The sequence below is a fragment of the Amphritea sp. GJ51-11 genome, assembly GCF_055808735.1.
On the sequence record NZ_CM147881.1, the window covers coordinates 3,959,252 to 4,016,922 of the forward strand.

General features: G+C 50.1%; 55 protein-coding genes and 1 pseudogene (1 of these 56 cut by a window edge). 18 read left to right on the plus strand and 38 right to left on the minus strand.

The genetic code is table 11. From position 1 onward, the window contains the following. The 3 genes from AC0L4K_RS17850 to AC0L4K_RS17860 all read right to left on the minus strand — a co-directional run. On the minus strand, positions 1-358 hold the 5' end (the start) of the coding sequence (locus AC0L4K_RS17850; RefSeq protein ID WP_473267430.1) for a glycosyltransferase family 39 protein. 1,163 nt of this gene lie to the left of the window's left edge; 358 of the gene's 1,521 nt are visible here — the first part of the coding sequence; the start codon lies at positions 356-358; its stop codon lies off the left edge, out of view. 162 nt (positions 359-520) lie between these two features. Beyond that, positions 521-1,153 (minus strand): 2OG-Fe(II) oxygenase, encoded by a 633-nt coding sequence (locus AC0L4K_RS17855; RefSeq protein WP_473267431.1) that lies wholly within the window; start codon positions 1,151-1,153, stop codon positions 521-523. Between the two features lie 148 nt (positions 1,154-1,301). Beyond that, on the minus strand, positions 1,302-1,769 hold the full coding sequence (locus tag AC0L4K_RS17860) for a hypothetical protein (RefSeq protein WP_417226567.1): 468 nt from the start codon (positions 1,767-1,769) through the stop codon (positions 1,302-1,304). Between the two features lie 300 nt (positions 1,770-2,069). Between AC0L4K_RS17860 and AC0L4K_RS17865 the strand changes: the two genes are divergently transcribed. After that, positions 2,070-2,273 (plus strand): hypothetical protein, encoded by a 204-nt coding sequence (locus tag AC0L4K_RS17865; protein ID WP_473267432.1) that lies wholly within the window; start codon positions 2,070-2,072, stop codon positions 2,271-2,273. Between the two features lie 161 nt (positions 2,274-2,434). Next, positions 2,435-2,740: a c-type cytochrome gene (locus AC0L4K_RS17870; RefSeq protein ID WP_417226563.1), complete on the plus strand. Its 306-nt coding sequence runs from the start codon at positions 2,435-2,437 to the stop codon at positions 2,738-2,740. Positions 2,741-2,853: 113 nt separating this feature from the next. Here the strand turns inward: AC0L4K_RS17870 and AC0L4K_RS17875 are convergent, their stop codons facing one another. Both AC0L4K_RS17875 and pomA read right to left on the minus strand, forming a co-directional pair. Further along, positions 2,854-3,786, minus strand: a complete 933-nt coding sequence (locus AC0L4K_RS17875) for a flagellar motor protein MotB (RefSeq protein WP_473267433.1) — start codon at positions 3,784-3,786, stop codon at positions 2,854-2,856. A gap of 34 nt (positions 3,787-3,820) precedes the next feature. Then, the gene (gene pomA / locus AC0L4K_RS17880; protein WP_417226560.1) at positions 3,821-4,585 is read right to left on the minus strand and encodes a flagellar motor protein PomA; all 765 of its coding nucleotides are present in this window, start codon (positions 4,583-4,585) and stop codon (positions 3,821-3,823) included. Positions 4,586-4,810: 225 nt separating this feature from the next. Here pomA and AC0L4K_RS17885 point away from each other — a divergent pair, with 225 nt between their 5' ends. From AC0L4K_RS17885 to dxs, 3 genes are read left to right on the plus strand one after another with little or no spacing between them, the layout of a single operon-like run. Beyond that, entirely contained in the window at positions 4,811-5,050 is a 240-nt protein-coding gene (locus AC0L4K_RS17885; RefSeq protein ID WP_215952165.1) for an exodeoxyribonuclease VII small subunit, read from the plus strand. Between the two features lie 4 nt (positions 5,051-5,054). After that, the gene (locus AC0L4K_RS17890) at positions 5,055-5,936 is read left to right on the plus strand and encodes a polyprenyl synthetase family protein (protein WP_473267434.1); all 882 of its coding nucleotides are present in this window, start codon (positions 5,055-5,057) and stop codon (positions 5,934-5,936) included. 5 nt (positions 5,937-5,941) lie between these two features. After that, on the plus strand, positions 5,942-7,735 hold the full coding sequence (gene dxs / locus AC0L4K_RS17895) for a 1-deoxy-D-xylulose-5-phosphate synthase (protein ID WP_417226610.1): 1,794 nt from the start codon (positions 5,942-5,944) through the stop codon (positions 7,733-7,735). 79 nt (positions 7,736-7,814) lie between these two features. Here dxs and ribA read toward each other — a convergent pair whose 3' ends face one another. The 14 genes from ribA to AC0L4K_RS17965 form a co-directional block, all read right to left on the minus strand. Beyond that, positions 7,815-8,447: a GTP cyclohydrolase II gene (gene ribA / locus AC0L4K_RS17900; RefSeq protein ID WP_473267435.1), complete on the minus strand. Its 633-nt coding sequence runs from the start codon at positions 8,445-8,447 to the stop codon at positions 7,815-7,817. A 110-nt stretch (positions 8,448-8,557) separates the two neighbouring features. Next, positions 8,558-9,904 carry an ATP-binding protein gene (locus AC0L4K_RS17905; RefSeq protein WP_417226554.1) on the minus strand — a complete coding sequence of 449 codons (1,347 nt, stop codon included), beginning with the start codon at positions 9,902-9,904 and terminating at the stop codon, positions 8,558-8,560. Next, positions 9,901-10,563: a response regulator transcription factor gene (locus tag AC0L4K_RS17910; RefSeq protein WP_417226552.1), complete on the minus strand. Its 663-nt coding sequence runs from the start codon at positions 10,561-10,563 to the stop codon at positions 9,901-9,903. Before AC0L4K_RS17910 ends, AC0L4K_RS17905 begins: the two co-directional genes overlap by 4 nt. 4 nt (positions 10,564-10,567) lie before the next feature. Next, the gene (locus AC0L4K_RS17915) at positions 10,568-10,900 is read right to left on the minus strand and encodes a PepSY domain-containing protein (RefSeq protein WP_473267436.1); all 333 of its coding nucleotides are present in this window, start codon (positions 10,898-10,900) and stop codon (positions 10,568-10,570) included. A 311-nt stretch (positions 10,901-11,211) separates the two neighbouring features. Further along, the gene (locus AC0L4K_RS17920; RefSeq protein ID WP_417226548.1) at positions 11,212-11,685 is read right to left on the minus strand and encodes a phosphatidylglycerophosphatase A family protein; all 474 of its coding nucleotides are present in this window, start codon (positions 11,683-11,685) and stop codon (positions 11,212-11,214) included. A gap of 4 nt (positions 11,686-11,689) precedes the next feature. Then, entirely contained in the window at positions 11,690-12,667 is a 978-nt protein-coding gene (gene thiL, locus AC0L4K_RS17925; RefSeq protein ID WP_417226547.1) for a thiamine-phosphate kinase, read from the minus strand. Positions 12,668-12,674: 7 nt separating this feature from the next. After that, complete coding sequence (gene nusB / locus AC0L4K_RS17930; protein ID WP_473267437.1) at positions 12,675-13,154, minus strand: transcription antitermination factor NusB; 480 nt, start codon at positions 13,152-13,154, stop codon at positions 12,675-12,677. A gap of 1 nt (position 13,155) precedes the next feature. Further along, a complete protein-coding gene (gene ribH, locus AC0L4K_RS17935) occupies positions 13,156-13,629 on the minus strand; it encodes a 6,7-dimethyl-8-ribityllumazine synthase (protein WP_417226543.1) in 474 nt (157 codons plus the stop codon). A 5-nt stretch (positions 13,630-13,634) separates the two neighbouring features. After that, complete coding sequence (gene ribBA, locus AC0L4K_RS17940) at positions 13,635-14,753, minus strand: bifunctional 3,4-dihydroxy-2-butanone-4-phosphate synthase/GTP cyclohydrolase II (protein ID WP_417226541.1); 1,119 nt, start codon at positions 14,751-14,753, stop codon at positions 13,635-13,637. Positions 14,754-14,777: 24 nt separating this feature from the next. Further along, positions 14,778-15,446 carry a riboflavin synthase gene (locus tag AC0L4K_RS17945; protein WP_473267438.1) on the minus strand — a complete coding sequence of 223 codons (669 nt, stop codon included), beginning with the start codon at positions 15,444-15,446 and terminating at the stop codon, positions 14,778-14,780. Positions 15,447-15,448: 2 nt separating this feature from the next. Then, complete coding sequence (gene ribD, locus AC0L4K_RS17950; RefSeq protein WP_473267439.1) at positions 15,449-16,570, minus strand: bifunctional diaminohydroxyphosphoribosylaminopyrimidine deaminase/5-amino-6-(5-phosphoribosylamino)uracil reductase RibD; 1,122 nt, start codon at positions 16,568-16,570, stop codon at positions 15,449-15,451. 5 nt (positions 16,571-16,575) lie between these two features. Continuing rightward, on the minus strand, positions 16,576-17,055 hold the full coding sequence (gene nrdR, locus AC0L4K_RS17955; RefSeq protein WP_417226535.1) for a transcriptional regulator NrdR: 480 nt from the start codon (positions 17,053-17,055) through the stop codon (positions 16,576-16,578). 165 nt (positions 17,056-17,220) lie between these two features. Then, entirely contained in the window at positions 17,221-18,477 is a 1,257-nt protein-coding gene (gene glyA, locus AC0L4K_RS17960; protein ID WP_417226533.1) for a serine hydroxymethyltransferase, read from the minus strand. Between the two features lie 209 nt (positions 18,478-18,686). Further along, positions 18,687-19,106 carry an Hsp20/alpha crystallin family protein gene (locus tag AC0L4K_RS17965; protein ID WP_473267440.1) on the minus strand — a complete coding sequence of 140 codons (420 nt, stop codon included), beginning with the start codon at positions 19,104-19,106 and terminating at the stop codon, positions 18,687-18,689. Between the two features lie 269 nt (positions 19,107-19,375). On the opposite strand from AC0L4K_RS17965, the gene ettA reads away from it, so the two are divergent. Together ettA and AC0L4K_RS17975 are read left to right on the plus strand one after the other, a co-directional pair. After that, on the plus strand, positions 19,376-21,037 hold the full coding sequence (gene ettA, locus AC0L4K_RS17970) for an energy-dependent translational throttle protein EttA (RefSeq protein ID WP_473267441.1): 1,662 nt from the start codon (positions 19,376-19,378) through the stop codon (positions 21,035-21,037). Positions 21,038-21,165: 128 nt separating this feature from the next. Then, on the plus strand, positions 21,166-21,525 hold the full coding sequence (locus AC0L4K_RS17975) for a PilZ domain-containing protein (protein ID WP_417226528.1): 360 nt from the start codon (positions 21,166-21,168) through the stop codon (positions 21,523-21,525). 1 nt (position 21,526) lies between these two features. Here AC0L4K_RS17975 and radA read toward each other — a convergent pair whose 3' ends face one another. After that, positions 21,527-22,900 carry a DNA repair protein RadA gene (gene radA / locus AC0L4K_RS17980; RefSeq protein ID WP_417226527.1) on the minus strand — a complete coding sequence of 458 codons (1,374 nt, stop codon included), beginning with the start codon at positions 22,898-22,900 and terminating at the stop codon, positions 21,527-21,529. Between the two features lie 159 nt (positions 22,901-23,059). Between radA and AC0L4K_RS17985 the strand changes: the two genes are divergently transcribed. Further along, the gene (locus AC0L4K_RS17985; protein WP_473267442.1) at positions 23,060-24,334 is read left to right on the plus strand and encodes an O-acetylhomoserine aminocarboxypropyltransferase/cysteine synthase family protein; all 1,275 of its coding nucleotides are present in this window, start codon (positions 23,060-23,062) and stop codon (positions 24,332-24,334) included. A gap of 67 nt (positions 24,335-24,401) precedes the next feature. On the opposite strand, the gene can is transcribed toward AC0L4K_RS17985, so the two are convergent. The 13 genes and pseudogenes from can to pilM form a co-directional block, all read right to left on the minus strand. Next, positions 24,402-25,127: a carbonate dehydratase gene (gene can / locus AC0L4K_RS17990; RefSeq protein ID WP_417226523.1), complete on the minus strand. Its 726-nt coding sequence runs from the start codon at positions 25,125-25,127 to the stop codon at positions 24,402-24,404. Between the two features lie 58 nt (positions 25,128-25,185). After that, the gene (gene hemE / locus AC0L4K_RS17995) at positions 25,186-26,250 is read right to left on the minus strand and encodes a uroporphyrinogen decarboxylase (protein ID WP_417226521.1); all 1,065 of its coding nucleotides are present in this window, start codon (positions 26,248-26,250) and stop codon (positions 25,186-25,188) included. A 142-nt stretch (positions 26,251-26,392) separates the two neighbouring features. After that, positions 26,393-27,814: an FAD-dependent oxidoreductase gene (locus tag AC0L4K_RS18000; protein WP_417226520.1), complete on the minus strand. Its 1,422-nt coding sequence runs from the start codon at positions 27,812-27,814 to the stop codon at positions 26,393-26,395. Between the two features lie 72 nt (positions 27,815-27,886). Next, positions 27,887-32,340 (minus strand): annotated as a pseudogene (gene gltB / locus AC0L4K_RS18005) (glutamate synthase large subunit). A gap of 174 nt (positions 32,341-32,514) precedes the next feature. Next, a complete protein-coding gene (locus AC0L4K_RS18010) occupies positions 32,515-32,994 on the minus strand; it encodes an SPOR domain-containing protein (protein WP_473267443.1) in 480 nt (159 codons plus the stop codon). Between the two features lie 97 nt (positions 32,995-33,091). Then, the gene (locus AC0L4K_RS18015; protein WP_473267444.1) at positions 33,092-34,192 is read right to left on the minus strand and encodes an AAA family ATPase; all 1,101 of its coding nucleotides are present in this window, start codon (positions 34,190-34,192) and stop codon (positions 33,092-33,094) included. A 12-nt stretch (positions 34,193-34,204) separates the two neighbouring features. Further along, positions 34,205-35,281 (minus strand): 3-dehydroquinate synthase, encoded by a 1,077-nt coding sequence (gene aroB, locus AC0L4K_RS18020; RefSeq protein ID WP_473267445.1) that lies wholly within the window; start codon positions 35,279-35,281, stop codon positions 34,205-34,207. Positions 35,282-35,295: 14 nt separating this feature from the next. Further along, entirely contained in the window at positions 35,296-35,814 is a 519-nt protein-coding gene (aroK, locus tag AC0L4K_RS18025) for a shikimate kinase AroK (RefSeq protein ID WP_417226512.1), read from the minus strand. Between the two features lie 10 nt (positions 35,815-35,824). Continuing rightward, positions 35,825-37,933: a type IV pilus secretin PilQ gene (locus AC0L4K_RS18030; protein ID WP_473267446.1), complete on the minus strand. Its 2,109-nt coding sequence runs from the start codon at positions 37,931-37,933 to the stop codon at positions 35,825-35,827. A 5-nt stretch (positions 37,934-37,938) separates the two neighbouring features. Next, positions 37,939-38,487, minus strand: a complete 549-nt coding sequence (locus AC0L4K_RS18035) for a pilus assembly protein PilP (protein WP_417226508.1) — start codon at positions 38,485-38,487, stop codon at positions 37,939-37,941. Next, on the minus strand, positions 38,471-39,073 hold the full coding sequence (locus AC0L4K_RS18040) for a type IV pilus inner membrane component PilO (RefSeq protein WP_417226506.1): 603 nt from the start codon (positions 39,071-39,073) through the stop codon (positions 38,471-38,473). The genes AC0L4K_RS18035 and AC0L4K_RS18040 overlap by 17 nt, the downstream gene beginning before the upstream one ends. A 2-nt stretch (positions 39,074-39,075) precedes the next feature. After that, a complete protein-coding gene (locus AC0L4K_RS18045; RefSeq protein WP_417226504.1) occupies positions 39,076-39,624 on the minus strand; it encodes a PilN domain-containing protein in 549 nt (182 codons plus the stop codon). A gap of 5 nt (positions 39,625-39,629) precedes the next feature. Beyond that, positions 39,630-40,688, minus strand: coding sequence for a type IV pilus assembly protein PilM (gene pilM / locus AC0L4K_RS18050; RefSeq protein WP_417226502.1), 1,059 nt, complete (start codon positions 40,686-40,688; stop codon positions 39,630-39,632). A gap of 155 nt (positions 40,689-40,843) precedes the next feature. Between pilM and AC0L4K_RS18055 the strand changes: the two genes are divergently transcribed. Then, the gene (locus AC0L4K_RS18055) at positions 40,844-43,375 is read left to right on the plus strand and encodes a penicillin-binding protein 1A (protein ID WP_473267447.1); all 2,532 of its coding nucleotides are present in this window, start codon (positions 40,844-40,846) and stop codon (positions 43,373-43,375) included. A 67-nt stretch (positions 43,376-43,442) separates the two neighbouring features. Here the strand turns inward: AC0L4K_RS18055 and AC0L4K_RS18060 are convergent, their stop codons facing one another. After that, complete coding sequence (locus AC0L4K_RS18060) at positions 43,443-44,714, minus strand: malic enzyme-like NAD(P)-binding protein (RefSeq protein WP_417226498.1); 1,272 nt, start codon at positions 44,712-44,714, stop codon at positions 43,443-43,445. Positions 44,715-44,994: 280 nt separating this feature from the next. Then, a complete protein-coding gene (gene rpmE, locus AC0L4K_RS18065) occupies positions 44,995-45,210 on the minus strand; it encodes a 50S ribosomal protein L31 (protein WP_417226497.1) in 216 nt (71 codons plus the stop codon). 222 nt (positions 45,211-45,432) lie between these two features. On the opposite strand from rpmE, the gene AC0L4K_RS18070 reads away from it, so the two are divergent. The 8 genes from AC0L4K_RS18070 to AC0L4K_RS18105 all read left to right on the plus strand — a co-directional run bounded on the left by AC0L4K_RS18070 (position 45,433) and on the right by AC0L4K_RS18105 (position 54,144). Continuing rightward, positions 45,433-47,634, plus strand: coding sequence for a primosomal protein N' (locus tag AC0L4K_RS18070; RefSeq protein ID WP_473267448.1), 2,202 nt, complete (start codon positions 45,433-45,435; stop codon positions 47,632-47,634). A 177-nt stretch (positions 47,635-47,811) separates the two neighbouring features. Further along, the gene (gene argS, locus AC0L4K_RS18075; protein ID WP_417226493.1) at positions 47,812-49,497 is read left to right on the plus strand and encodes an arginine--tRNA ligase; all 1,686 of its coding nucleotides are present in this window, start codon (positions 47,812-47,814) and stop codon (positions 49,495-49,497) included. A gap of 12 nt (positions 49,498-49,509) precedes the next feature. Beyond that, entirely contained in the window at positions 49,510-50,217 is a 708-nt protein-coding gene (locus tag AC0L4K_RS18080) for an SPOR domain-containing protein (RefSeq protein ID WP_473267449.1), read from the plus strand. A gap of 101 nt (positions 50,218-50,318) precedes the next feature. Beyond that, positions 50,319-50,852, plus strand: a complete 534-nt coding sequence (gene hslV / locus AC0L4K_RS18085) for an ATP-dependent protease subunit HslV (protein WP_417226490.1) — start codon at positions 50,319-50,321, stop codon at positions 50,850-50,852. Between the two features lie 16 nt (positions 50,853-50,868). Then, entirely contained in the window at positions 50,869-52,200 is a 1,332-nt protein-coding gene (gene hslU, locus AC0L4K_RS18090; RefSeq protein WP_417226488.1) for an ATP-dependent protease ATPase subunit HslU, read from the plus strand. A 48-nt stretch (positions 52,201-52,248) separates the two neighbouring features. Beyond that, entirely contained in the window at positions 52,249-52,626 is a 378-nt protein-coding gene (locus AC0L4K_RS18095; protein WP_473267450.1) for a gamma-butyrobetaine hydroxylase family protein, read from the plus strand. Positions 52,627-52,752: 126 nt separating this feature from the next. Beyond that, complete coding sequence (ubiE, locus tag AC0L4K_RS18100) at positions 52,753-53,514, plus strand: bifunctional demethylmenaquinone methyltransferase/2-methoxy-6-polyprenyl-1,4-benzoquinol methylase UbiE (RefSeq protein WP_417226485.1); 762 nt, start codon at positions 52,753-52,755, stop codon at positions 53,512-53,514. A 6-nt stretch (positions 53,515-53,520) separates the two neighbouring features. Continuing rightward, positions 53,521-54,144, plus strand: a complete 624-nt coding sequence (locus AC0L4K_RS18105) for a ubiquinone biosynthesis accessory factor UbiJ (protein ID WP_417226483.1) — start codon at positions 53,521-53,523, stop codon at positions 54,142-54,144. A 22-nt stretch (positions 54,145-54,166) separates the two neighbouring features. Here the strand turns inward: AC0L4K_RS18105 and AC0L4K_RS18110 are convergent, their stop codons facing one another. The 3 genes from AC0L4K_RS18110 to AC0L4K_RS18120 form a co-directional block, all read right to left on the minus strand. Beyond that, positions 54,167-54,580 (minus strand): CopD family protein, encoded by a 414-nt coding sequence (locus AC0L4K_RS18110; protein ID WP_417226481.1) that lies wholly within the window; start codon positions 54,578-54,580, stop codon positions 54,167-54,169. A 78-nt stretch (positions 54,581-54,658) separates the two neighbouring features. Beyond that, positions 54,659-55,321 carry a fumarylacetoacetate hydrolase family protein gene (locus tag AC0L4K_RS18115; RefSeq protein ID WP_473267451.1) on the minus strand — a complete coding sequence of 221 codons (663 nt, stop codon included), beginning with the start codon at positions 55,319-55,321 and terminating at the stop codon, positions 54,659-54,661. Positions 55,322-55,412: 91 nt separating this feature from the next. Further along, complete coding sequence (locus AC0L4K_RS18120; RefSeq protein WP_417226477.1) at positions 55,413-56,609, minus strand: MFS transporter; 1,197 nt, start codon at positions 56,607-56,609, stop codon at positions 55,413-55,415. Positions 56,610-56,746: 137 nt separating this feature from the next. Here AC0L4K_RS18120 and AC0L4K_RS18125 point away from each other — a divergent pair, with 137 nt between their 5' ends. After that, positions 56,747-57,631, plus strand: a complete 885-nt coding sequence (locus tag AC0L4K_RS18125) for a LysR family transcriptional regulator (RefSeq protein ID WP_417226475.1) — start codon at positions 56,747-56,749, stop codon at positions 57,629-57,631. The last annotated feature ends 40 nt before the right edge of the window (positions 57,632-57,671 follow it).

Here is a 57,671-nt window from a genome sequence, read left to right on the forward strand (position 1 = left end):
TGGGTATCAAAAAGAGTGAAAACGTCGCCCACAGGGCGATCCGTGGTTCGCGAATAAGGCAACGTGCCGTAAGCCAAGTAAACAGATAGATGACAAACAGTAATAACGACTTCAACAGGGTCAGTGCAAAGATCCCTTCACCGAAGAGTTGAAAAAACGACCATTGAAGCCAGCTATAAAGCGGCGGCTGAGTGTTATACCCCCAAGCTAACTGCTGCCCTAGAATCAGCTGTTCAGCCTCATCCAGTTCCAGCGTGCCTCCCATCGCCAAACGTATGAGCAAGTGCACCAGCACATAGCCAAGTAGTAACCCGATAAAAAGTCGAAAAGATGATGCGGATTTAACAGAGAGGGACACCGGCAGTCCTTAATCTAAAACCTATCGAAGCCATATGTTATCACTGCGACAGACAAAATCGAGCACTGTTCAGCTTCAAACTAACAATCAATGGTGTGTTATCACCAGCACTCTCCGATGCCTGCCAATACAATGCCTAGGGCTGTGCCGCTATTGCAACGATCAACTATCGGGATCGACCCGATGACTGTTGCCGCTGTTAATACGATACCAGCCGGCAATGCTATAGCGATCGGCTTGGGCTGGCAGAACCTCATGGGGAAATTCTTCACTAAGAAACACCACCAAAGTGCCGAATTCTGGCAGCACTTGCAACAACGGTTCGTTACCTTCGTCGGGATAGACCAGCAGCTCACCGCCATCCTCAATCCGCCAATCCGGATTAAGATAAGCGATCACCGTGAGCACGCGATTTTGCTGCCCGCGGAAAGCATCCCGGTGAACCTTATAAAAATCACCAGCCTGATAATGAGCATAATGACTTTCAAACGAGAACAAGCCTAAAAACAACCGTCGATTAATCGCTTGCTGTAGCTCCCCAGTCCACGCTAACCACTCACGCCCTGGTTCAGTGCTGTTATCAATCCAGCAGATTTCATCACGACGGATCGTTTCGGCTTTAATGTGAGCGTCCTGACGGCCAATACCCGCTCGACTAAAGCGGTCTTTAGGTAACGCCCTAACTTCTGCCGCTAGCGCCTGACACAGCGGCTCAGGTAGCGCATGACTAAGCACTGAATACCCTTGCTGATAGATCTCTTCAGCAATCTGTTCGAACAGCTCGTTGGCTGACATGACCGGTTCCCTATTTAACACATCATTAGATGTGTGCATTTGACCGAAAAAAAGAACGCAGGCAATCACTATCGACCATCAAACAGCAGTCAAATCACAGACCATAAAAAAGGCCGCAATAGCGACCCCGGTATCAAAATGCGAACTCTCAGCTTCGCCGATCAGCCGGGCTACCGTGACGCTCATTACGTGAAAACGACGGCGTAACATCGGTACTACGCACATAGCCAACCACACAGCGCTCAGGATCGACAACGTCACTCAACACATCTTTCCATTTAACGGAGTTAAGCAGTACATGGGAAGAATCACTAAATTCCAGCCAACCATTCTCAACCATCGCTTTCACTTTACGGCGCACTGTTTCATAGGGAATACCGGTAGCGATACTGATAGAGTGGTTATTACACGAAAAGCCTGCGACTTGCTGACTATCTTCCGCCTCTTCACGCTGACGTAGTGCCCAGAGTGAGATCACATTAAAAATAATGGCCGATTTAATATCACCATCAAAGACTCGATAACAACGAATCAAAAAGTCAGTTGAAAAAGACACAAATCCCAGCTTTTGAGCTAATTCATCAGCATCATAACTGGCACGCAAACTAGTCGGCATAGCCTCTCCTGTATATGTATTTTTTGTTTGAACAGAACCACCCGGGTTCAAAGTCGCCTTACCCATTTTTGCCTCCTCACTGTATTTTTGCGTGAAACATTCATTTCACATTCAATTTACCTAATCAGAGGCAAAAGCAAACAGACATCTCATTTTGAGTAATAAATAGAACATATACTATTCTGTCCCCAAACGACAACAAAAAACCTGATATTACCCAGAATTAACGGCCTGAGAAATATTTTTGTCATAATCCTCCGCCATACTCCTTTAAGTTAAGTACAAAAAAGGATTTAAACAATGTCAATGAACACAACTGAACATCAAATCGGCCAATTACTTCGGGATGGCCATAGTCCAGATCAAATCAAAATGATGATTGATCTACCTTCTGAACAGATAATGAACCATTACAACAGCTATATTAAACTGCGTAAAACACAGCAATTAAAAGCTTCAAGTCAGCATAACCAAGCCGCTTACGCGATGAGCCTACGCCCTTAAATAGCGGCGTTATTACTATCTCCCTCTTTATTGATTCAGCTTCGATTCAGACCTTTTGAGGTATTTACTTTGGTATAGTCAAACGCATACACTGCGATGACTAAAATTCCGGGTCGGTTAAACGACAGCTATTAACGGATACTAAAAAAGGTGAAGGTGATATGAAAAAGACAATGATTCTGGCAGTCACTGCCATGCTAATGACCCCTGTTGCAGCGATGGCTGAACGTGATGGTGCAACGCTATATAACACTAAGTGCATGGCTTGCCACATGACCGGTGCCGCAGGCGCACCCATCGTTGGTAAAGCTGATCAATGGGCTCCTCGTGCCGCCAAAGGTATTGACGCACTGCTTGTTAGTGCAACCAATGGCCTGAATGCAATGCCACCTAAAGGCACTTGCATGGATTGTACTGAAGGCGAACTGAAAGGCGCTATCCAGTACATGATCGACCATTCTAAGTAATCGCTAAAGCACCGATTCCAAAGATAAAAAAACCGGCGCCTTAGCCGGTTTTTTTCGCCTTATCTATAGTCAAATATTGATCAACCATTATACCAACAGTGCACGTCAGCCCATCAAAATACATCCTGCGGCTCTAGTGGCCCAAAGTCCTGATCATCCGCCCCTTGGGTTTGTAGCTTTTCAAGTTGCTCAGGATCATCGCCTTTCTGAATAATGATCTCAACCCGACGGTTCATACTGCGGTTTTCAGCGGTATTATTCGGTGCCAAGGGTTTAGTATCAGCATAACCAATAATGGTGAAGCGCGACTGGTCAATACGCGGATCAGCAAACAGCTCATGTCCAACCGCCAGTGCCCGCGCCGTTGATAGTCCCCAGTTAGATTCATACATTCCCCCGGAGACCGGGATATTATCGCTGTGCCCTTCAATCGCGACTTTACCACCGACATTTAGCAACACATCACGGATCTTGGCAATCACCGGGATATAGGCAAACTTAAGCTCCGCAGAGCCCGAATCAAATGAGCCTTTCTCTTTCACCCGGATAACAATCTTACGACCGTCAGTATCGATCTCCACACTACCCTGGCCGATCTCTTGGCGTAGCGCAGCGGCAAACTCAACCGCTTCTTTTTTTGCCTGCGCTTCAGCCTGAGCTTCCATCTGCTCTAACATCTGCTGCAGCTGATTGGCAGTTTCACCCTCAAGCTTCTCTTGAACCTCAGACTCACCCTCTTTGGTTCTAACATCCAGTGTTTGCAGATCGTTATTAAGCGTCATCTGCCGCACTTCGTTGAGCGGCGTAGGCTCTGGTCGCCCCGGACTAAACTCTTGAGCAATAATACTGGTGCCCTTGGGAATATCTTCTACTTTAACCTGATTTTGCACCCCAAATGCTTCACGCATAGAGCCCGCTAACTGTTTGAATTTAAGTACATCCATCTCGGAAAATGACAGTAGCAGTACGAAAAAACACATCAACAGTGACATTAGGTCGGCGAAAGTCGCCAACCAACCCGGTAAACCGACGGGACAGGGGGGCATTCGAGTTCTTCATCGCTCATCCGTGTATACCCCTTTAGCCTTGTTCAGCGGCTACGGCACGCTTAGATTCCGGCAGGTAGTTACGCAGCATCTGCTCAATAACCCGAGGGTTCTGACCCGCCTGAATCGCCAGCAAACCATCGATAATCAACGCCTGATTAAGCGCTTCTTCATCTTTACGAATAGACAGTTTATCGGCAATCGGCAAAGCAATCATGGTGGCAATCATCGCGCCGTATAGCGTGGTCAGCAGCGCCACCGCCATCGCCGGACCGATCGATTTAGGGTCAGACATATTCGACAGCATCTGTACCAGACCCACGAGAGTCCCGATCATGCCCATCGCCGGCGCCACATCGCCCATCGAGCTAAATACGCTAATGCCGGTCTGATGACGATCGTTGGTGAGTTTCATCTCTTTATTTAACAGCGTTTTTACGATATCTGGATCATGCCCGTCTACCAATAACTGAATGCCACGCTGCATAAAATCACTACTCACCTCTTTATCTTCGAGGGAAAGCAGACCACCTTTACGTGCCGCATCAGCCAAATCAACCGTTTCAGCGATAATATCTTCTGGACTGACGGACTTAAACAGAAACGCCTTCGCCGCGATTTTACCCACCCCGAGAAACTGCCCCAAGGTGAACTTCATCAGCACCACTAACAGCATGCCTCCGATAACGATGAGTAACGACGGTACGTTGAAAAAGACACCAGGATCACCACCCAGTACCATGGCGGCAATAACAATGCCTAATGAGCCAATTAACCCAACCAGTGTTGCTAAATCCACACAAATCCCCTTCGTGTATCGACATGCCAGCGCCTAAAAGGCCTGACCAATCTCACGTTATCGCCCGTATAGCGGTAAAACTTTAACCGGATAATAGCAAAATTTTAACCGGGTTCCCCTATATCACCCTGTTTAGAGTACAATTTATTCGCTTGATTGACCCTGACCGGCCTGTCCGGTAACTTGTCGCCTTTAAAACGGCTCCAATCCCCGACGGTATGCTCTATGTGCGCAAAGAAAAAAACACCCGATTTTGAAACATCGCTGGCAGAATTAGAATCCATGGTTAACCAGCTGGAGCAGGGCGAACTATCGCTAGAGCAATCGCTGCAAACCTTTGAACAGGGCGTGCGCCTTACCCGCGACTGTCAGACTATTCTCGCCGATGCGGAACAAAAGGTGCAGATGCTAATTCAGCAGAACGGGGAGTTAAAAGAAGCGCCCTTTATCCTGCCAGAGGAATAAGCCGATGGATGCTAAGCCTTTGTTGCAGCAGTACCAGCATCGGGTAGAGCAACACCTGAACACGGTTTTAAACCACTCAAGTGATGCTGATAAAGTGCGTCAGGCGATGCAATATTCACTGTTTAATGGTGGTAAGCGGGTGCGTCCCGTGCTGGTCTATATGGCCAACCAACTACTTGATGGCTCGTTAGCACAGGCCGACGCAGCAGCCTGCGCCATCGAATGTATCCACAGCTACTCACTGGTACACGATGACCTACCGGCGATGGATGATGACGAGCTACGCCGCGGCAAACCCACTTGCCATATCGCCTTCGATGAAGCCACCGCGATTCTTGCTGGGGATGGTTTGCAGGCTCTAGCCTTCCAGCTCCTAGCCGCCGACAACAGTTTACCCGCAGAAATCAACCTGCGTATGCTGCAAATACTCGCCCGCGACAGTGGCTATCAGGGCATGGTGGGCGGTCAGTCGATCGACCTCGATAACGAAGGCAAGCAAATTAGTATTGCACAGCTCGAGCTGATGCATCGCCATAAAACCGGTGCACTAATCAATGCCAGTATCGAAATGGGCGCGTTATCCAGCACCCACGCCACCCCCGCCGACCTGCAAGCCCTGAATAGCTATTCCCGCGCGATCGGGCTGGCATTTCAGGTGAAAGACGATATTCTCGATATAGAAAGCAATACCGAAACACTGGGTAAACCCCAAGGCTCTGACCTGCTGCATGAGAAGTCTACCTACCCTGCTCTCTTGGGTATGGCCGGCGCCAAGCAGAAACTCACCCATCTTAATGAACAGGCCCACGCCAGTATCGACTATTTTAAAGATGCAGCTGCGCCGCTTCACTGGCTCGCTGACTACATTGTTGAGCGCCAGTATTGATCACTATGTTTTATGCCCTACCGGTGAACCGTCCGGACACCCCGCTGCTAGACAGCCTTAACTCACCTGCGCAGCTGCGACGACTGACGGCGGAACAACTGCCGATAGTGGCCGAACAGCTGCGCGCCTTTTTGCTATTTGCGGTCGGCCAGACGGGGGGGCATTTTGGTGCCGGATTAGGAGTTACCGAACTCACTATCGCGTTGCACTATCTACTCGACACCCCCAATGATCATCTAATTTGGGATGTTGGTCACCAGAGTTATCCCCATAAAATCCTCACCGGGCGCCGGGAAGCACTGCTAAGCATCCGTCAGAAAGATGGCTTAGCGCCATTTCCTCGTATCAAGGAAAGTCCCTACGATAGCTTTGGCACTGGCCACTCAAGCACCTCCATCAGCGCCGCTCTCGGGATGGCTCTCGCTGATCGACTACAGGGGTTGCCTCATAAGACCGTTGCCGTTATCGGCGATGGCGCGATGACCGCCGGTATGGCCTTTGAAGCGCTTAACCATGCCGCCCACACCCATGCCGATCTATTGGTGATTCTGAATGATAACGACATGTCGATCTCGCGTAATGAAGGCGGGCTGGCAACCTATCTGGCGAAAAATCTGAAGGATAAAATGGCCGCTACTTCAGCATCCCTTTTTGAAGCCTTAAATTTTCATTATAACGGCCCGATAGATGGCCATGATTTCAACCAGCTACTGCCTGCGTTGCAACACTCGCTAAACACCCCCGGGCCCCAGTTTCTCCACATCACCACGATTAAAGGTAAAGGCTTTGCGCCAGCCGAAAAAGATCCGGTTGGCTATCATGCCATCACCAAAATCGAGCCGCTCACCCAAACTAAAGCAGGCACACCTAGCCCGGCAGCGAAAAAAACCAATTACGCCAACATCTTTGGCCGCTGGATCTGCGATTTAGCTGAACAGGATAGCCGTACCGTAGCGATTACGCCGGCGATGAGTGAAGGCTCGGATCTGATTGAATTTTCGCAGCGTTTCAGCGACCGTTTCTTTGATGTCGCCATTGCGGAGCAACATGCCGTAACACTGGCCGCTGGTATGGCTTATCGGAAGATGAAACCAGTCGTGGCGATCTATTCCACCTTTTTACAGCGTGGCTATGATCAGTTCATTCACGATGTCGCCATCCAGGATCTAGATGTGCTGCTGGCAGTGGATCGGGCGGGACTGGTTGGCGAAGATGGCGCAACCCATGCGGGCTGCTTCGATATTAGCTACCTGCGCTGTATTCCCGGCATGGTCATCATGACCCCAGCAGATGAACAAGAGCTGTGCAACCTGTTACAAACAGGCTATGAGCATCTAGGACCCGCGGCGGTTCGTTATCCGCGTGGAAAAGGCCCTGGCCACAGTGTAACGACCTCAGCCAGCGTGCCGTTAGGTAAGGCCCGACTGCTACGCCAAGGCGAACAAGGAGTGATCTTAAACTTCGGCCCGTTGCTGCCCGCCGCTACTGACGCGGCAAAACAGCTCAACCTATCACTGGTGGATATGCGCTTTGTTAAGCCCCTCGATCAGGCGCTGATCGATCAACTGGTATTAACTCATCCACTGCTGATTACCCTTGAAGATCATGTCGTGGCAGGAGGCGCCGGAGCGGCCGTCGGTGAGTATCTACATGCGCAGCTATACAGCAACCAGCTACTCAGTCTTGGCATCCCTGATCGCTGGATCGAACATGCCACTCGCGCAGAACAACTGACCGAATGTGGCTTAGACAGCCAAGGCATTGTCGCTGCCATTAAGCCATATCTACCGCTACCCTAATCGCTGCCTGCCTTCAGGCTCAGTTCGCCCATCATACGATTGGGACATAAAAAAAACCGGCTTCAATAGCCGGTTTCTTTTATTCTTTTGATTCTTTGCCAGAACCGTCATCTTGAAAGTGATGTTCACTCATCAGATGACCAAGCTTACCCATCTTGGTTGCTAAGTAATGTTCATTATGGCGATTTTTACCCACCTGCAACGGCACACGGGCTGCGACTTTCAGGCCATACTCTTCTAAGGCCTTCACCTTACGAGGGTTGTTAGTCATCAACTTAACGCTATCGACACCCAAGTGCGCGAGCATCTTTTCACACATACTGTAATCGCGCATATCAGCGGCAAAGCCCAGTTTCTCATTGGCTTCCACCGTGTCGGCGCCACCATCTTGCAGGTGATATGCTTTAATCTTGTTGAGCAGCCCGATACCTCGGCCTTCCTGACGCAGGTAGAGCAATACACCGCAACCTTCTTCGGTGATCCGTTTCATCGCTTCTTGCAGCTGAAAACCGCAATCACAACGCAATGAGAACAGTGCATCCCCGGTCAAACACTCGGAATGGATACGTGCCAATACCGGCTCTCCGGTACTTAGGTCACCAAAGGTCAGTGCCACATGCTCTTTCCCCGAAGCTAGGTCTTCAAACCCAACCATTGTAAAAACCCCCCAAGGGGTCGGCAGCTTAGACGATGCGACATACTTGACTGACACTAAGGTATTCCTTCGAAAAAATAAGGCGGCTATTTTAGCAGTGATACGGCGTTGGACATACCCCTGTAATGGGGGCAATCACAGATTATTAAAGGTGTAGGGGGTTAATATTACGCTTGCAGCTGAAGATTTACCTGTCGCGGTAGCATTACCTGAACCTCAAGACCACCTAACTGCGCGGAAGAACCAAGCGTAAAACGCCCCTGATACTGACGCACAATCTCACTGATAATGCTCATACCCAGACCATGGCCACTGGTCGACTCATCAAGACGTTCCCCACGGTTCATCAGCTGTTCACGCTTATCGGCAGCGATGCCTGGGCCATCATCTTCCACCACTAATTCGAGACAATGATCATCCATATGGGCTTTGATACGAATCTGACTGGTCGCCCATTTACTGGCGTTATCCAATAGATTACCCATTAATTCGACCAAATCATCCCGCTCGCCGGGAAAATAGCTTTTAGCACTGATATCGAGTTCAAACACCAACGCCTTCTCTCGATAGATCGCTTTGAGCGTGCGGGTGAGTTTTTCCAGCTCCTCACCAATATAGATTCGCTGCCCCGGCAAAGCAGCTCCGGCAATTCGCGCCCGGGTCAATTCACGCTCGATCATCTCCCGCAGGCGCTGCGATTGCTCTTTAATGCTCGAACCTTCTGCAACGCCCTCTTCGAGTAAGGTGTCTATATGGCGATCAATGACCGTCAGAGGGGTTTTAGCCGCGTGGGCCAGATTACCGACAGCATTACGAGAACGCTGCAGACGCAGCTCCATATTCTGTACCAGATAGTTAATCTCGGTGACCAACGGTTCAATTTCGGTGGTATTACTGGGTGACAATTGCCGAATATCACCGGTTTTCAAGCGCAGGATATCCTCCTTAACCTCGGTCAGCGACGCTAACCCTCGGCGAATAATAAAGATCTGCAGCGCCAACAATATAATTAAGCCAACAATACCGAGCCCGGCCAGCAACCAGCCCAGCTGAGCCAATGATTCCTCAATACGACTGATATCTTCCGCGAGTATCACCTGTATCTCACGGCCCTGCTTCATAAAAGTTTTAGCATATACCAGAGTAGGTTTATCGTTCTGCTGAATCAGGCGTATATTTTCCTGACCAATATCGAGCCCGGCTTTGGTGGGGATTTGGCCGTCCCAAAGAGAGCGGGAAAAAAACCACTTACCATCAACGGATACTTGAAAGTAATGCCCAGACATCGGCTGTTGATACACTGACGAGGTGTTATCAGCATTGATGCGCCAACCATCACCAATATCCATCTCAACTGCACGCAGCACCGTATAGGCATCGCTGGACAAACGGTTAGCTACAAAATCGTAGGCCATCTGCCGTAGAAACCAACTTTGCCCCACCCAAAACAGGGTAAACAGAATTAGCGTGACCGCAATAAAATTGATATTGAGGCGGGACTGAATCGATTTCAACGGGCGACTCCAAAAACATACCCCTGACCTCGTTTGGTCGAAATCATTTCATGGCCAATTTTCTTACGCAGCATTTTGATATAGGCCTCAACCACATTACTGTCGTTCTCGGCACAATCGTCATACATATGCTCGACCAACTGCAGTTTCGATAACACTCGGCCGGGGTTATGCATCATATAACGCAGTAGGCGGTACTCAGTGCCGGTCAACGCCACTTCAGCACCATCCCTTATGACGGACTGAGTATTCTCATCCAAGGTCAGCCCTGAGGCTTCCAACTGCGAGGTAATCTGTTGATTGGCGCGACGCAACAAGGCGGTCATCCGCGCCAGCAATTCTTCAGTATGAAACGGCTTAGGCAGATAGTCATCCGCCCCAGCATCGAACCCATCGACCCGTTCTTGCCATGCACTGCGTGCGGTTAACACCAACACGGGAATATTATTCTTCTCAGCGCGCCAATGGCGTAACACCTCAAGCCCTGAGCGATCCGGTAAACCTAGATCGAGAATAACCAGATCATAGATATCCTCTTTGCCCATCGTTTCACCGTCGACACCGTTAACGGCCAGATCCACCGCATAACCATGTTTACTCAATGAGCTTTTCAGTTCAGGCCCGAGCGCCGCATCATCTTCAACTAACAAAATACGCATCGACTCACCCTTCCTGTTGCATATTAAGGATGGCCGGATCGACCACCATACCATTGCGCGCATCGACATAAAGCATCGAGACCATGCCATCCTTTGCCGCAATTTCCATCTCATAGATATAGGCGGAGCCTTTCTGTAATAGCTGGGTATCAATAATTTTCCCCTCGGACAGAGTGCTCACCAGTCGCATCAGCTCACTCATCGAAAGGATCTCACCCGCTTCCATCAGCTCTCGGCAAGCCTCGACATCCAGCGTTTTAATGCTTAAGTCACCGCTATACAGTGGCGTTGATGCCAACAAGAATAACAATACAATTTTTTGGATCATGGCTTTCATAATAGCTCCACTGCTAACGTCGGCTCACCTCACGTCAATCTATACGCGAATAGGGTTGCTCTGCAATACCTGCCTTATGTTCAAGACAGCCTTAACTCTTTGCAACCGTGGCTGCCGCTGATATTCCAACGCTTTGTTACCAAGCCTGTTGCAAGCGAAATGGCCAGCGGAAAATGGTCCATAGAGGCCAACACAGCCGGATGACAGACAGGTATACATACTGAGTAATAAAGATTAGCAGGGGTGTCTGAACTCAAACTGAAAAGGAATTTCGCCCACCAACGGCAAGGCGAAATTAGCCGAAAGGTAACTTAGAGATATACCGCCAGCAACTGGAGTACCACCAATGCCATCACACCGGCCAGCACATCATCGAGCATAATGCCCATACCGCCTGCGACTTGCTTATCTGCCCAGCTAATCGGCCAAGGCTTGAGGATATCAAAGAGACGGAACAGCACAAAACCGATCACAATCCACAGCCACCCAGGCGGTGCGGCAAACATGGTGATCCAGTAACCGACAAACTCATCCCAAACGATACCGCCATGGTCATGCACGCCCATATCCTCTGAAGTTTTACCACACAGATAGATACCCACGACAAAGGTAACCAGTAATACAACCGCATACCAAAATAGCGACAACGGTTGAATCAACAGAAACAGGGGAATCGCCGCTATCGTACCCGCGGTTCCTGGGGCCCAAGGAGATGCGCCACTTCCTAAGCCAAAGGCTAAAAAGTGGATAGGGTTTCGCCATACGGAAGGCGGTGCCTGATTCATCGGTTTACACCCTATGTTTGTTGGTGAAATGATTATAGCCTTGAGGCTCAACCGGCCAAACCCGACCGCCCTCAGAGAACAACATACCGGGCTTGGCTGAAATCTGCCCGATGCAGGTTACCCCCACGCTGTGCTCGCGCAGCGCCCAACCCAACTTAGGTTCCAGCCTCGCGGGGGCCGTAAAGCAGAGTTCGAAATCTTCGCCGCCGCTCAGCGCCCACTCCCGGGACTGGGCTTCACCTACCCACTGATGCAGTTCTGCCGACACCGGCAACTCACCGGGATTGATCATTGCCCCGACCTTGCTAGCCACAAGAATATGATTCAAATCGGCCAGCAGACCATCGGAGATATCGATCGCCGCAGTCGCGAACTCGCTGATTAACAGTCCAGTATCAATACGGGGTTCAGGATGATAGAAACGGTGTTGTAGATAGGGAACTTGCGGGCCGTGGACATTCTTCAATAGGCTTTCCAGCCCACCTTTTGAATCCCCTAATGTACCGGTCACAAAGATCCGATCACCGGGACGGGCGCCACTGCGTAACAGCGCCTTATCCGGATAGGTCCAACCGTGCACCTGAATACTCAGGGTCAATGGGCCTCGGGTGGTATCACCACCGACCAATTGCACACCATACTGACGAGCCAATTCAGCCAACCGGACACTAAACGCCTGCAGCCAGATCGCATCGGTTTTAGGCAACGTCAACGCAAGAGTAAAGAAAGCCGGAGTGGCCCCCATCGCGGCTAGATCACTAAGTGCCGCACCGAACAACCGAGAAGCAACTTTATCGCCGCTCGTTCCCGCCAGAAAATGGACACCTTCAACCATCGTATCGATTGAAAGCACCAGATCTCGATTAGCGGGCGGCGCAACCACCGCGCAGTCATCGCCCACGGACAGCCGAACCGAACCGGACTGATCTACTCCCAGTGCAGAGAAGTAGCGCCGAATCAGTTCGAATTCATCGCTAATCATAGACGAATTAACGGCTACGTTTCTTAGCGTTGATCTCAGTCATACGTACCCGGGCAGCCAGCTTATCAAGAATACCGTTAACGTATTTATGACTTTCCGCAGCACCAAAGATTTTCGCCAGATCAACACTTTCATTAATCACAACTTTGTAAGGCACGACGATGCGGTGAATCAGCTCAAAACTACCGATTCGCAATACTGCTCGTTCGATGGGATCGAGGTCATCCAACGCCCGATCCAAGAACGGCTCGTAGGCACGATCCAGTTCGGCAGTATTGGCCGGGACACCATGCAACAGCTCACTGAACAGGTCCAGATCGGTACCAGACATATCGTTGTCCATACGGAACTGCAGTTCAATATCGGCCACCGAATTACCGGACATTTCCCATTGATACAATGCCTGCAAAGCAAAGCTACGGGCCGCACGACGCATCTCAGTGTGGGATGGTTTTTTCTGTTTTTTAGGCGTACCAGTGTCGCTCATCTTAAACCTCAAGCTGACGCAGCAAACTAACCATTTCCAGCGCAGACAAGGCAGCTTCTGCACCTTTATTGCCTGCTTTAGTGCCGGAACGCTCAATCGCTTGCTCTATAGAATTAACGGTTAAAATACCGTTTGCCACGGGAATGCCATATTCCAAACCAACCTGAGCTACACCTTTAGAGCTTTCACCAGAGACATACTCGAAGTGCGGCGTACCGCCACGAATAACCGCACCCAGCGCGATAATGGCATCATCTTTTTTCTGCGCAGCCACTTTTTGCACCGCCAGAGGGATTTCAAACGCACCCGGCACCCGCACAACGCGGATCTTATCAGCCGCAATACCATGACGCTTCAAGGTATCGATTGCGCCTTCCAATAGGCTCTCAACGACAAAGCTGTTAAAACGACCGACAACAATCGCGTATTGACCATTTCCGGTCAGAAAATCACCTTCAATATACTGAACTGACATATTCTTTACTCTTCGCAAGCAATGTAATCGACAATCTCCAGATCGAAACCGGAGATCGCATTGAATTTCATAGGTGAACTGAGCACCCGCATTTTTCCTACGCCCAGATCCCGGAGAATCTGAGAGCCGGTTCCAACCGTGAGATAAGACCCTGAAGCACTAATATTGTGCTGACGGATTTTCTTACCGGTATTGAGCATCTGATTCAGAGCATCACCCAGATCAACCCTAACGCCAGTATCCAACAACAGCACGACACCCTTGCCTTCCTCGGCCACTTTTTTCAGTGCCCGACGCATCGTCCATTTCAACTCTTCTTCAGGCGCCGCACCGACAACGTCGCGCAACACTTCAGTCCGCAGATGTACCCGCACTGGCGTTGGCTCTTCTGGAGTAATCGTCCCCAGTGTGAGTGCCATATGAGTACAATCCTGAATTTCATCACGGAAAGTTACATAGTTAAAATCACCGAACTCGGTCGCCAAGACACCTTCACCGTCACGCATCACCGTATGTTCATTGATGGTACGGTAGTGGATCAGATCGGCAATGGTACCGATTTTTAGATTATGCTTCTCAGCAAATTTTTCTAAATCAGGACGACGCGCCATCGAGCCGTCATCATTCATGACTTCCACAATCGCCGCCGCTGGCGTCAAACCCGCCAATCGCGCTAGGTCGCAACCCGCTTCGGTGTGACCCGCGCGACTCAAAACACCGCCGGGATCAGCCATCAATGGAAAAATGTGCCCCGGTTGAACAATATCTTCTGGCTTAGCACTTTCGCGTACCGCAGTACGTACCGTATGCGCACGATCGGCCGCCGAGATACCGGTGGTAACACCTTCAGCTGCTTCAATCGACAGGGTAAAGTTAGTCGAAAAAGCCGCACCATTGGATTGCACCATCAACGGCAATTTCAATTGTTTACAGCGCTCACGGGTCAAGGTCAGGCAGATCAAACCACGGGCATGGGTAGCCATAAAGTTGATATCTTCAGTGCGCACCATCTCGGCCGCAATCAGGATATCGCCTTCATTTTCCCGGTCTTCGTCATCCATAAGGATAACCATTTTGCCCTGACGGATATCATCGATCAGTTCCTGGGGGGTATTTAATTCCATTAAACTAAAGCCTCTGTTGCCGTATTAGCGGCGGTTCAGGAAACCAGCACTCGCGAGGGTAGCCATACTCACCCCGCCCGCTGCTTCCGTTATATTATCATCTGTGTAATTGATCAGACGCTCCATGTAACGGGCAATAATATCAACTTCCAGATGTACTTTTCGGCCAGACTGGTAGCTGGCTATTATAGTTTCTTGCGCTGTATGAGGTACAATATTCAGATCAAAAACATGGCCATCAACAGCATTCGCCGTCAGACTGACACCATCCACGGTAATCGAACCTTTTGCCGCGATATAACGCGCAATCCCTTTTGGCGCACTGATTTTATAGCGAATCGAACGCGCATCGGTTTCCACCGAGATCACTTCGCCGAGCCCATCCACATGACCGGTCACAATATGTCCGCCAAAACGGGTAGTCGGTTGCATCGCTTTTTCTAAATTCACTCGCTCGCCCGGCACCACGCTTGGAAACCGCGTGTGCACTAGGGTTTCTCGTGACACATCGGCCCAAAAACCATCACCGGGCAGCGCTACCGCGGTTAAACACACACCATTTACGGCAATACTGTCACCGAGTTTAACATCGGACAGATCCAGATCACCGGTTCGGATATACAGTCGCAGATCGCCCTGCACCTCTTCGGCGGCGGCAACAACGCCAACCGCTTCAATAATTCCGGTAAACATCTTTATTTCTCCTGCCGAGGAATCAACGTCAAGCGAACATCATCGCCCAACACCCGACTATCGATCAGCTTAAATTGTTTCTGCTGGCTCATTTTATCCAGCGGTAATAAAAACATCGGCCGAGCATTGCTGCCCAATAGTTTCATGGCCTGATACAGCACCAACTCATCCACCAGCCCGGCTGCCATAAAAGCACCCGCGAGGGTCGCACCGGTTTCGACCAACACTTCATTACATTCTCGACAGGCCAGTTCCTGCAACAACAGAGGCAGATCAATCGCCCCATTGTGGGCCGCTAACGTTAACCATTCAACATTCTTATATGCCGAAATAAAAGCGGGGGCATCGACACAGCTAACAATCAGGGTACGGCCTGGCAAACTAAGCAACTTCGCCTGTTCGGGTATCCGCGCCGAACTATCCAAGATCACTCGTAACGGCTGGCGCTGAGCGATTTCAGCCGCATTATCCAGCCCTAGTTCGGCTTGCCGTACCGTTAATGAGGCATCATCGCTAATAATCGATGCCACGCCACTGATCACCGCAGAACTACGAGCCCGTAACCGCTGCACATCCTGTCGTGCTAACGGTCCGGTAATCCACTGACTTTCACCGGAAGCCATCGCCGTACGTCCATCGAGGCTCGCCGCCATTTTTAGACGCACAAAAGGTCGCCCTATTGCCATACGGTTAATAAAGCCGGGATTGAGCTGACGACACTGATCCTCCATCAACCCGCAACGCACGGCGATGCCCGCCTGCCGTAGTTTTTCTAACCCATTACCCGACACCTGCGGATTGGGATCGACCATGCCGACAACAACTTCAGCGACTCCAGCCTTAATCAAGGCATCAGCACAGGGTGGCGTTTTGCCAAAATGACTACAGGGCTCCAAAGTAACGTAGGCAGTACAGCCTTTGGCCTGATCTCCGGCCTGACGTAGGGCGTTAACCTCCGCATGGCCTTCACCGGCTTTACGATGATACCCCTGTGCAATCAGGTTGCCATCTTTAGCCAGCACACAGCCAACCCGCGGATTTGGCTCGGTGGTATACAGCCCCTGCCAAGCAAGCTTGACGGCGAGGGACATAAATTGGTGATCTGCAACGCTCCAGTCTGTCATCCTGATTACTTGGCCTTCACGGCGTCCTCTTTTTTCTGTTCTGACAAGCGATCGATCTCTTCTTTAAACTCATTGATATCCTGAAAGCTACGATACACTGAGGCAAATCGCACATAAGCGACTTGATCCAACTTACGCAGTTCATGCATCACCTCTTCACCCACGGAGCGAGAAGGTAGCTCACGTTCACCCGTCGCCCGCATACGCTGTTTAATACGGCTAATACAAGCTTCGATATCTTCGACACTAACAGGTCGTTTTTCAACGGCTCGTTGGATACCGGCACGTAGCTTATCTTCATCGTAGGGTTGGCGGGTGCCATCGGCTTTAATTAGACGGGGCATCAGAAGCTCAGCGGCTTCATAGGTGGTAAAACGTTCATGACAGGTGATACATTCGCGCCGACGGCGAATCTGCTGTCCTTCTGCCACCAAGCGGGAATCGACCACCTTGGTTTCATGAGCATTACAGAACGGACAGTACATATATCATCCTCAAAGAGCGTGGCTGTGCTAGCAGCCAAAAGAGAGCGTTTTAATGCTTAGATAAACACTTCTAACCGGTCATTTAACAGCGCTTATATAAACAACCGGGGCGCACAAGGCGCCCCGATAGAGAAACAGATCGTCAATAGTGCCTATTGTAACGGTTTACTTATAAACCGGGAAGCGAGCACAGATATCCAAAACGTTCTGTTTAACAGTGTTAATCACATCTTCGTTATCGATGTTATCCAGCACATCGCAGATCCACTGAGTCAATTGCTCAGCTTCCGCTTCTTTAAAGCCACGACGGGTAATCGCAGGTGTACCGATACGCAAACCAGAAGTCACAAACGGAGAACGCGGATCGTTTGGTACTGAGTTTTTATTCACGGTGATGTTTGCCCGACCAAGCGCTGCATCAGCATCTTTACCGGTATATTCTTTACCGATCAGATCGACCAAGAATAGGTGGTCATCGGTGCCATCAGAGACGATTTTAATACCGCGCTCTTTAAACACTTTAGCCATGCTCTGAGCATTTTTAACAACCTGAGCCTGATACGCTTTCCAATCATCCTGCATCGCTTCTTTGAAGCATACCGCCTTAGCAGCGATAACATGCATCAACGGACCACCCTGAGATTCAGGGAAAACCGCAAAGTTCAGCTTTTTCTGCAAATCTTCATCCGCATTAGCCGACAGAATCAAACCACCACGAGGACCACCGAGGGTTTTATGCGTTGTCGTTGTTACCACATCCGCCACGGATAATGGGCTAGGGTAAACACCCGCCGCAACCAAGCCAGCAACGTGAGCCATATCGACGAACAGATAAGCACCCACTTTATCGGCGATATCACGGAAACGCTGCCAATCAACGATACGAGAGTAAGCAGAGAAGCCCGCCACGATCATTTTGGGTTTGTGTTCCAGCGCCAAACGTTCAACTTCAGCGTAATCGATCTCACCAGTTTCAGCATTCAAACCGTACTGAACTGCATTGTAGATACGACCCGAAAAGCTAACCGCGGCACCGTGAGTCAAGTGACCACCGTGAGCTAAGCTCATGCCCAACACAGTATCACCCGGCTGACACAGCGCCATATAAACAGCAGCATTAGCCTGTGAGCCTGAGTGAGGCTGGACGTTAGCATAGGTTGCACTGAACAGCTCTTTAGCGCGATCAATCGCCAGCTGTTCAACCACATCAACATGCTCGCAACCGCCGTAGTAACGCTTGCCAGGGTAACCTTCCGCATATTTATTGGTCAGCTCAGAACCCTGTGCTTCCATTACCCGTGGGCTGGTATAATTTTCAGAAGCAATCAGTTCGATATGCTCTTCCTGACGCTTGGCCTCAGCCTGCATCGCAGCATATAGATCTGGATCAAAACCAGCGATAGTCATCTCTTTGCTAAACATTAGCGGTCCCCAAGGTTGAGATTTACACCGGCCCGGCTACCGTGCTGTCGCAGCAACGATCTTCAGGGCCTTGGAAAAGCCGCGTATTATAGTCGAATTTATATACAAAACGCACTTGAAAGTGAGTCAGTTAAGAGAGAATTTCGTTCATAAAGGCGATATTCCCAACAACGGCACGCTATCGGGAATATCGTTTCGTGGGCGCGACCCTATTCGATCGCGATAGTGACGTTGGAAGGCTGTTGTTGCTGAACTTTAGGCAGTGTCAAATTCAACACGCCGTTATCAAAGCTAGCTTTAATGCCAGCAGGGTCAACATCAGCACCGACACTCAAGGAGCGAACAAATTTACCGTAGTGGCGTTCTTGGCGAATTAACTTGCCATCTTTTTCCTGTTTGTCTTCCTGTGTCGTTTCGGCGCTGATCGACAACACCCCATTTTCCAACGCGACATTGATATCTTCTTTTTTGATACCCGGCAGATCAACCCTCACCAAATATTGACCTTCGCCATCATGCACATCAATAGCGGGCACTTTATCGCCAGTTTCCGCACGCTGTACCGGGCGAAAGAAATCATTAAAGAATGTATCGTCAAATAAACTATTAAAACGTGTCAGATTGTTCATCTCTCGGTCCTCCCAGTCATGATTAAAGTGATGCACCCTAAGATGACAACGCCGCCGGCGGTTCTTTCAGCGCGTTAAGCGACAGACCAATAAGCCCTTATTAGCTCGATAATTAGCGCCCCAGCAGCCTTCGTCACCCGGTGCATCCTTAGTGTAGAAAGCTCATTTCAGATTCTCCAGTGGCTTTTTTGACCTATATCAAATAGCAATAAACTCTTTGTAGGGCTAAGATATGCGCAGTTTTGAGATAACAGAAAACAGGTTGTGTAATGGCTCAGTACGTTTACAGCATGAACCGGGTCGGCAAAGTAGTGCCCCCCAAACGCGAAATACTAAAAGATATCTCCCTGTCCTTCTTTCCTGGCGCCAAGATCGGCGTATTGGGCCTGAACGGGTCGGGTAAATCCTCCCTGCTCAAAATCATGGCGGGTTTAGATAAAGAATACCTTGGTGAAGCACGGCCAATGCCGGGCATCAATGTCGGCTATCTGCCTCAGGAACCACAACTCGATGACAGCAAAACCGTCCGCGAAGTGGTTGAAGAAGCCGTTGCTGATGTAAAAGAAGCACTGGATGGACTCGAAGGCGTCTACGCAGCCTACGCCGAACCCGATGCTGATTTTGACGAATTGGCCAAACAGCAAGCTCGCTATGAAGATCTCATCGCGGCGAAAGACGGCCATAATCTGGACGTCATGTTGGAACGGGCCGCCGATGCAATGCGTCTGCCACCGTGGGATGCAGAAATCAAAAACCTTTCCGGGGGTGAACGTCGCCGTGTGGCGCTCTGCCGCCTACTGCTCGACAAGCCCGATATGCTGTTGCTGGATGAGCCGACCAACCACTTGGATGCTGAATCGATCGCTTGGATCGAACGTTTTCTTCAGGAATACCCCGGCACCGTAGTGGCCATCACCCACGACCGTTATTTCTTGGATAACGCAGCGGGCTGGATTTTGGAGCTCGACCGTGGTCGCGGCATACCTTACGAAGGCAACTACTCTAGCTGGCTAGAGCAGAAAGATAAGCGCCTAGAAATGGAATCCAAACAGGAAGCGGCCCACCATAAAGCGGTCAATGCCGAGTTAGAATGGGTACGTCAGGGGCAGAAAGGCCGCCAGGCTAAATCAAAGGCCCGTCTGCGCCAGTTTGAAGAGATGAACTCCCGTGAGTTCCAAACACGCAACGAAACCTCTGAAATCTATATTCCACCAGGGCCTCGTCTGGGCGAGAAAGTAATTGAACTGCATAATGTGACCAAATCATTTGGCGACAAAGTGCTGTTTGAAGACCTATCACTGACAATTCCGCAGGGTGCCATTGTCGGCATCATCGGTGGTAACGGTGCGGGTAAATCAACCCTATTTAAAATGATTACCGGGCTGGAACAGCCAGATACTGGCACCATTGAAGTTGGCGACACTGTCAAGCTGGCTTATGTCGATCAAAGCCGTGATCTAGCGGGCAACAAAACCGTCTGGGAAGAGATTTCTGAAGGGCAGGACAATATTGTTGTAGGCAACTACACCACCTCGTCCCGCGCTTACTGCGGCCGTTTTAACTTTAAAGGTGCCGATCAGCAGAAATTTGTTAAAGATCTGTCCGGCGGTGAACGTAACCGATTGCATATGGCGAAACTGCTCAAAGAGGGTGGTAACGTACTGCTACTCGATGAGCCAACCAACGATCTGGATGTCGAAACTCTGCGAGCACTGGAGGAAGCTTTACTGGCATTCCCAGGTTGCGCCGTGGTGATCTCACACGACCGTTGGTTCCTCGACCGTGTCTGCACCCATATGCTGGCCTACGAGGGCGACTCTAGCGTGCAGTTCTTTGAAGGTAACTACACCGAATACGCCGAAGATTACAAAAAGCGTTACGGTAAGGATCATCAGCCAGAACGTATCAAGTATAAGCGCATCGCTAAATAAGCGCGCCCGCCGCCTTATCAGCATATTAAAAACCGGCCCCGTGCCGGTTTTTTAATATCTCAAGCTGTGTAAACCAATTGATGTTCTCTGTAGAACAGATATTCTTAACGTAATAGCAGGAGAAAACTATGACTGATCGGCGACGTTTCCAACGCATCACCTTTGACGCAGACTGCGAAATTCAAACCGCAGATAATAGCTGGCCCATCAAGCTGATTGATATCTCATTTCAAGGCGCGCTAACATCGGTGATCGCCCCTGCACTATTGGACATAGGCGATGCTGCGGAATTAGTGATTCGCTTGTCTAATGATATCGTTATCCGCATGCCCGTGATTCTACGTCACCACCTTGGCACCTATCTAGGCTTTGAGGCTCAGACGATGGAGCTAGAAAGCCTAACCCACCTGCGCCGCCTAGTTGAGCTGAACTTAGGCTCTGAAGTGCTACTCGAAAGAGAGCTAGAACACCTCAGCGCAAAAGAGTAACTCAGAGCGCATCTAGTGCTTCCGATAGCTGACTAACCCCTACCACCGTCATCCCCTCCGGCGACCGCTTCGGCACATTAGCCTTAGGCACAATGGCCCGACGGAAACCATGTTTAGCCGCTTCTTTAATCCGTTCTTGCCCATTGGGTACTGGCCGTATCTCGCCGGACAAGCCGACTTCACCAAAGGCAATTAGATCTTGCGGCAAGGCTCGATCACGAAAGCTCGACACCACCGACAGCAATAATGCCAAGTCGGCGCTGGTCTCTAATACTTTGACACCACCGACCACGTTAACGAAAACATCCTGATCGCCGGTTTGCAGCCCACCGTGACGATTCAAAACCGCCAACAACATCGCTAGACGGTTTTGCTCTAGCCCTACCGCTATGCGGCGTGGGTTATTCACATGACTCTGATCCACCAGCGCCTGCACCTCGACCAACAGCGGCCGCGTTCCTTCCCATACCACCATGACCAAGCTGCCGGGGCTAGGCTTATCACCGCGACTCAAAAAGATCGAACTGGGGTTTTTCACCTCTTTTAAACCTTGCTCTAACATCGCGAACACGCCCAGCTCATTCACCGCGCCAAAGCGATTCTTATGGCTACGCAGGGTACGAAAACGACCATCGCTATCCCCCTCAAGTTGCAACGAACAATCGATCATATGTTCCAGCACTTTTGGTCCAGCGAGCGAGCCATCCTTGGTCACATGACCCACCAGAAATAGCACCGTGCCGGTCTGTTTGGCAAACCGAGTCAAATAAGCTGCTGCTTCACGCACCTGTGAGACGCTACCCGGGGCCGATTGCACATCATCCACATGCATCACCTGAATCGAATCCACCACCAGCACTTTCGGTTTGAGCTGCTCGGCGATAGTACAGATCTGCTCAACACTGGTTTCTGACAGCATCTTCAGATTCGTGGTGGTCAGCCCCAAACGCTGCGCCCGTAAGGCCACCTGCTGTAATGATTCCTCACCGGTGACATATAACGCAGGCATCTGCTGTGCTAGATGGCACATAGTCTGTAATAACAGCGTACTCTTACCCGCCCCCGGATGGCCGCCGATCAAAATTGCCGAGCCGGGCACTAGCCCGCCACCCAATACCCGGTCAAGTTCACCCGAGCCCGAAGCAAAGCGCGGCATATCCGCCAGATTAACTTCCGATAAATCTTGCACCTTGGCTAGGCCACCTGCGCCCGCATAGCCTTCAAACCGCGCGCCTCGTGCGGCACTAGGTTTGGCGCTGCCGAGGCGCACTTCGGTCAGGGTATTCCACGCATGGCAGGCGCTACATTGCCCCTGCCATTTAGAATAATCTGCACCGCAGTCATTACAGACATACGCACTCTTTGCCTTAGCCATCGGGCTCTCCTCTCAAATCAGTCAGCGCATTCTAGCGGAAGCAGCGGCAGCTTGTACAAAAGAGAACTTTATTTCTGCCGCTGAAGGGCTACAATCTAGCGCACAAGAATCGACCTAAAACGAAAATAAACGTATCACATTGTTCATGAGGAGCATCAGATGAAACTGGAAACAATTGCCGTCCATGGTGGTTACAGCCCGGAAGAAACGACTAAAGCGGCCGCGGTGCCGATCTATCAAACCACTTCTTACGCTTTTGACAATGCCCAACACGGCGCCGATCTGTTTGATCTGAAAGTCCCTGGCAATATCTACACCCGCATCATGAATCCAACCAGCGATGTACTGGAACAGCGGATCGCCGCGATGGAAGGCGGTGTTGCGGCACTGGCCGTGGCATCGGGCATGGCAGCCATCACCTACGCGATCCAAACAATTGCGGAAGTCGGTGACAACATCATCGCCACTAGCGAGCTATACGGCGGCACCTACAACCTGTTTGCTCACACACTGCCCCGTCAAGGTATTGAAACCCGCTTTGCCAATAAAGATGACTTTAGTGCAATGGAAGCCCTGATCGATGATCGCACCCGCGCCATCTATTGCGAATCGATCGGCAACCCATCCGGCGGCATTGCTGATATTGAAACACTGGCTGAACTGGCCCATAAACACGGTCTGCCATTGATCGTCGACAGCACCGTCGCTAGCCCAGCCCTGTGGCGTCCTATCGAACACGGTGCGGATATCGTTGTTCAAGCGGCCACTAAGTATATTGGCGGCCACGGTAACTCCATCGGCGGTGTCATTATCGACTCAGGCAAATTCCCTTGGGCTGACCACGCTGATCGTTTCCCACTGCTAAATACCCCCGATATCTCTTACCACGGCGTGGTCTACACCGAAGCCTTTGGTCCAGCCGCCTTTATTGGTCGCTGTCGCGTGGTACCACTGCGCAATACCGGTGCGGCACTGTCACCCATGAACGCCTTCTTATTGCTGCAAGGTGTTGAAACACTGTCACTGCGGATGGAACGGGTCTGCGAAAACACCCTCAAGGTAGCTAAATACCTAGAAGGCCATGAACAGGTCAAATGGGTGAGCTACGCAGGTTTGGAAAGCCACAAAGACAATGCCTTGGCTAAGAAGTATATGAACGGACAGGCATCCGGCATCCTCAGCTTTGGTATCGCCGGTGGCCGTGAAGCGACCCGTAAGTTCTATGATGCGCTGAATATTTTCACTCGCCTTGTGAATATCGGCGATTGCAAATCACTGGCATCTATCCCTGCTGAAACCACTCACCGTCAGTTGAACGATGAAGAGCTGAAATCTGCAGGTGTTAGCGATGAAATGGTTCGCCTATCCATCGGTATCGAGCATATCGATGACCTACTAGCTGATTTAGAGCAGTCGCTTCAAGCGGCTAAGTAACACCCGCTAAAAAAAGCCCCGCAACTGCGGGGCTTTTTGTTATCAGAGCTAGTCGTTGCAAAAACAGTTAATCAAAGAGCTTACGTACTCGGTCCCACAAGGTGCGGGCATTGTGACCTTTTTCCGATGCGACCGCCAATTGCCGCAAGGCTTCAATCTTACTGATCGCCAAATTATATTGCGTTTCAACCTCTTCATCCTCAGAAGCATTGAATTCGAGATCATTGACTAACCCATCATTCAAACCGTAGATCCAACCGTGCACGGTCAGATCTTGCCCCTCGGCCCAAGCATCTTGAACAATCGTGGTTTCACAGACGTTAAACGCTTGCTCAATCACATTGAGCTCACATAGCCGATCCAATCGCTGATGAGAATGATCCCATGCGGATAGCAGATCACGATGTTTTTGATTCACCTTGCGAATCTGCCGCAACCAGTTATCGATCAAGCCATGAGGAGTGCTCTCTAACGCCGCCTTAACACCACCACAACCGTAATGTCCCACTACCATGATATGTTTAACCTTGAGCACCTGAACCGCATACTGAATCACAGAAAGGCAGTTCATATCCGTGTGGATAACCAGGTTTGATACATTACGATGTACAAATAGCTCACCCGGCAACATACCCACAATCTCGTTGGCCGGCACCCGGCTATCAGAACAACCGATCCAAAGATATTCCGGCGCCTGCTGTTGAGCGAGGGTTTCAAAAAAGTGCGGATCATCCTGGTTAATCTGTTCGGCCCACTGCCGATTGCTGTCTAAAAGTTGAGTCAGTCGTTTCATGATTTTCCGCTAGATAACAAAAGAGGGCTTAACGCCCCCTTATTTAACATGATGTCTGTTAGACGTGATACTGCGCACTGAGTTCATGCACCGCATCAACAAAAATTTTAGGCTGATCAGGATCAACAAACTGATGTATACCGTGTCCGAGGTTGAACACATGACCCGGACCACTGCCGTAACGAGCCAGAATGTCGGCGACTTCGGTACGAATAACGTCGGCTGAACCATACAGCACGGACGGATCCATATTTCCCTGCAGCGCCACTTTATCGCCAACCCTCGCACGGGCATCATCAATATTGATAGTCCAGTCCAAACCTAACGCATCGGCACCGGATTCAGTCATCGCTTCGAGCCACTGACCACCGTTCTTAGTAAACATAATCACCGGCACGGTACGGCCCTCATGTTCACGGATCAAACCATTAGCAATCTTCTGCATATAGTTAAGCGAGAACAGCTGATACATTGGGCCACTCAGCACACCACCCCAGGTATCAAAGATCTGTACTGCCTGAGCGCCACTGAGGATCTGTTGGTTAAGGTAGTCAGTCACAGACTGGGCCAACTTGTCTAACAGCTGATGCAGCACCTCTGGGGTCGCATACATCATCTGTTTAATATGCCGGAAATCTTTACTCGAACCGCCCTCAACCATATAGGTTGCCAGCGTCCAAGGACTGCCAGAAAAACCGATCAATGGAACCCGGCCATTCAGCTCAGTACGGATGGTTTTCACTGCATCCATCACATAATCAAGATCACGGGCTGAATCCGGCACCGGCAGCGCATCAACATCGGCTTCAGTACGGATAACCTTTTTAAACTTAGGCCCTTCGCCCGCTTCGAAGTACAAACCTAAACCCATCGCATCAGGAATGGTCAGAATATCGGAGAACAGAATCGCGGCATCGAGATCGTAACGCTCCAACGGCTGAATAGTCACTTCGCAAGCTAGCTCTTTATTCTTGCACAGGCTCATAAAATCACCGGCCTGAGCACGAGTCGCACGATACTCTGGCAGATAACGACCCGCCTGACGCATCATCCATACCGGTGTAACATCGACAGGCTCACGCATCAGCGCGCGCAGAAAACGATCATTCTTCAATTCAGCCATTGCTTTTTCTCGATTCAGATTCAAAACTGGGGGCATTTTACAGGTTTTTACACACAGGCGCGAACAACTCTCCTGTTTGCTGATCTGTAACATAAAGATAAAAAAAGGCCGCCGAAGCGACCTTTTTCAAACAGGCAGATAATTACACTTTAAGGTAATCCAACATGCCTTCGGCCGCTTTACGGCCTTCGTCGATAGCGGTAACAACGAGATCAGAGCCGCGCACCATATCACCACCGGCAAATACTTTCTCATTGCTAGTTTGGAAGGCAAACGCTTCATCGACCGAGGTTTTGATACGGCCATCCTGATGCAGATCGATACCAAAATCCGCAAACCATGGTGCAGGACTTGGACGGAAACCAAAGGCAACCAGAACCGCATCCGCTGGCAGAACTTCTTCACTGCCTTCGACCACTTCAGGACGACGACGACCGTTTTCATCCGGCTCACCCATTTGGGTAGTCACCACTTTAATACCGGTCACTTTAGTGCCATCACCGACAACTTCCACCGGTTGGCGGTTAAACATGAACTGCACACCCTCTTCACGAGCGTTTTCAACTTCACGTTTAGAACCCGGCATATTGGCTTCATCACGACGGTAAACACAGGTAACACTGTTGGCTTCTTGACGAATAGAGGTACGGTTACAGTCCATCGCGGTATCACCACCGCCGAGCACAACCACATTCTTACCCTTCACGCCGATGTAATCGGCCACGTCTTTTTCAAAGCCAAGGCAACGGTTGACGTTAGAGATCAAGAACGGCAAGGCATCATAAACACCCTCCAACTCTTCACCGGGGAAACCACCCTTCATGTAGGTATAGGTACCCATACCGAGAAATACTGCATCGTATTCATCGACCAGTGTTTGCATCTGCACGTCTTTACCAATTTCAGTATTCAGACGGAACTCAACACCCATGTCGGTAAAGACTTCACGGCGACGCACCATGATATCTTTATCCAGTTTAAACTCTGGGATACCAAAGGTCAGCAAGCCACCAATTTCTGGATGGCGATCAAAGACCACCGGTTTAACACCGTTCCGCACCAGTACATCCGCCGCAGCCAGACCCGCAGGACCAGCCCCGATGACAGCCACTTTTTTGTCGGTGACCGGCACTTTACTCATATCCGGACGCCAGCCCATGGCAAACGCGGTATCGGTGATATGCTTTTCCACCGAACCAATTGTCACAGCACCAAACTCATCATTCAGTGTACAGGCACCTTCACACAAACGGTCCTGTGGACAAACACGGCCACAGACTTCCGGTAATGAGTTGGTCTGATGACTCAGCTCGGCCGCTTCAATAATATTGCCTTCTGACACCAACTTAAGCCAGTTAGGAATATAGTTGTGTACCGGACACTTCCACTCACAGTATGGATTGCCGCACTCAAGACAACGATGCGCTTGTTCCGACGCATCCTCAGATTTGAACGGCTCATAGATCTCAGCAAACTCCTTCTTACGGACATTCGCTGCAATCTTGGTTGGTCCTTCACGCTCTACTTCCAGAAACTGAAAATCATTCTTCAGACGTTCAGACATTCTTCACCCCGCCTAATAATGTCTGCCCGCAGGCAGACACAGCTATAACTAAACACCTGTTCGATGAACCCATCACTCCGGACGAGAGCGCATATCAGTCAGCAGCTCTCCCAGACTGGCGGCTTTTGGCTTAACCAACCAGAAACGACCGATATAGTCATCGAAGTTATCAATCATCTCCTGACCCCACTGACTAGCGGTGGCTTTAACAAAGCCGATAATCACAGAGCGCAGATGGTTTTTGTACTCTTCCATGTGCTGTGGCGCGACCCGATGGATATCCACCAACTCATGGTTGTACTTATCAACAAAGGTATTATCCATATCCAGTACATAAGCGAAGCCACCGGTCATACCCGCACCGAAGTTGTAGCCCGTTTGACCCAGTACCGTAATCAGACCACCGGTCATGTACTCACAACAGTGATCACCGGCACCTTCGATAACCGCATGACAACCTGAGTTACGCACCGCAAAACGCTCGCCCGCACAACCCGCTGCATACAACGTACCGCCGGTAGCACCGTATAGACAGGTATTACCGATAATCGCCGTTTCATTGCTCGCATAGGTGACAACATCTGGCTGACTGATAACAATCTTACCGCCCGCCATGCCTTTGCCGACATAGTCGTTGGCATCACCCTTGAGGAATAATTCCTGACCACCGGCGTTCCAAACACCAAAGCTCTGCCCGGCATGACCGGTAAAGTTAAAGCGAATTGGCGCTGAAGACATGCCAAGATTGCCATGCACCTTCGCGATAGCACCGGAAGTGCGAGCACCAACTGAGCGGTCACAGTTAGTAATTACCAACTCAAACTCGGCACCAGACTTATCTTTAATCGCTTGTTCTGCCAGTGCTAGCATCTTGCTATTCAAAGCACCGGTATCATAAGGATCGTTGTGTTCAACCTGACAGGTTTGCGGATATTCAGCCGGAATACCAGCATCCGAGATCAGCGGCGACAGATCTAATTTGCCATGTTTAACCGTGGTACCGGCCAGCAGTTCCAGCAGATCAACGCGACCGACCAGCTCCTCCAACGAGCGAACACCAACCGAAGCCATCCACTGACGGGTTTCTTCAGCAACGAAGCGGAAATAGTTTTTCACCATCTCGACCGTGCCACGGTAATGTTTCTCCCGCAGCTCTTCGTTTTGGGTTGCCACACCGGTGGCACAGTTATTCAAATGACAGATACGTAGATACTTACAACCGACAGCAACCATCGGCATGGTACCGAAACCAAAACTCTCAGCACCAAGGATCGCTGCTTTAACCACATCCAGACCCGTTTTTAAACCGCCGTCCGTTTGCAGGCGAATCTTGCCACGCAAATGATTACCGCGCAGTGATTGATGCGCATCGGCCAGACCCAGCTCCCATGGCGACCCGGCATAATGAACCGATGTCAGTGGGCTAGCCGCAGTACCGCCATCATAACCGGAGATCGTAATTAGATCAGCATAGGCCTTGGCCACACCACAGGCAATCGTGCCAACACCTGGACGAGAAACCAGCTTCACTGAAACCAGCCCTTCTGGGTTAACCTGTTTCAGATCGAAAATCAGCTGAGCCAAATCTTCAATCGAGTAGATATCATGGTGCGGCGGTGGCGAAATCAGCGTCACACCCGGCACTGAATAACGCAGCCGTGCGATCAACTCGTTTACTTTACCACCGGGCAGCTGTCCACCTTCACCGGGCTTAGCACCCTGAGCGACCTTAATCTGCATTACATCCGCATTGATCAGGTATTCAGGAGTCACACCAAAGCGACCAGACGCCACCTGTTTAATCTTAGAACGCCGATTGGTCCCATGACGAGCAGGATCTTCCCCCCCTCACCGGAGTTCGAGCGACCGCCCAACTCGTTCATCGCCATCGCCAGACATTCATGCGCTTCTGGAGACAGGGCACCGAGTGACATCGCCGCGGAGTCGAAACGTTTAAACAGATTTTCGACCGGTTCCACTTCACTCAGGGGAATCGAGTGAACATCTTTCCGCAACCCCATCAGGTCGCGAATCGTGGCCACGCCACGCTTATTCACCAGATCAGCATAGGCCTGATAATCAGCGGCATCAGCACTGCGAACAGCCGTATGGATCGTGCGTACCACATCCGGGTTGTAGGCGTGATATTCACCGCCATGGACGTATTTTAGTAAACCACCCTGTTGGATTTTCTTACGGGCAATCCAAGCGTCGTTAGACAATATCTGCTGATCTTTCTGGAAATCGCTGAAATCAGCGCCTTCGATACGGCTAGCAACTCCAGAGAAACACAGATCAACCACTTCAGAGCAAATACCCACGGCTTCAAACAGCTGGGCACCACGATAAGATGCCACCGTAGAGATCCCCATCTTCGAGAGGATCTTCATCAGGCCTTTCTTAATACCTTTACGATAGTTTTCATGACTATCGAGCCAGTCCATCCGCATCTCGCCGGTAGCACACAGGTCAGTCAAGACACGATACGCAAGGTATGGATAAACTGCAGTTGCACCGAAGCCAAACAGCACAGCAAAGTGATGCGGATCACGAACCGTACCGGTTTCCACCACAATATTAGCGTCAGCCCGCAGGCCGGAGTTAATCAAACGGTGATGTACGGCACCGGTCGCCATCGCGGCATGCACCGGCAATTTGCCTTCAGCTATCGCGAAATCAGACAGGATAATAATAACCTTGCCGGAACGCACCAAGGCTTCGGCTTGATCAGCAACCGATTCAATCGCCGCTTTTAGATCCATAACCGTAGGGTCATAGTTCAGATCGATCTGCGCTACACCAAAGCCATCAACAGTGTTGTTTTTCAGGCGCAAAAACTTACTGGCCGACAACACTGGAGTCGTCAGAATAACCCGACGCGCATGTTCTGGTGTTTCTTCAAAGACGTTTCGCTCAGCACCGATACAGGTTTCCAACGACATCACGATCGCTTCCCGCAGGGGATCTATCGGTGGGTTAGTCACCTGAGCAAACTGCTGGCGGAAGTAATCATAAACAGAGCGCACTTTTGATGACAGCACCGCCATTGGCTTGTCGTCACCCATGGAACCCACGGCTTCCATACCGCTTTCGCCCAATGGTCGCAGGATTTGATCCCGTTCTTCGAAGGTCACCTGGAACATCTTCATATGTGTTTTGACCTCTTCCGGGGTCATCTCACAGAAAGATTTTGACTCTTCAGTCAGGTTCATGGTTTGTTCGAGAGGTAAAGCGTTTTCACGCATCCACTTCTTATAGGGCTGCGCTTTCTTCAGTCGCTCATCCACATCGGCGGTATGTAACACTTCCCCGGTTTGGGTATCGATAGAGAGAATTTGACCCGGACCAACACGCCCCTGAGATACAACATCTTCAGGTTTATAATCAAACACACCGATCTCTGATGCGGTACAGATCAGGCCATCATTGGTCATCACCCAACGGGATGGACGCAGGCCATTTCGGTCCAGCATACAAACCGCGAAACGGCCGTCGGTCATTACCATACCGGCAGGGCCATCCCAAGGCTCCATATGCATGGAGTTGTAATCATAGAATGCCCGTAACTCGGCATCCATGGTATCCACATTCTGCCAAGCCGGTGGCACGATCATGCGCGCAGCACGGTAAAGATCCATGCCGCCTACCATCAAGAATTCCAGCATGTTATCCATACTAGAAGAATCGGAACCGGTGGTATTAACAATCGGCTGCAGCTCATCCACATTCGGCAGCAGTTCGGTAACGAACTTACTCGAACGGGCGCGAGACCAGTTGCGGTTCCCCTCAATGGTATTAATTTCACCATTGTGAGCCAGCAAACGGAACGGCTGAGCCAACGGCCAGCGTGGCGCAGTGTTGGTTGAGAAACGCTGATGATAAGTACAGATAGCGGTTTCCAGACGCTCATCGCTGAGATCTTGGTAGAACACCGGCAGATCCACCGGCATTGTCAGACCTTTATAGGAAATAACCTTATCCGATAGACTACAGATATAGAAATCGCTATCTGCACTCAGAGCGATCTCGGCCTTGCGACGGGCCGTATATAGGCTAACCGCAAATTCGCGATCGACTTTATCGGTGGTCACAAAAACCTGCTCAATCAATGGCAGCGTGTCTTTTGCAATCGGGCCCAGACAGGTAGGATCCGTCGGCACGACGCGCCAACCGGCAACAATCAATCCTTGCGCTGCCAATTCATTATTCAATACTTCCCGTGCAGCCGCCGCGAGGGCCGGCTCTTTAGACAGAAAGACCATGCCGACGGCATAGCTATCCCCAAGTTCAACCCCGAGGTCGCTCTTTGCAGCAGCACGCAGAAACGCATCCGGCTTCTGCATCAGTAACCCGCAGCCATCTCCGGTTTTGCCGTCAGCCGCGATCCCACCACGGTGGGTCATACATGCAAGTGCTTCAATCGCCTTCAACAATACGTTGTGGCTTGGTTCACCTTGCATATGGGCCATCAGGCCAAAACCACAGTTGTCTTTGAACTCACCAGGGCGATACAGACCTATGCTCATAAACGAATCCCACCAAAAAGTTCTTAATTATCAATATATTGCATCCACCATATTCCAGCTACAGTTATAAATGCAGGGAAAAAGGGACAGGTATTTTACACAGCGAGGGTGGGAAGGACAAATTATAAGCAAGACAGATGAATTTTTTGTTTACCGAGGTAAGACAAAAAAAACCTATTTTCTGGTCGCTATATCCGCCTGAATCCCCTGAATAGTCCTCGCCCAAGGCTTCAGCTTAGCCAAGGCTGAAGGGAGTGTGGCCGCAGCCGCATGCGCGGTATTACGGTCTTTAAACTGTCCATAGACTACCACAAACCAGGGCTTATTTTTGTAACGGGTTTGAAACATGTAAAACTTCTGCGGCTCAGCCTGAGCCCGAATAAACTGTTCGGCACTGCTTTTCAGCCCCGCGCCAAGCATCTGCAGCGTATAACCAGAAGCAGGCCAACCCATCAATGTTTGCTCCGCCTCGGTCAGTGATGAAGCAGCCACGACCGGCGCTGAAAGCTTAGGTGCAGGGACAATTTTAGCCGCCTTAGGCGCTGCCACAACTGCAGCTTTCGCCGCAACCACTGGTTTGCTAGGTTCAGCAGCAACAGCGGGGCGTACGGGGGCGCGCTCAGGTTTCACGACCGGCTGAACTAACGGTTTCACTTGCGTTTTTACTTGAGGCTGTACCCTTGGCGACTCTATCGGCTGAGTCGATGATAACGCTGCGATAGCCGCTGACGGCTCCGCTTCAACAACAACCTCAGACGAGAGCGGGTAAATTAATTGGCGCGACAGGTTGAACCTTAACTAATGCGGCATCAGATGGCGGTATGCCGGGAGTTAGATTGGTTTGCGGCGCTGTCACGATAGCATCATCAGAGAGAGACTCAACTGAACCCTGAACGGACTCAGCTTCAATAGGACTGACAGGCGGCAACTCAGTCGAGGCGATCACTGGACCGGCTTCGACCGGTAATTGAATTTCTACCTGAGTGCGGGTGGTACCCTCATCACTTTCGGGCCAGTACTGCCACAAACTGCCGAGTAATACGACTAACAACACCGCGGCAATACTGACAAAGTGCACCCGAGTAAGCCCCGTTGGTTGCGCCGTCTTTTTAACACGTCCACCGCGCAACTGCTGCTCAACCTGCTGATTTAACCCGCCAGGATAACCTTCTGAACCATCATAAACCGCTTGTAACTCTTTTTCGCTTAGCGATGACGCTGCACTATAACGCTGCAACAGATAAGTTCGGGCTTCGGTAAAGGTGAACGGTTCGAGCATCAGTTGGTGCACCTGAGCATCTAACAGCTCATATTCATCATAACCCTGTAGCTGCGCTTGAAATTTTTCCCCGGCGGCCATCAGCAGGTGAGGCTTAATGGGTAAACCTTGAGCCTCACTCAACATCTGTAACAACAGTTGAATCGCAGCTTTCTCCAACTCATCGGCATTATCAATGATAATAACCCATTGGATGTGCTCTACCGCCATCACCTGCGCGAAGCTGTATATAGCGTTGAGCATAGCCTGATTATCCGCCTGAATATCAAGCTCAGGACTCAGCTGCTCACTCAATGAGATCAATAAACCGTTCAATCCCGGTGTCTGACGACCATCAACTGCACATAGCCGTAAGGTTCGGTCACTCGGGGCCGCCTGTAATCGGCGTACTAAGGTTGTCTTACCTGAACCGGACGGCCCAGTCACTAATAATAAAAAGTCACTGAAGCGACTGAGATGCTCAAGTTTTTCCAGCATCTGCAATCGTGAAGATGGCTCATAAAAGAAATCCTTGTGCGATTCGGCAAACGCATCCGCCAAGTCACCGTCTCTATTTCCTTCAAGCTCTGCCATCTGCACGCCCTCTTAAGCGGTAAAGTGGGTTAATGTTTGCTGTAACATTTGTGGCTCGAATTGATCGGTTACCACCGCATTGCCTAACTCACGCAGCAAAATCAATCGCAGCTGACCATCAATCACTTTTTTATCCACCGCCATGAGCGACATAAACTCGTCGGCAGTCATACCCTCAGGGGCTTCTACCGGCAAATTTGCCGTCTGCATAATACGTACAACTCGCTGATAATCAGCATCGCTAATCCAGCCCAGTCGACGTGAAAGATCCGCTGCCATCACGGTACCGACTGCAACCGCCTCGCCATGCAACCAATTACCATACCCCTGACAGGATTCAATTGCATGGCCGAAGGTATGACCTAGATTCAACAACGCCCGGACACCCGACTCTTTTTCGTCCTGAGCGACCACCTCAGCCTTGAGTTCACAGGAGCGATAGATAGCATGGCTCAATAGCGCAGTATCCCGGTCGATTAGCCCAGTCATGTTCGCTTCGAGCCAATCCAGAAAGGTAATATCGTAAACCAATCCATATTTAATCACTTCCGCCAGCCCCGCTGATAATTCACGGTCAGGCAGCGTGCTTAATACATCAACACTCGCCAATACGACTTGGGGCTGATGAAAAGCACCAATCATATTCTTACCCAGCGGATGGTTAACACCCGTCTTACCACCCACAGAGGAGTCAACCTGCGACAATAGTGTCGTCGGTATCTGAATAAAATTCACACCGCGCTGATAGCTAGCCGCCGCAAAGCCGGTCATATCCCCGACGACCCCACCACCGAGTGCAATCAGCGTTGTCGTGCGATTATGCCGGCAGGCCAGTAAACGATCATAAACTGCACCGAGCTGATCCAACGTTTTGAACTGCTCACCGTCAGGTAGAATCACATCATCCACCTGAACCGAAGGCAACACGGCTTTTAATTGATCAAGATAAAGGGGAGCCACCGTTTCGTTACTGACAATCAGCACCTGATTCCCTTTGATATAGGGAGTCAGGTTTTCAGCACGAAACAGGTCGGAGCCAATAAAAATAGGGTATGAGCGATCAGCAAGATCTACGTTTAACGTTTGCATGGAGGGGCTTATCTCTATTTGATAATTTGCTGTGCACGAAGCTCCGCCATTATATCAGTAACCACCGCTTTGGGGTTACGACGTTCAGTATCCACCACAACATCGGCCACTTGCAGATAAAGAGGATGACGCTGTTCCATCAGTGTATTCAGAACCGTTTCTGGATCGGGTGTTTGCAGTAAGGGACGGTTTTTATCCCGCGCCGTGCGCTCAAGCTGTTGAGCAACCGAAGCCTGTAGATAAACCACTGTGCCTCGGCCTTGCAAGTTAGAACGATTTTCAGAACGCAACACAGCACCACCACCGGTCGCGAGCACTAAATTATCTTCAGCACTCAACTGATCAATGATTTTCGCTTCCCGGTCGCGGAATCCTTGCTCACCCTCCACATCGAAGATCCAGGGAATATCAGCCCCGGCAAGCTCTTCAATCACTTTATCCGAATCGACAAACCTTAACTTTAACTCATGGGAAAGAAGACGCCCTATGGTGCTTTTACCAGCACCCATAGGGCCAATTAGAAATATATTCAATACAACAACCTTACTGAGCTGACAGTGACTCTTTTACCAGCTTAGGCGTGATAAAAATAAGTAGTTCGGCCTTAACATTCGAGGTGGACTTATTTCGGAAAAGAGCCCCAAGCACCGGAATATCACCCAACAATGGGGTTTTATTAACAGTGTTTTGTGTTTCATTTTCAAAAACGCCACCCAATACAACGGTTTGTCCATCAGGCACAACAACCGATGTTTCCAGCAGGTTTTTGATAATGCTGATCTCACCGTTGGACAATGTCTCACCAATCGAATCTTTCTTAATCACCAAGTCCATGGCAATACGATCCCCAGGATTAATACGTGGGGTAACTTCCAATGACAGCACCACATCCTTGAATTCGGTATCCGTGTTACCGTCATCATCGGTGGTGGTATATGGAATTTCCTTACCAGACTCAATCAAAGCCATTTTACCATTGGTGGTAACAACTTTGGGTTGAGAAATAACTTCGATACGACCATCAGACTCCAATGCAGATAGCTCAAGCTGCAGCAGTGCACTATTAGACGCAAGGCCAATCGCCACAGAGGCTGGGGACGTAACATTAGCGCCAAGGTCAACCATCAAACCACTAGGCACAGAACCGGGTGAAGACACACCTGAAATGGAACTACCGATTGAGATGCCGTTACCAGATGAATCGGTATCCCCATACCCGAGACCCCACTTAACACCAAGATCTTTGGATACGGTGGTATTTGCCGTCACCAGTCGCGCTTCGATCAGCACCTGCGCAACTTCAGTATCGAAGCGACGCAGGGTTGAACGGATCTCTTCCATTCGGTTAGCTGTTTCACGCACCATCAATACATTGGTTTCGTCATCAGCTAAAATCAATCCTCTTTCTGAAACCAGCTTAGCCTCATTCAAGCGAGAAACCATATCGGACGCTTTGCGGAAATCGACTTGAATAAACTCAGTTCGCAGTGGCGCTAACTCTTCCACTTGCTTGCTGCTTTCCAATTCGATCCGTTCCCGTTCGGAAATCTCTTCGGCTGTACCAATCAGCAGGACATTGCCCATTTCACGCTTATCAAGCTTATTGGTGTTCAGAATAAGGTCTAACGCTTGATCCCAAGGGACATTTTTCAACCGCAGGGTGATATTACCACCAACATTGTCGCTGACCACCAAGTTCATCTCAGCCACTTCAGCTAGAATCTGCAATACCGAGCGTACTTCTACATTCTGGAAATCCAAGTCGATGCGCTCACCGCTATAAGGGAAACGCTCTTCCTCGATACGATCCTGTTCAGCTTGAGTGATCGGCTTCACATCCACAACTAACTGGTTGTTAGTCTGATAAACCATATAATCATAAGGCTCAGCGGAGGGCTTGATTAGAATAGAAACATTCTCGCCACTGGCCATAGAGTCAATAAACATCACCGGTGTAGCAAAATCCTGTACATCAATGCGGTTTTGTAAGCTAGCGGACAGGCCGACACCTAACAGGTTTACAACAACATTATTACCTTCTTCAATCACATCAACGCCGGCACGATCATCGGTCAACGAGACAACAACTCGGCCCGCACCATCGGCAGTCCGTTCAAAATCCACACCACTTACATGAGTTTTATCTGGCAAGACAGGCTTAGCTTTAGAGCCAGCAGATACTGAATTACTTACCTTAGCAGTCTCTTGTTTCGCCATTCCGCGGTCGCCCACGGTCAAAAACAAGCTATTACCATCGGTACGGGTTTCAAAAGAAGAGGCCTCAAACAGATCAACGACTACTCTTAAGCGTCCGGCGACCTGAGCGAAGTTGATCTTATCAACATTGCCACTCTCAATACTCAGCAAACGGCTGTTCTGAGTATTTTCAACGCCCCACATATCCAGCACAACCCGCGCAGGACTGTTAGTCATATACGATTTAGGCAGCGTTGGCGGCACATCAAAATCGAAACGTATTTCAAGTTTATTATCAGGAAGCGCAACAAAAGACGATTCCATTAGTTTTGCATCCGCCGCTATCGCATTGACAGCTAGCATCAACAATCCGATGACCATTCCCGCCATCTTAGCGAGAGCGGAGTACGTTAGTTTACCCGCCTGAATATTCTTATTCACAGTATTCACCATCATCGTCATCAATCCATCACCACGCTACGGGGACGTCGCATCCAACCACCCCGGCCGTTTGTAACAATCTCAATAAGCTCAACATTATCGCTGTTAACGGCAATTACCTTGCCATAATCCAGCCCCATATAATCACCGACGGATACCCGGTGTACTTCTCCCTTCTTGTCCTTGATTAGCGCCCAGCGAGAACCGTTTGCGCTCATATTGATGCTGCCAACCATGGCAAGATTATCCAGCGAAAATGTTTCAAGGTAAGATCTTTCTCGGTCAATATCCGGCTTAATACCGCTATTGCCGTCGTCAGCAACACCCTCTTCGGTATCGACTGTTATGATAGAAACTAATGGTTTGAATGGACTGCGCATACTGGCACCTTCATAGACGAAACTATGATAGGCCTTAAATTCAGGCAGCGGCTCCACTTTTTGAACTTTCTTCTGTTTCTCCTGCGCGACGAAACTACGCAGATCGCTGACATCCTCAATCCAGACGCAACCGCCGAGAAGAAAGGGAACAAGAATCAGAAAACGCAAAACTTTACTTGGTATCATCATAGCGATAAGTCTTTGCACTAATTGTCATATCCAACTGGCCACCAGCAGGATTTATACTGTAGTCATGCAGTGTCACAATCCGCGGAATTGCGGCGACGCCACTAACAAACTGCCCCATCTGGTGGTAAGTACCACTCACTTTGATATTGATCGGCAACTCAATAAAGATTTCATTGCGCTTCTCGCCACCCAGTGAAATAGATTGAATTTCCAAACCACTAGAGCGACCAATTTCAGTAATATCTTCCAGCAAGCCGGGTACTTCTTTTTCCGTTGGCAGCTGTTTCAATAGTTCAGCAAACCGCCCCTGCACATCTGCCATCTGCTCTCGAAGCTGATCAAGGCTGGCAACCTGAGTCGTTTTTATCGACACCTGTTGTTTCAGTCCTGACTCTTGGCTCACTTCCCGCCCAAGGCCTTTCTCTTTATCAGTAATGTAGAAGTAATATCCTGCTCCCACCACTAAAGAGAACACTAAAAGATAGGCGATGAATTTAACGCCGCTAGGCCAGCTACCCGCAGTACTGACATCGAGGTTATCCGCATCAAACCCTTTGAAACTGTTTTTCAGTGCATCCATAGACATAATCAGTTCACCTCTTCCAGCGAGGGCTTCAACACAGGAACACTCAAGTTGAATTTTTTCATACGGCCATCATTGGCAACGGTGGAAAGGTTAGGTTCGCCAAACCAGATGCTGGCATAAATATGTCGCATGAGACTTGACACGTCATCACTTTTCTCCGCGAGTCCCGCCAAATTAATGGTATCGCCACTGCGTCTCAGAGAGAGGTAATGCACGCCATCAGGCAGCACACGGACCATTTCATCAAAGCTACGCACAATCAGAGGTCGTGTTCCCTGCAACTCCTGAATAGCATTCAAACGATCGATCAAACGCGCGCGTTGTTGTTTGAGGGCTTTAATATCGGCTAACTGTTTATCGAGCTGGCTAATTTCCTGACGCAAAAAGTTATTACGTGCTTTCTGTCGGTCGGTTTGCATATCGATATAAAAACCGATAAGAAACACCACAACAGCAGCAAAAAATGCAGCAGCGACCAAATTCACAACAAACTGTTTTTGCCTCTCAGCAGCCAGTTCTTCGCGCCAGGCCCTTAAGTTAATCTTTGCCATAGTCGCTACCCTTCAAAACTTCGTAACGCAAGGCCACAAGCTTTTACCAGGGTAGGAGCATCCTGTTTCAGCCGACCTGCATTTATTTTCGAATCCAAATCCATTTCTGTAAATGGATTAGCAACCTCAACCTCAACCCCGACTTCAGCTTGCATCTGCTCGGCCAAACCATCAATGGCAGCCGTACCGCCCAAGATATAGAGCTTACTTAATTCGTTGTGGGGACCTGAAGAGTAGAAGAACTGTAATGAGCGGGAAACCTGTTGCGAAACCGTACTCCGAAACGGCAACACGACACTCTCCTTTAGTTCATCTGACAGCTCACCGCTGCGTAGCAGATGTTCAACCTCGCCCGCCTCCAAACCCGACTGCTGATGAATAAGGTTACTCAGATCATTCCCACCAAAGGCCTGTTCACGGTCATAAACGACTCTGCCGTTTTTAAACACATTCAGCGTTAGAGTTGATGCGCCAATATCAACCAACCCAACTAAACGACCTTCATGATCACCTTTCTCTAGCAGCGGAACCACTCGTTCAGTGGCAAAGCGGTCAACATCCACCACTTCACATTTCAAACCACTGCTATTGATCGCATCTTCGCGCATTTCAACATCATCACGTCGACAGGCAACAAGAAGAATATCATTGAGTTCGGGGCTCCCCTCTGCTGGACCAAGCACTTCAAAGTCCAAAGCAATTTCATTCAAGGGGTAGGGAATAAAGCGATCCGCTTCTAGCTTAACCTGCTCTTCGAGCTCGTAATCAGTAAAAGCATTGCTCAACTGAATCGTTTTGGTAATAACCGCTGAAGAGGGAACTGCTGCAACGCAGGTCGAAAGCCCACCGCCGCAAATTTTCAAACCTGCCTCTACCGCATCGGATACCTGAGCAACATCCTGAATACTGCTTTCAATCACAGCGGATGAAGGTAAAGGCACAATTGCATAGGAGTCGAGACGTAACCCTCGTCCTCGCTTCGAAAGCGCCACCATTTTTATTGATGAGGAGCCGATATCTATGCCGACCCATCCTTTTTCCTGTTTGCTAAGAAAGCTAAGCACAGTAAATTATCCTTAAAAAATCCCGCATAAACCGACCTTATACTGACTCTAGCGCGGTTTCATTAAAAATTAAACCACTGTTTCACTAGTGGACGACACTTTCTTACAGATATAATAACTCGGCAACAAAAAAATTAACTTTAAATAACTTATACATGAAACTATTGACATCGATTCTCAAGCTCGGCTTAAAACTATTCCTACTAGGTGCTTTTATCGGCTGCCTAGCACTGGCTGCCGCGTATTATTACTACGCACCTAAGCTTCCTGATGTCGAAACGCTTCGCGACGTTCAGCTACAAACCCCGCTAAGAATATACTCTGAAGATAACAAACTAATTTCAGAGTTTGGCGAGAAGCGTCGTTCACCTATTAGTTTTGATCAAATTCCTCAAAACTATGTTAATGCCCTTCTTGCAGCCGAAGATCGAAACTTCTTCAACCATATCGGCATAGACATTAAAGGTCTTTTTCGCGCCGTATTCCAGTTAGCCAGCACCGGTCGCATCCAAAGCGGCGGCAGCACTATCACCATGCAGGTGGCTAAAAACTACTTCCTCACCCGTGAACGATCTTTCGTTCGTAAATTCAATGAGATACTACTCTCCTTGCAGATCGAACAAGAACTCACAAAAGAGGAAATATTCGAACTCTATATCAACAAAATCTACCTCGGCCATCGCTCTTACGGTATCCAAGCGGCGGCCAATATCTATTATGGCAAAAACATCGATGAACTTAGTTTAGCTCAAGTTGCCATGATTGCAGGCTTACCTAAGGCGCCCTCCGCATACAACCCCATCACCAACCCGAGCCGCGCAACTGAACGCCGCAATTGGATCCTTAAACGGATGCACAGCCTGAGCTTTATCAACGATGAAGAGTACAACACAGCTAAAAACGAACCAGTAACGGCAGAATATCACGGTACACAGATTGAACTGTATGCTCCGTTTGTTGCAGAAATGGTTCGCAATGAGTTATATCAATATTTCGATGAGAGTTTATATACCAACGGATTCCGGGTTTACACCACTCTTAACAGCAAAATGCAGGCAGCCGCAAACCTCGCCGTTGAAAACGGCTTATTAGCCTATACCGAAAGACATGGTTATTTTGGTGCCGAAAAAGCAGCTGCAGTAAAACAGCTCACCGAAGCTAATATAATCGCAACCTTGAATAAGCAACGCACCTTCGGCTCGTTACAGCCGGCCATCGTTATTAGCACAGATGAGCAACAAGCCGAGGTCTTCGTTAAAGATCACGGTCCGGCAACACTCACCTGGGATGGTATGCAATGGGCACGAGAATACAAAGGGCCGAACCGCTTAGGCCGCAAACCTAAATTAGCCTCTGATATCTTAGCTCCTGGCGACTTGATCAGAGTACGAGCAGACGGCGAGAGCGACTGGCGCCTAACACAGGTCCCACGGGTAGAGGGTGCCTTTACTGCTTTATCCCCTAAGGACGGCGCATTACGAGCACTGGTCGGTGGATTTAACTTCAACCACAACAAGTTCAACCGCGCAATTCAAGCAAAACGTCAGCCGGGGTCCAACCTAAAACCATTTATTTACGCCTCCGCTCTCGAGCAAGGTTATACACCGGCAACCTTGATCAACGATGCTCCAGTGGTATTCCACGACAGCAACCTCGAATCAAACTGGCGACCACAAAACTATAGCAAGAAATTTTATGGCCCCACTCGCCTAAGAGAAGCACTGTATAAATCAAGGAACCTAGTCTCTATTCGTATTCTCAGATCCATTGGCATCGATACAGCAACGGAATTCCTAACCCGCTTCGGCTTCGATAAAGACCGCTTACCGAACAACCTATCACTCTCTCTCGGTAGCGCCGATGTAACGCCACTAGAGCTGGTTACTGGCTATGCAGGCCTCGCCAATCAAGGCTTCAAGATCACGCCTTACTTTATTGATAGAATAGAGGATACCGAGGGCAATGTGCTCTATCAGGCACAACCTACGACTGTGTGTGTTGACTGTACCTATGTTGCCAATGACTCAAGCATCCCGTCAGACTTCCGAATGATCAGTAAGCAAACACTTACCAACTCGACATTACCCAGCACTCAAGAAGAAATATCAGCGAAAGAAACAGACACTGAAGAGCAAAACCTCACCGAGTTAGCCCCCGTTACGCCGCTTACCGGACAGCAAATAACCAACCTTCCGGTCGCCAATCGCATTATGAAACCGCAAACCGCCTACATGATCTATAACATCATGCAGGACGTTATCACCCGCGGTACAGGTCGCCGAGCACGCGTATTGGAACGCTCAGACCTCGCCGGCAAAACCGGCACAACTAACGATCAGAAAGACGCTTGGTTCTCAGGCTTCAATAAAGAGGTTGTCGCTTCTGCATGGGTAGGCTTTGACCAACCCACCACCCTAGGACGAAGTGAATTTGGTGGCACCGCCGCCCTGCCGATCTGGATAGACTTTATGGAAACCGCATTGGAAGATATTCCCGATCTGCCAATTCCGCAGCCTGACGGCCTAGTGAGCATTCGGATCGATCCGAAAACAAGCCTGCTTGCCTATCCCGGCCAAGAAAACGCCATCTTCGAGATATTCCCCGCAGCCAGCGTACCAACAGAAACCGCTAGAAACCCATTAATGCCCAATACTTCAGGCACAACGCGCACGGAAGATATCTTCTAAAACGGCTGGTCGAAATAACAGGCACAAAAAAACCGGCATCAGCCGGTTTTTTTATAACCACAATCGATTAACGATTAAGCAGCGCATCAACAGTTGTCAGCGGGTAATGAGCAGGCAACGGCAGACGTGCAACACCTGAGTCAATTGCAGCCTGTGCAACCGCTTCAGAGACAACACCCAGCAGGCGAGCATCAGTTGGCTTAGGAATAATGTACTGAGGACCAAATTCCAGAGAGTCTAGCTCGTACGCATCCAGCACTTCCTGTGGAACAGGCTCTTTAGTCAGCCCGGCCAAAGCGCGAACCGCTGCGGCTTTCATCTCTTCATTGATAGCAGAAGCACGAACATCTAGCGCGCCACGGAAGATGAACGGGAAGCCCAATACGTTGTTAACTTGGTTAGGGTAATCGGAACGACCTGTCGCCATAATAACGTCATCACGGACAGAGTGAGCCAGTTCAGGTGTGATTTCTGGATCAGGGTTAGCACAAGCAAACACAACAGGTGTTGGTGCCATCTTAGCCAGCTGTTCAGCGCTCAGCAGATTAGGGCCCGACAGACCAACAAACACGTCCGCACCGTCAATAGCATCATCCAGCGTACGCTTATCTGTTTCAGACGCGAACGCCGCTTTTTGCGGTGTCAGGTTTTCACGACCAGAGTGAATCACACCAGTACGGTCGATCATGTAGATGTTTTCGACCTTAGCACCCATGTTAACCAGCAGCGTCATACAAGCATTCGCAGCTGCACCGGCACCCAGACAAACAATTTGTGCTTCTTCCAGTTTCTTACCGGCAATTTCCAGCGCATTGATCATGCCGGCAGCGGTTACGATAGCAGTACCGTGCTGATCGTCATGGAAAACAGGGATACTGCAACGTTCGATCAGCGCACGTTCAACTTCAAAGCATTCTGGCGCTTTAATATCTTCCAGGTTGATACCACCAAAGGTATCAGCAATGCGCGCAACCGTATCAATCAACGCCTGAGGACTCTCAGAATCGACTTCAATGTCAACAGAATCGATTCCAGCAAAGCGCTTGAACAGCAGCGATTTGCCTTCCATAACCGGCTTGGATGCCAGAGGTCCCAGATCGCCAAGACCCAAAATCGCAGTACCGTTAGTAATGACAGCTACCAGGTTACCTTTAGCTGTATAGCGGTATGCGTTATCAGGGTTCTCTGCAATAGCGCGCACAGGCTCAGCAACACCAGGGCTATAAGCCAGGGCTAGATCACGGGCAGACTCAGCAGCAGTAGTCAGTTCTACACTGATCTTACCTGGGCGAGGGAACTCGTGATAATCGAGTGCAGCTTGTTTCATATCTTCAGACATGGTCGCGGTTCCAACTTATGTTATAGAAATTCGGACTTGGGATCATATAGAAAAGATCCCTGTCTCTCAACTGACAAAATAGCTCATATCTCTGAAAATTTATCGATATTCAGTGACTTTTCTACTACTTTCGAGGGAGTAAACAGATTTTATATAAGGGAGAGTTGGTAAAAACAGAGAATTTAGCCAGTTATTCTTTAGTTTAATAAAAATCAGTCTAAATTGACCAGAAACAAAAAAGGCATCCCAAAGGATGCCTTTTTCAATCACAAAGTACTGCTTACTTCTTAAGACCACGGCCACCGAAGCGCTTGTTGAAGCGGTCAACACGACCACCGGTAGTCGCATCTTTCTGCTTACCGGTATAGAACGGGTGGCACTGGCTGCAAACATCGATATGAATGTCTTTGCAGATAGTTGAACGTGTTTTAACAACGTTACCACAAGAACAGCTTGCGCTGATCTCTACGTATTCTGGATGGATATCTTTTTTCATTGGAACCTCAGTTGTTTTGTATGCCGCCACCTGATCTTTTGCCAGGCACCGCATGCAGGCTTTTACTATGAAGTTAAGCCTTATAGGATTAAGGGCGAGCATTATACATACAGCTTTCTAGCCCAGCAAGCATTTACCTTCAGTTAACAAAGGCACTGGTTAACAGCGAAAACAAAAAGACATACACTGTGCCATCTTACCTTGAAACGAGCCTCCCTTTTTATGCCTTACCTGCGACTAGCCATACCCTCACCGCTGCGTCGGCTATTCGATTACCTGCCGCCGCAAGACTGTGATACAGCCGCACTGCAGCCCGGCGTACGGGTTAAGGTTCCCTTTGGTCGCCGAGAAGTCACTGGTGTGCTCATTGAGGTCAGCGAAACCACCGAGGTGCCACTCAATAAGCTAAAGCCCGCCATCGCCATTCTCGATGACACGCCACCGATGCCCGAAGCGGTGTTGAAACTGGCACGCTGGGCCGGCAACTATTATCAACACCCCCTCGGCGATGCCCTCAGTCAGGCATTGCCGGTTTTACTGCGCAAAGGTGAGCCCTGCGAATATACCCACCAGCACCTGTGGCGCGCCACGGCCGAGGCCGATATATCTCAACTAGGTAAAACCGCGGCACGCCAACGAGAACTGCTGCTGCTTCTAATGGAACACCCCAACGGAATCAGCGAGGGCGCCATTCGCGCCGAAGGAGGCCAAACCGGCCTCTTAAAAAAGCTCGTCGATAAATGCCTAGCCGAATCCTTTATCCACAAGCCGAATCATACCGAACATAATGATCAGCCACTGCATGAAGCCCCACTGACGCTTAATACAGAACAGCAGCAGGCGGTTCAACAGATTACCGCCACCGCTGGCTTTAAAACTTATTTATTACAGGGCGTCACAGGCTCCGGTAAAACCGAAGTCTATCTACAGGCGATCGAGCACTACATTCGTCAGGGTAAACAGGCCTTGATTCTAGTGCCCGAAATTGGTCTAACGCCGCAGACTGTGGCACGTTTCAAGGCTCGGTTTAATCTACCGGTAGTGGTGTTGCACTCCAATCTCACCGACAATCAGCGACTCGATGCTTGGTTACAGGCCAGAGAGGGTGTCGCTCGGATTATCATCGGCACCCGCTCGGCGATTTTCACCCCGTTGCGCAACCCGGGCGTTATCTTTATTGATGAAGAGCATGACACCTCCTTTAAACAGCAGGAGGGGTTTCGTTACAACGCCAGAGATCTGGCCGTTATGCGCGGCCACTTCGAACAGATTCCGGTAGTACTCGGCACAGCAACGCCGGCAATAGAAAGCCTCTACAACGCCAAACAGGGCCGCTATCAGTGGTTAAAGCTGAACAAACGCGCTGGTGATGCGCTGCCGCCAAAATTTGAACTCTTGGATATTCGCCAACTTCCGCTACAGGACGGTCTATCTCAGCCGCTTATCCAACAGATTAAAGCTCATCTACAGCAAGGGACTCAGGTGCTGATATTCCTGAATCGCCGAGGCTTCGCCCCCACCCTGATGTGTCATGACTGTGGTTGGCTAGCCGACTGCCGCCGGTGCGATGCGCATATGACGTTGCACCGCAAACCTTTCCATCTACACTGTCACCACTGTGACAGCCAGCGGCCCGTACCCACCGTTTGCGATAGCTGCGGCAGCACCGATCTTAAACCGGTCGGGGCCGGCACCGAGCGTACCGAAGAGTTATTGCAGGCGCTATTTCCGGATTTTCCCGTCATCCGAGTTGACCGAGATACCACCCAGCGCAAAAATGCAATGCAACATATTATGGACCGGGTGCATCAAGGTCATCCCTGCATTCTCATCGGCACCCAGATGCTCGCCAAAGGGCATCATTTCCCGAAAGTCACCCTAGTGGCTATTCTGAATGCCGATAGCGGTTTATTCAGTGCTGACTTTCGCGGTATGGAACGTACTGCCCAACTCATTCTACAGGTCGCTGGGCGGGCCGGACGGGCCGACCACCCTGGTAAAGTCGTGATGCAAACACACCATGCCGACCACCCCATCATTACCAGCCTAGTCACCGAAGGCTATCAGGCCTTTGCCGAACAGGAACTCAGCCAACGGGTCTCAGCACAACTACCACCCTCGATCTATTGCGCCATGTTCCGGGCCGAAGCTAACCACCAAGGTCAGGCTGAACGTTTTCTCGGTAGGCTGCGCCAGTTATTAGCGGATGACATCCTCCAACCCCAAGGTATTCATTGGCTTGGCCCACTCCCCTCACCGATGGAGAAACGCGCCGGCCAATACCGCGCTCAGCTAGTCTTACAAAGCCACGACCGCAAAGCCCTGCACCAACAACTGCACAATATTATTTGCCAAGTCGATAGTGATCCAGAGGCACGCAAAGTACGCTGGTCAATCGATGTTGACCCGGTGGATATGTTTTAGCCACAAATAAACCCGCCGGGGGTTAACAAAAGGCAGCTGAAAAGGGATAATACGCGGTCTTTTTTACAGACAACTGCGCAGTTCGGGCGTAATAAGCCCTGAGTCGGTTTTTAATACGACCTTTTCAGCCTGCGCCTTTGTATCTGACTCCAGAATATAACCCGGTATCTTTTGAGCATGAAACAACACATTGCGGACCTGATTAGTACTGCCCTGACCTCGCTGATTGAAGATGGCACACTGCCAGCCGACACTCAGCCTAAAATCATGGTGGAAAACACCCGCGACAAGTCTCACGGAGATTTCGCCTCAAACATTGCGCTCACACTGGCTAAAGCAGCCCGAAGCAATCCTCGTGAACTATCCCAAAAGATATGTGCAGCACTGCCAGACTCTGAGAATGTGGAAAAAACAGAGATCGCCGGCCCCGGTTTTATTAACTTCTTTGTCAGTGACGCCTCCACCGGCAATCTGATCAAAACCATTCTGCAACAAAACAGCCACTACGGCCGCAATAACGATGGCGCGGGTAAAAAAGTGCAGATTGAGTTTGTTTCCGCCAATCCAACCGGACCGCTGCATATCGGCCACGGACGTGGAGCAGCGGTCGGCGACTGCCTGAGCCGCCTAATGGAAGCCACGGGCTGGGATGTTACCCGCGAATTTTATTACAACGATGCCGGCCAGCAGATCAACAATCTCGCTCTTTCTGTGCAAGCACGCTGTAAAGGCCTGACACCGGAAGACCCTAGCTGGCCTGAAAATGGTTACCGCGGTGATTACATTACCGAACTAGCCGACAGTTTTATGCGCGGCGATACCGTTGAGTCAGCCGACCAAAGCTTCACCGGCACGAAAGATGCCGATGATCTCGAAGGCATTCGTCACTTTGCTGTCGCTTACCTGCGCCACGAACAGGATCTCGATCTGAAAGCCTTTGGCGTTGATTTCGATGTCTACTTCTTAGAGTCCTCGCTGTATAACGAAGGCAAAGTAGAAGAAACCGTACAGACCCTCATTAAAAACGGTTTCACCTATGAAGAAGGTGGCGCTCTTTGGTTGCGTACCACCGACTTTGGTGATGATAAAGATCGGGTTATGCGTAAAACCGATGGCGGTTACACCTACTTTGTACCCGATGTCGCTTACCATATGAACAAGTGGCAACGGGGCTTCGACACCGTGATCAATGAACAGGGTGCCGACCATCACAGCACCATCACCCGCGTCCGCGCTGGTTTGCAGGCTCTTAATGCCGGCATTCCTAAAGGCTGGCCCGATTATGTCTTGCATCAGATGGCGACCGTTATGCGCGGCGGCGAAGAGGTGAAAATATCTAAACGGGCTGGTAGCTATCTGACGCTGCGCGACCTGATTGAAGAGGTTGGCCGAGATGCGACCCGCTTCTTCCTCGCTGCCCGCAAGTCCGATAGCCATCTAAATTTTGATATCGATCTGGCCCGTTCGGAATCCGCCGACAACCCGGTTTACTACATTCAGTACGCCCATGCCCGTGTCTGCTCAATCTTCCGCAAACTGGCGGAAAACAAACAGCAATGGGATGAAGCCACTGGCCTGCAAGTATTGGATCGACTGGAACTGGAATCAGAAAAACGTCTGGCGATCAAACTAGGTCGTTACCCAGAAGTCATTAAGCGCGCAGCGGATGTTCGTGAACCTCATCTGATCGCCACCTACCTATATGAACTGGCCAGCGATTTCCATACCTATTACAACTCTGAGAAGACCCTCGTTGACGATGCCGATCTCCGTAACGCACGTCTGACGCTAGCGGTGGCGATTCGCCATGTACTGGCCAACGGTCTAGACCTGCTCGGCGTTACCGCGCCGGATCAGATGTAAGAAGGCAGACTCATGGCGCGCAAAGACTTCGCAAAAAAACGCAACAGTGGTTCGGCAGCCAGCCGAACCACTCGCAGTAATGCTAAAAGTAAGAGTGCGCCCGTCAAAAAACCATTCCCTTTGGTGCGAACCGTTATCAGCCTCGCCTTTCTTGTCGGCTTTGTTTATGTGCTGTGGCAATTAACCTCCGTTAAACCCGATAACGGTGCAATCGCCCCCGCTAAGAGCAGCACCTCAACACCGGTTAAACTTCCCGCAAAGACTGCCGAAAAACCAGCCGCTAAAACGGTAGCCAAACCCAAGCCCGCACCGGCGAAGAGTAAAACCGAAAACAAAACTAGCAATAAAGCCAGCACAACACCGGCAGTCCCCGTCGAAGAGCAATCCGAACGGTTCGATTTCTATGAAATCCTCCCAGAAAGCGAAGTCGATACGGCTAATGTCGAACCCTATAAATCGACCCCTAAAAGTGCCAAGTCGAAGCATACCTATGTGCTTCAAGCTGGCTCATTCCAAAGCAACAAAGATGCCGAACAACTCCGTGCTCGTCTTATTCTCGAAGGCTTGCCCAATGTTCGTACCAAGCGCGTCACCAACAGCAACGGCAGTATTTGGTATCAAGTACTTGCAGGGCCGTTTGAAAACCGCTCGATGCTGAGTAAAGCCGAAGACCGCTTAGTCCGGATGAATATTCAGCCTCTTGTGCGGCAAATCGACTAAAACCTTTTGTCATCGGTTATTCATAACCTTGAAATAACGTCCAGCGCTCCCATATCTATACTCATTGCAAATTGAGTACACCTATTCGGGAAAACGCACCCATGACCACAATTGTTTCTGTACGTCGCGACGACCAGGTCGTTGTTGGCGGTGACGGCCAGGTATCCCTCGGCAACACCGTAATGAAAGGCACCGCCCGCAAAGTTCGCCGCCTGGCAAAGCACGATGTGATTACCGGTTTTGCCGGCAGTACCGCCGATGCCATAACACTACTCGATCTGTTTGAGCAGCAACTGGAAAAACATCAGGGCAATATTTTCAATGCAGTGGTCAGCCTGGCGAGGGAATGGCGCGGCGATCGGGTATTGCGCAAGCTTGAAGCACTGATGCTTGTGGCTAACAAAGACAAAACCTACCTAATTTCCGGCAGTGGCGATATTATTGAACCCGAAGATGGGGTTATCGCGATCGGTTCCGGTGGCAACTATGCCCTCTCCGCAGCCCGTGCCCTCGTCGCTAATACCGACCTCAACGCCAGAGATATTGTCGAAAAAAGCCTCCAGATCGCTTCCGAAATCTGTGTATTCACCAACGCCAATCTAACGATTGAGCAGCTGCAATCCACCGCAGCCTGAGCCTGAGAGAACTACGATGTCCAATATGACACCCCGTGAAATTGTTTCCGAGCTAGACCGCCACATTGTGGGTCAATCTGACGCTAAACGCTCTGTCGCTATCGCCCTACGTAACCGCTGGCGTCGCATGCAGCTAGAGCCCGAGCTGCGTGCCGAAGTCTCACCCAAAAATATTCTGATGATCGGCCCTACCGGCGTGGGTAAAACCGAAATTGCGCGACGTCTGGCGAAGCTGGCCAATGCGCCTTTTATTAAGGTTGAAGCGACCAAGTTTACTGAAGTTGGCTATGTTGGCCGTGATGTTGAAACCATCATCCGTGATCTGATCGATATGGCGATCAAAATGCTGCGCGAGCAGGAGATGGACAAGGTTAAATTCCGTGCCGAAGACTCCGCCGAAGAGCGCATTCTCGATGCTCTGCTGCCACCCGCTCGCCCGACCGGTTTTGACGAACAACCCGAGCAGAAACCCGATAGCGCCACCCGCCAATTGCTGCGTAAACAGCTACGGGAAGGCAAGCTTGATGACAAAGAGATCGATATCGATCTAAGCCAAGCGCCGGTTGGCGTCGAAATCATGGCCCCTCCTGGCATGGAAGAGATGACTAGCCAACTGCAAAGCATGTTCTCTAACATGGGGAACAACAAAACCAAGAGCAAGCGAATTAAGGTTAAAGATGCGCTGAAACAGGTTATCGATGAAGAAGCCGCCAAAATGGTTAACGATGACGACCTAAAACAGATGGCAATCGACGCCGTTGAGCAGAACGGTATCGTCTTCCTCGATGAGATTGATAAAGTCTGTAAACGGGAAGGCACCGGTGCCGATGTGTCTCGCGAAGGTGTACAACGGGATCTACTACCTCTCATCGAAGGCAGTAACGTCACCACCAAATATGGCACCATCAAAACCGACCATATTCTGTTTATTGCGTCTGGCGCCTTCCATCTGTCTAAACCTTCCGACCTTATCCCCGAGCTACAGGGACGACTACCTATTCGGGTCGAGCTGCAAGCGCTCACGCCGGATGATTTCCGTCGCATCCTGACCGAGCCTAATGCATCGCTCACAGAGCAATATCGCGCGCTGTTGGCCACCGAAGGGGTCACGGTTGAATATACTCAAGATGGTATCGATCGGATCGCTGAACTGGCGTATCAGGTGAATGAGAAAACCGAAAATATCGGTGCCCGCCGTCTGCACACCATGATGGAACGCCTACTTGAGGAGATCTCTTTCACCGCGTCCGATAACGCTGGCAGCACCATTAACGTCAACCGTGAGTTTGTTGATCAGTATCTCGCCGAACTGAGCCAGGACGAAGATCTAAGTCACTATATTCTGTAATCCACCCCAAGGTGACGGAGCCCTGCGCTCCGTCACCGGAGTCTGCTCATGAGCGCACCACTGCCTAAAGACATCAAGTTACACGCAAAATCAAAAACCCTTGAATTGATCTACAGTGATAAGGAACAGTTTGAGCTGAGTGCTGAGTATCTGCGCGTTCACTCGCCATCAGCCGAAGTGCGTGGTCACGGGATCGGTAACGGCACCTTGCAAACCGGTAAACAACTGGTCGGCATCAAAGGCGTGGAAGCCGTCGGCAACTATGCGCTCAAAATCATCTTTGATGATGGCCATGATAGCGGCCTGTACACCTGGGAATACCTGTACGACCTGTGCCAACATTATGATACCTATTGGGATCGCTACCTGGCTAATCTCGCTGAAGCAGGCCAAACCCGACATGGCAATATGATCGCGAAGGGCTAACCTCCATACCGGGGCATTCATACGCTTTATCTTAAGCCAGATCAGTTGATGCGGTAAGAGTGAAGACAATTGCCGGTTGCAAAGGTAGAATGCGACAACGCGAATTATGCAGATTACAGGTTTCCCATGACTGACCAGAAAGAATCTCAGGACAAAACCCACTTTGGCTTCGAACAAGTAAAAGTGGACGAAAAACAGGACAAGGTTGCTGACGTTTTTCACTCTGTCGCCAGCAAGTACGACATCATGAACGATCTGATGTCCGGCGGGATTCACCGCATCTGGAAACGCTTAACAATCGAGCAAAGCGGCGTGCGGCGCGGTCATAAAGTATTAGATATTGCTGGCGGCACCGGCGACCTGACCATGCGTTTCTCCCGTTTAGTCGGCGCAGAAGGCAAGGTCGTCCTCGCCGATATCAACGATTCCATGCTAAAAGTGGGCCGTGATCGACTGATGGACCGCGGCATTACCGGAAACGTTGAGTTTGTCCAAGCCAACGCCGAAGCACTGCCGTTCCCCGACAACACCTTTGACTGCATTACCATTGCGTTTGGTCTGCGCAATGTGACCTTCAAAGAAAAAGCCTTGGCATCGATGGCGCGGGTACTTAAGCCCGGCGGTAAGGTTATGGTGTTGGAGTTTTCCAAAACCGATAACCCATTGCTAACCAAAGCCTATGATATTTATTCATTCAATCTGCTGCCTAAAATCGGCAAACTGATTGCTGGCGATGAAGAAAGCTATCGCTACCTCGCCGAATCGATCCGCATGCACCCCGACCAAGAAACCCTTAAGGGAATGATGGAAGAAGCCGGACTGACCCAGTGTAAATACCAGAATATGACCGGCGGTATCGTCGCCTTGCATACCGGCATTAAGCCGTAATTCGTGATGAGTATCGGAACCCTCAATGCAACCATACTGACACTGGCGGAAGAGGCGCTTAATCGCCTCTTGTTACTCAACCCAGAGAGCGTCGCTCAGCTTGGCCAACTGGATGGCAAGGTGATTGCTATCCAGCTCACAGCGCCCACCATCTCGCTTTCCTTGCAGCCAAGCCATAACGGCATCCAACTGGATATGATCGAGCGGGCCGATGCCGATGTAACCCTCAGTGGCAGCCCAAGCGACTTCCTACGCCTGCTCAGTGCCACAGATAATAGCGCAGCGATGTTCGGCAAAACGATTCAGGTGAGCGGCGATAATGCCCTCGCCACCCGTTTCAGCCAGATATTGATTGATACCGCATTAGATTGGGAAGGCCTTCTGGCACAGATTCTGGGTGATCTACCGGCCCACGAACTGGCCCGCTATCTCAAGTGGAAAGCGACATTTTACCTGCACACTGGCAATAGTCTGATGCGTAATGTCGAAGAGTATGTCAAAGAGGAGTTGCGCCTCTTACCGAGCCGCCCAGAAATCAATCGGTTTGCCTCACAGACAGACAGCCTACGGCAAGAAACCGATCGAGCTGCCGCGCGAATCGAACGGCTACGCCAAAAGATTGAAGGCTAACGGGCAGCACCCGTCGCCCATCTCAGAATGGTTTAACCACCACAAACACTAGAATCGGTATAAAGATCAGCAGCGGCAACTCATTGAAAAACCGAAAATAACGCCCGGTATTATCCAAAGTACCGGCCTGCGCCTTCTTCAGGTAAGCAAAACACCAGAAGTGATAGCCAATCAGTAAGCCAACAAACAACAACTTAGCATGCAACCAGCCACCGGCAATACCATAGCCCAGCCAAAGCCACAAGCCCAAGCCTAGGGTAAACAACGCCATAATCGACATAAAGCCAAATAGCTTGGCGGCCATAACCTCCAACCGCGCAACATCCTGCCCCGCTTCCCGCCCCTCGACATAATGAACAAAAATCCGCGGCAGATAGAAGATACCCGCCATCCAACTGGTCATTGCAAGAATATGAAACACCTTGACCCATAGCATCAGTACGATTCCTTTTATCTTAGAGCGTATTAAAAGGCATAGATAAGGGCTTATTCAGCCCTATCATGAAGCCGTTATTCAGATCGCCTGTGTTGCAACACGCAGCTTATCACCCAACTCAACCAACAACTTATCCCCAGGGTTCACTGCACCAACACCGGCTGGAGTACCCGTCAGCACTACATCGCCCGGTAACAGGGTGAAATAGTGGCTCATATACGCGATCAGTGGATAAACCTTGTTCAGCATAAGGCTGCTATTACCGTCCTGGCGAACTTGACCATTCACCGTCAAGCGGATCTGCTGATCTTGCAGGTCACCGGCCACCGATGGCTCTAAAAACGCCGATAGCGGACATGAACCATCGAAGCCTTTGGCCTTTTCCCAAGGGTATCCCTGCTCTTTCAGTTTACCCTGTACTTCCCGCAGTGTCAGATCAAGACCAACACCAACACCCGCAATGGCGGCCTCAATCTCATCATGGGTCGCATTCTTCAGTGGCTGGCCGATCAAAATCGCCATTTCAGTTTCAAAATGCACCGATCCAAAGTCCACGGGTACAGTAAAAGACTCGGCCATCGGCACAACGGCCGTTGAGGGCTTGATAAACAACATCGGGGTTGTTGGGATCGGATTATTCAACTCGGCCGCATGATCGGCATAGTTGCGCCCAACACATACCACTTTGCCTACTGGCAGATCGGCGGCAACGCCATCTATATACTGATGTTTATACTGCATGATCAATGCTCCATCCCCTTTAGGAAGTCTGACAATAAATTCGGCATCGCCGGCAAAAGGTATTCTATCAACGCACGGAGAATCCCGTGATTCAATGGGCTTTGATCATACCTCTGGCACACAGCGAGCTCAATGCTAAGGTTAACGACAAGGTTAGCAACAAGACGATAATCGACCCTAGCACCACGCCCTCCCAGCCTAGCCACTGCCAGAAAGGATCAAGATAGAAGCCCCCACTACTCGCCCCCAGATAATAGAACACCAGATACAACGATGAGGCACTGGCTCGGGCATGGGTAGCCTGATGACTAACCCAGCTGCTAGCACTGGAATGAGCAAAGAAGAAGCCGAAACTGTTGATAAAAAAGCCCAGTACAATCAACGGTAGACTATCGCTCAAAGTTAACAGGCTACCGCTCATTAAAATAACAATACCTGCTTTAATGCAGTTCAGCTGCCCCACCCGCTGGGCAATGCGGCCTGATAGGGTCGAGCCGACCGTACCGGTCAAATAGGTTAAAAATAACAACCCAAGCCAGATAGGGCTCAGATGGTAAGGCGCATCCGATAACACAAAAGTAATATAACTATATTGATTTATAAAGATAAAAAAGTTCAGCCCGCCAATCAGATACACCAGTAGCAGTAACGGATTCAACAGATGACCTTTCAAACGTGACAGCATTGTCGGCAGATGCAAAGGCTGAGCTGTAAACTGTTTCGACGTCGGTAGTAGCCACCAAAACAGTATAAAGCAGACCACACTAACAACCCCCATCATCAAAAACAGATCGGCCCAACCGAGCCACTCGCCGACAAAACCACCGATTAAGCGACCAGAAATCCCACCTATAGAGTTACCGCTGATATACAAACCCACCGCTAACAGCAGCGCTTTGCGGGAATACTCATCTCCCATATAGGCAATCGCGATCGCCGGCAGGCCACCGAGGAACAGCCCTTGCACACCCCTTAAAATCACCAACGAGGCAAAGCTATCGGCTTGGGATAATAACAGTGTACAGAGGCATACCCCGGCCATACTCAGCAGCATTAATGAACGTCGCCCTAGCGCATCCGACAAGGGGCCGTAAAACAGTAGTGACAAACCCAACATCAGCGTGGTGATGGTAAAGGACCAACTGACTTCCAGCGTCGTCAAGCCAAACTCCCGCTGCAGCTCCGGCAATATCGGCTGGGTGACATAGACATTTGCAAAAATCATGAATGAGCCAATGCACAGGGCAATCGTGGCCCGCCAGAACTGTTTACTACCCGATTCGATCATGTCAGTGCTCGCAAAAAAGAGAGTGTCAGCTTAGCAGTCGTTCTAAAATCACAGAAATATATAAAAATGATAATATCTATAAATTTTTGTGATGTATTATTAACAACCGCCACATCGTTACGGTCTTTAGGTGAAGTATGGATATTCGTGCGCTACGTTGCTTTCAAATGGTTGCCCGGGAGGCTAATTTCACTCGTGCCGCCGAAAAGCTACATCTCGCCCAGCCCGCAGTTAGCATGTCGATCAAACGGCTCGAAGAACAACTTAGCCTAAAACTGTTTCATCGTACCGAGCGGCGTATCACCCTGACAGACGAAGGTGAACGGTTACGCCTGCATGCCGATAAAATACTCCAGGCAGTCGCAGATGCTGAACTCGAAATGCAGGAACTTACCGGGCTATCCAAGGGCCAAGTCCGGGTCGGTATTCCCAGCATGCTCGGCTCTTATTATCTGCCGGAGTTTCTCATGGGCTTTCGTCACAGCTATCCCGATATTCAGCTCTCCGTGGTGGAGGGCGGCACCACCCATATTCGGAAACAGATCGAACAGGGGGAGCTGGATATCGGCATTGTGGTCGATGACGGCAAAGCCGATGAACTCGAAAAGATCCACCTCTTACAAGAAGAGATACTGGTGTGCGTCAGCCCAGACCACCCGCTGGCGCAACAGAAAAGTGTCAGCTACACAGCCTTTCTTGAGGAAGAGCTGGTGCTCTTTAAAGAGGGATTTTTTCATCGACAGGTCACCGAGCAACTGGCAAAGCGGTATCATATGACGCCAAAAATCTCCTTTGAGACCAACCTTATACCGCTGATTCAATCTGTCGTCCGTCATGGCTTTGGCATCTCGGCCCTGCTGCGCCCCGCCATCGATGATGCCCGCGACCTGATCGGTCTGCCCTTTGAAACACCGCTGCGCTTCGATCTCAGTATCGCTTGGCGCAAACAAAGCTACCTATCCCGTGCTAACCAAGCCTTTGTTGATTACCTACTGAAACATTCAAGTCGCTCAAATAGATGACAATATCGCCAAAGATATCTACTATAGCGCTCCCATTTAT

Bases quoted from the DNA above. Each gene is read 5' to 3' on its own strand.
- AC0L4K_RS18030 (WP_473267446.1), bottom strand. From the start codon at position 37,933: ATGATGGTGAATACTGTGAATAAGAATATTCAGGCGGGTAAACTAACG.
- AC0L4K_RS17860 (WP_417226567.1), bottom strand. From the start codon at position 1,769: ATGCCGACTAGTTTGCGTGCCAGTTATGATGCTGATGAATTAGCTCAA.
- aroB (WP_473267445.1), bottom strand. From the start codon at position 35,281: ATGCAAACGTTAAACGTAGATCTTGCTGATCGCTCATACCCTATTTTT.
- hslV (WP_417226490.1), top strand. From the start codon at position 50,319: ATGACCACAATTGTTTCTGTACGTCGCGACGACCAGGTCGTTGTTGGC.
- AC0L4K_RS17915 (WP_473267436.1), bottom strand. From the start codon at position 10,900: ATGAAAGCCATGATCCAAAAAATTGTATTGTTATTCTTGTTGGCATCA.
- ribD (WP_473267439.1), bottom strand. From the start codon at position 16,570: ATGACAGACTGGAGCGTTGCAGATCACCAATTTATGTCCCTCGCCGTC.
- nrdR (WP_417226535.1), bottom strand. From the start codon at position 17,055: ATGTACTGTCCGTTCTGTAATGCTCATGAAACCAAGGTGGTCGATTCC.
- ribBA (WP_417226541.1), bottom strand. From the start codon at position 14,753: ATGGAATTAAATACCCCCCAGGAACTGATCGATGATATCCGTCAGGGC.
- argS (WP_417226493.1), top strand. From the start codon at position 47,812: ATGAAACAACACATTGCGGACCTGATTAGTACTGCCCTGACCTCGCTG.
- can (WP_417226523.1), bottom strand. From the start codon at position 25,127: ATGAAACGACTGACTCAACTTTTAGACAGCAATCGGCAGTGGGCCGAA.
- AC0L4K_RS18015 (WP_473267444.1), bottom strand. From the start codon at position 34,192: ATGGCAGAGCTTGAAGGAAATAGAGACGGTGACTTGGCGGATGCGTTT.
- AC0L4K_RS17985 (WP_473267442.1), top strand. From the start codon at position 23,060: ATGAAACTGGAAACAATTGCCGTCCATGGTGGTTACAGCCCGGAAGAA.
- AC0L4K_RS18040 (WP_417226506.1), bottom strand. From the start codon at position 39,073: ATGTCTATGGATGCACTGAAAAACAGTTTCAAAGGGTTTGATGCGGAT.
- AC0L4K_RS17885 (WP_215952165.1), top strand. From the start codon at position 4,811: ATGTGCGCAAAGAAAAAAACACCCGATTTTGAAACATCGCTGGCAGAA.
- AC0L4K_RS17855 (WP_473267431.1), bottom strand. From the start codon at position 1,153: ATGTCAGCCAACGAGCTGTTCGAACAGATTGCTGAAGAGATCTATCAG.
- AC0L4K_RS18095 (WP_473267450.1), top strand. From the start codon at position 52,249: ATGAGCGCACCACTGCCTAAAGACATCAAGTTACACGCAAAATCAAAA.
- AC0L4K_RS17920 (WP_417226548.1), bottom strand. From the start codon at position 11,685: ATGAATCAGGCACCGCCTTCCGTATGGCGAAACCCTATCCACTTTTTA.
- AC0L4K_RS17945 (WP_473267438.1), bottom strand. From the start codon at position 15,446: ATGTTTACCGGAATTATTGAAGCGGTTGGCGTTGTTGCCGCCGCCGAA.
- AC0L4K_RS18080 (WP_473267449.1), top strand. From the start codon at position 49,510: ATGGCGCGCAAAGACTTCGCAAAAAAACGCAACAGTGGTTCGGCAGCC.
- AC0L4K_RS18000 (WP_417226520.1), bottom strand. From the start codon at position 27,814: ATGTCTGAACGTCTGAAGAATGATTTTCAGTTTCTGGAAGTAGAGCGT.
- AC0L4K_RS17890 (WP_473267434.1), top strand. From the start codon at position 5,055: ATGGATGCTAAGCCTTTGTTGCAGCAGTACCAGCATCGGGTAGAGCAA.
- glyA (WP_417226533.1), bottom strand. From the start codon at position 18,477: ATGTTTAGCAAAGAGATGACTATCGCTGGTTTTGATCCAGATCTATAT.
- ubiE (WP_417226485.1), top strand. From the start codon at position 52,753: ATGACTGACCAGAAAGAATCTCAGGACAAAACCCACTTTGGCTTCGAA.
- AC0L4K_RS17910 (WP_417226552.1), bottom strand. From the start codon at position 10,563: ATGCGTATTTTGTTAGTTGAAGATGATGCGGCGCTCGGGCCTGAACTG.
- dxs (WP_417226610.1), top strand. From the start codon at position 5,942: ATGTTTTATGCCCTACCGGTGAACCGTCCGGACACCCCGCTGCTAGAC.
- rpmE (WP_417226497.1), bottom strand. From the start codon at position 45,210: ATGAAAAAAGATATCCATCCAGAATACGTAGAGATCAGCGCAAGCTGT.
- AC0L4K_RS18125 (WP_417226475.1), top strand. From the start codon at position 56,747: ATGGATATTCGTGCGCTACGTTGCTTTCAAATGGTTGCCCGGGAGGCT.
- hslU (WP_417226488.1), top strand. From the start codon at position 50,869: ATGTCCAATATGACACCCCGTGAAATTGTTTCCGAGCTAGACCGCCAC.
- hemE (WP_417226521.1), bottom strand. From the start codon at position 26,250: ATGGCTGAATTGAAGAATGATCGTTTTCTGCGCGCGCTGATGCGTGAG.
- AC0L4K_RS18110 (WP_417226481.1), bottom strand. From the start codon at position 54,580: ATGCTATGGGTCAAGGTGTTTCATATTCTTGCAATGACCAGTTGGATG.
- AC0L4K_RS18105 (WP_417226483.1), top strand. From the start codon at position 53,521: ATGAGTATCGGAACCCTCAATGCAACCATACTGACACTGGCGGAAGAG.
- AC0L4K_RS17865 (WP_473267432.1), top strand. From the start codon at position 2,070: ATGTCAATGAACACAACTGAACATCAAATCGGCCAATTACTTCGGGAT.
- AC0L4K_RS18120 (WP_417226477.1), bottom strand. From the start codon at position 56,609: ATGATCGAATCGGGTAGTAAACAGTTCTGGCGGGCCACGATTGCCCTG.
- ettA (WP_473267441.1), top strand. From the start codon at position 19,376: ATGGCTCAGTACGTTTACAGCATGAACCGGGTCGGCAAAGTAGTGCCC.
- AC0L4K_RS18070 (WP_473267448.1), top strand. From the start codon at position 45,433: ATGCCTTACCTGCGACTAGCCATACCCTCACCGCTGCGTCGGCTATTC.
- AC0L4K_RS18045 (WP_417226504.1), bottom strand. From the start codon at position 39,624: ATGGCAAAGATTAACTTAAGGGCCTGGCGCGAAGAACTGGCTGCTGAG.
- AC0L4K_RS18055 (WP_473267447.1), top strand. From the start codon at position 40,844: ATGAAACTATTGACATCGATTCTCAAGCTCGGCTTAAAACTATTCCTA.
- radA (WP_417226527.1), bottom strand. From the start codon at position 22,900: ATGGCTAAGGCAAAGAGTGCGTATGTCTGTAATGACTGCGGTGCAGAT.
- AC0L4K_RS17875 (WP_473267433.1), bottom strand. From the start codon at position 3,786: ATGCCCCCCTGTCCCGTCGGTTTACCGGGTTGGTTGGCGACTTTCGCC.
- AC0L4K_RS17870 (WP_417226563.1), top strand. From the start codon at position 2,435: ATGAAAAAGACAATGATTCTGGCAGTCACTGCCATGCTAATGACCCCT.
- ribH (WP_417226543.1), bottom strand. From the start codon at position 13,629: ATGTCAGTTCAGTATATTGAAGGTGATTTTCTGACCGGAAATGGTCAA.
- AC0L4K_RS18060 (WP_417226498.1), bottom strand. From the start codon at position 44,714: ATGTCTGAAGATATGAAACAAGCTGCACTCGATTATCACGAGTTCCCT.
- AC0L4K_RS18115 (WP_473267451.1), bottom strand. From the start codon at position 55,321: ATGCAGTATAAACATCAGTATATAGATGGCGTTGCCGCCGATCTGCCA.
- thiL (WP_417226547.1), bottom strand. From the start codon at position 12,667: ATGATTAGCGATGAATTCGAACTGATTCGGCGCTACTTCTCTGCACTG.
- AC0L4K_RS17965 (WP_473267440.1), bottom strand. From the start codon at position 19,106: ATGAACAATCTGACACGTTTTAATAGTTTATTTGACGATACATTCTTT.
- nusB (WP_473267437.1), bottom strand. From the start codon at position 13,154: ATGAGCGACACTGGTACGCCTAAAAAACAGAAAAAACCATCCCACACT.
- AC0L4K_RS18035 (WP_417226508.1), bottom strand. From the start codon at position 38,487: ATGATGATACCAAGTAAAGTTTTGCGTTTTCTGATTCTTGTTCCCTTT.
- AC0L4K_RS17975 (WP_417226528.1), top strand. From the start codon at position 21,166: ATGACTGATCGGCGACGTTTCCAACGCATCACCTTTGACGCAGACTGC.